Annotated in this window: 32 protein-coding genes (1 of these 32 running past the window's edge); 20 read left to right on the top strand and 12 right to left on the bottom strand. The window is 36.8% G+C overall.

Annotated elements, in window-relative coordinates:
* Positions 1-1,506 carry the 5' portion of a transglycosylase domain-containing protein gene (locus OZP12_RS01075; protein WP_281227205.1) on the bottom strand. The gene continues 456 nt to the left of window position 1, outside the view, so only the first 1,506 of its 1,962 coding nucleotides appear in the window; its start codon is at positions 1,504-1,506; its stop codon lies beyond the left edge, outside the window.
* A 432-nt stretch (positions 1,507-1,938) separates the two neighbouring features.
* Here OZP12_RS01075 and OZP12_RS01070 point away from each other — a divergent pair, with 432 nt between their 5' ends.
* On the top strand, positions 1,939-3,081 hold the full coding sequence (locus OZP12_RS01070; RefSeq protein WP_281227204.1) for a geranylgeranyl reductase family protein: 1,143 nt from the start codon (positions 1,939-1,941) through the stop codon (positions 3,079-3,081).
* A gap of 137 nt (positions 3,082-3,218) precedes the next feature.
* On the opposite strand, the gene radA is transcribed toward OZP12_RS01070, so the two are convergent.
* From radA to panC, 4 genes are all read right to left on the bottom strand, one after another.
* Positions 3,219-4,580, bottom strand: a complete 1,362-nt coding sequence (gene radA / locus OZP12_RS01065; RefSeq protein WP_281227203.1) for a DNA repair protein RadA — start codon at positions 4,578-4,580, stop codon at positions 3,219-3,221.
* Between the two features lie 2 nt (positions 4,581-4,582).
* On the bottom strand, positions 4,583-5,851 hold the full coding sequence (locus tag OZP12_RS01060) for an alpha/beta hydrolase (RefSeq protein ID WP_281227202.1): 1,269 nt from the start codon (positions 5,849-5,851) through the stop codon (positions 4,583-4,585).
* 87 nt (positions 5,852-5,938) lie between these two features.
* A complete protein-coding gene (panD, locus tag OZP12_RS01055; protein ID WP_281227201.1) occupies positions 5,939-6,289 on the bottom strand; it encodes an aspartate 1-decarboxylase in 351 nt (116 codons plus the stop codon).
* Between the two features lie 8 nt (positions 6,290-6,297).
* Complete coding sequence (gene panC / locus OZP12_RS01050) at positions 6,298-7,146, bottom strand: pantoate--beta-alanine ligase (RefSeq protein ID WP_281227200.1); 849 nt, start codon at positions 7,144-7,146, stop codon at positions 6,298-6,300.
* A 107-nt stretch (positions 7,147-7,253) separates the two neighbouring features.
* On the opposite strand from panC, the gene OZP12_RS01045 reads away from it, so the two are divergent.
* From OZP12_RS01045 to OZP12_RS00980, 14 genes are all read left to right on the top strand, one after another.
* Complete coding sequence (locus OZP12_RS01045; RefSeq protein WP_281227199.1) at positions 7,254-8,060, top strand: glycogen/starch synthase; 807 nt, start codon at positions 7,254-7,256, stop codon at positions 8,058-8,060.
* 21 nt (positions 8,061-8,081) lie between these two features.
* On the top strand, positions 8,082-9,698 hold the full coding sequence (gene bamH, locus OZP12_RS01040; RefSeq protein ID WP_281227198.1) for a BamH family beta-barrel-assembly machinery protein: 1,617 nt from the start codon (positions 8,082-8,084) through the stop codon (positions 9,696-9,698).
* 34 nt (positions 9,699-9,732) lie between these two features.
* Complete coding sequence (gene glmS / locus OZP12_RS01035; RefSeq protein ID WP_281227197.1) at positions 9,733-11,580, top strand: glutamine--fructose-6-phosphate transaminase (isomerizing); 1,848 nt, start codon at positions 9,733-9,735, stop codon at positions 11,578-11,580.
* Positions 11,581-11,885: 305 nt separating this feature from the next.
* Positions 11,886-14,723: a TonB-dependent receptor gene (locus tag OZP12_RS01030; RefSeq protein ID WP_281227196.1), complete on the top strand. Its 2,838-nt coding sequence runs from the start codon at positions 11,886-11,888 to the stop codon at positions 14,721-14,723.
* Positions 14,724-14,760: 37 nt separating this feature from the next.
* Positions 14,761-16,230 carry an SGNH/GDSL hydrolase family protein gene (locus tag OZP12_RS01025; RefSeq protein WP_281227195.1) on the top strand — a complete coding sequence of 490 codons (1,470 nt, stop codon included), beginning with the start codon at positions 14,761-14,763 and terminating at the stop codon, positions 16,228-16,230.
* Positions 16,231-16,488: 258 nt separating this feature from the next.
* Positions 16,489-17,997 (top strand): F0F1 ATP synthase subunit beta, encoded by a 1,509-nt coding sequence (gene atpD, locus OZP12_RS01020; protein ID WP_281227192.1) that lies wholly within the window; start codon positions 16,489-16,491, stop codon positions 17,995-17,997.
* 86 nt (positions 17,998-18,083) lie between these two features.
* Positions 18,084-18,365 carry a F0F1 ATP synthase subunit delta/epsilon gene (locus OZP12_RS01015; RefSeq protein WP_281227190.1) on the top strand — a complete coding sequence of 94 codons (282 nt, stop codon included), beginning with the start codon at positions 18,084-18,086 and terminating at the stop codon, positions 18,363-18,365.
* 323 nt (positions 18,366-18,688) lie between these two features.
* Positions 18,689-19,810 (top strand): hypothetical protein, encoded by a 1,122-nt coding sequence (locus tag OZP12_RS01010; RefSeq protein WP_281227189.1) that lies wholly within the window; start codon positions 18,689-18,691, stop codon positions 19,808-19,810.
* 50 nt (positions 19,811-19,860) lie between these two features.
* Positions 19,861-20,607: a porin family protein gene (locus tag OZP12_RS01005; RefSeq protein ID WP_281227187.1), complete on the top strand. Its 747-nt coding sequence runs from the start codon at positions 19,861-19,863 to the stop codon at positions 20,605-20,607.
* Between the two features lie 78 nt (positions 20,608-20,685).
* Positions 20,686-21,822 carry an aminotransferase class I/II-fold pyridoxal phosphate-dependent enzyme gene (locus OZP12_RS01000; protein WP_281227186.1) on the top strand — a complete coding sequence of 379 codons (1,137 nt, stop codon included), beginning with the start codon at positions 20,686-20,688 and terminating at the stop codon, positions 21,820-21,822.
* Between the two features lie 107 nt (positions 21,823-21,929).
* Entirely contained in the window at positions 21,930-22,313 is a 384-nt protein-coding gene (locus OZP12_RS00995; RefSeq protein ID WP_281227185.1) for a GxxExxY protein, read from the top strand.
* 53 nt (positions 22,314-22,366) lie between these two features.
* Complete coding sequence (gene bioD / locus OZP12_RS00990; protein ID WP_281227183.1) at positions 22,367-22,984, top strand: dethiobiotin synthase; 618 nt, start codon at positions 22,367-22,369, stop codon at positions 22,982-22,984.
* 122 nt (positions 22,985-23,106) lie between these two features.
* On the top strand, positions 23,107-24,378 hold the full coding sequence (gene bioA, locus OZP12_RS00985) for an adenosylmethionine--8-amino-7-oxononanoate transaminase (RefSeq protein WP_281227182.1): 1,272 nt from the start codon (positions 23,107-23,109) through the stop codon (positions 24,376-24,378).
* Positions 24,379-24,507: 129 nt separating this feature from the next.
* The gene (locus OZP12_RS00980; RefSeq protein WP_281227181.1) at positions 24,508-25,662 is read left to right on the top strand and encodes a beta-ketoacyl synthase N-terminal-like domain-containing protein; all 1,155 of its coding nucleotides are present in this window, start codon (positions 24,508-24,510) and stop codon (positions 25,660-25,662) included.
* Between the two features lie 39 nt (positions 25,663-25,701).
* Here the strand turns inward: OZP12_RS00980 and OZP12_RS00975 are convergent, their stop codons facing one another.
* Positions 25,702-26,178: a regulatory protein RecX gene (locus OZP12_RS00975; protein WP_281229109.1), complete on the bottom strand. Its 477-nt coding sequence runs from the start codon at positions 26,176-26,178 to the stop codon at positions 25,702-25,704.
* Between the two features lie 332 nt (positions 26,179-26,510).
* Here OZP12_RS00975 and OZP12_RS00970 point away from each other — a divergent pair, with 332 nt between their 5' ends.
* From OZP12_RS00970 to OZP12_RS00955, 4 genes are all read left to right on the top strand, one after another.
* Positions 26,511-29,717, top strand: a complete 3,207-nt coding sequence (locus OZP12_RS00970) for a DUF8693 domain-containing protein (RefSeq protein WP_281227179.1) — start codon at positions 26,511-26,513, stop codon at positions 29,715-29,717.
* Between the two features lie 258 nt (positions 29,718-29,975).
* On the top strand, positions 29,976-35,063 hold the full coding sequence (locus OZP12_RS00965) for a DUF8693 domain-containing protein (RefSeq protein WP_281227178.1): 5,088 nt from the start codon (positions 29,976-29,978) through the stop codon (positions 35,061-35,063).
* A 669-nt stretch (positions 35,064-35,732) separates the two neighbouring features.
* Positions 35,733-40,757, top strand: coding sequence for a DUF8693 domain-containing protein (locus OZP12_RS00960; protein ID WP_281227177.1), 5,025 nt, complete (start codon positions 35,733-35,735; stop codon positions 40,755-40,757).
* Positions 40,758-41,686: 929 nt separating this feature from the next.
* On the top strand, positions 41,687-47,779 hold the full coding sequence (locus OZP12_RS00955; RefSeq protein ID WP_281227175.1) for a DUF8693 domain-containing protein: 6,093 nt from the start codon (positions 41,687-41,689) through the stop codon (positions 47,777-47,779).
* Positions 47,780-48,091: 312 nt separating this feature from the next.
* Here the strand turns inward: OZP12_RS00955 and bioB are convergent, their stop codons facing one another.
* From bioB to OZP12_RS00940, 3 genes are all read right to left on the bottom strand, one after another.
* Entirely contained in the window at positions 48,092-49,177 is a 1,086-nt protein-coding gene (gene bioB / locus OZP12_RS00950) for a biotin synthase BioB (protein ID WP_281227174.1), read from the bottom strand.
* A gap of 100 nt (positions 49,178-49,277) precedes the next feature.
* Entirely contained in the window at positions 49,278-49,715 is a 438-nt protein-coding gene (locus tag OZP12_RS00945) for a hypothetical protein (protein WP_281227173.1), read from the bottom strand.
* A 461-nt stretch (positions 49,716-50,176) separates the two neighbouring features.
* Positions 50,177-51,121, bottom strand: coding sequence for a bifunctional riboflavin kinase/FAD synthetase (locus OZP12_RS00940; RefSeq protein WP_281227172.1), 945 nt, complete (start codon positions 51,119-51,121; stop codon positions 50,177-50,179).
* A gap of 302 nt (positions 51,122-51,423) precedes the next feature.
* Here OZP12_RS00940 and OZP12_RS00935 point away from each other — a divergent pair, with 302 nt between their 5' ends.
* On the top strand, positions 51,424-54,111 hold the full coding sequence (locus OZP12_RS00935) for a zinc-dependent metalloprotease (RefSeq protein WP_281227170.1): 2,688 nt from the start codon (positions 51,424-51,426) through the stop codon (positions 54,109-54,111).
* A 463-nt stretch (positions 54,112-54,574) separates the two neighbouring features.
* Here OZP12_RS00935 and pth read toward each other — a convergent pair whose 3' ends face one another.
* From pth to OZP12_RS00920, 3 genes are all read right to left on the bottom strand, one after another.
* Positions 54,575-55,246 (bottom strand): aminoacyl-tRNA hydrolase, encoded by a 672-nt coding sequence (gene pth / locus OZP12_RS00930; protein ID WP_281227169.1) that lies wholly within the window; start codon positions 55,244-55,246, stop codon positions 54,575-54,577.
* A gap of 487 nt (positions 55,247-55,733) precedes the next feature.
* A complete protein-coding gene (locus OZP12_RS00925; RefSeq protein WP_281227168.1) occupies positions 55,734-56,342 on the bottom strand; it encodes a 50S ribosomal protein L25/general stress protein Ctc in 609 nt (202 codons plus the stop codon).
* Between the two features lie 184 nt (positions 56,343-56,526).
* A complete protein-coding gene (locus OZP12_RS00920) occupies positions 56,527-57,468 on the bottom strand; it encodes a ribose-phosphate pyrophosphokinase (protein WP_281227167.1) in 942 nt (313 codons plus the stop codon).
* Between the last annotated feature and the right edge of the window lie 203 nt (positions 57,469-57,671).

Below are 57,671 nucleotides of genomic sequence, written 5' to 3'. Positions count from 1 at the left end.
TTCTCTGGTAAGGAAAACGTTTTTAACCAATTGCATGCTTATGGTGCTTGCTCCTCGGGAGAATTTTTTGGTACGGATGTTTTTAAGAATCGATTGTTTGAAGGCTTCGTTTATAAAACCGTGATGCGACATGAACGAAGGATCTTCGGAAGTCAAAACACATTTCTGTAGGTAAGGAGAAATTTGATCCAAAGGAGTGTAATATGGATTGCTTGCGCCCACAAAAACCGGACGCTGCAGTACTCCTTTATCGATCGCCCGATAAGTGAATTCCCCGTTTAATTTGTTAAGGTCAATATTTCCGTATTTGGTTATTTTTACATCCCGTTTGTTGACATTGCTTTTGAAAACAATGGTGTTCGGTTTGTTTTTGTTGAACATGAAATCCAAATTATAATCGAAATCACCCGTTGCTTCCATTCCTTGAAAGTGGGTAAACAATCCATCAGGTAAGGAAGTGATGAAATCCTGAGTTTTGATTTTTGGAGTTTTAAGCCTTAGTCTGTAAACGGTGTCTTCTTCGGTGTTGTATGAAAGATACGGATGTATTTTTATTTTGTTGAATTGGACGGTCGAACTGCTGTCGATAGAAATAAAATCGCTGCCTAGCAAGAAACGGAAATCAAATCGGGCATTTTTGATATTAACGTCTTTGTTGGCAATTCTTTTATGGTTTAATTTCAAATTGGTAATCGAACTAAATCCGTCAAAATGCAGTTCACCGTGACTCATATCAATGTTTTGAATATTGAAACGGATCGAGTCAAAACTGGCTTTCAGGTTGTAGCGTTCGTCAAAGTAAGGCACTTTGATTGCGCCGGTGTCTATGTTGAAAAAATGAAGATCTCCTTTTTTATTTCTTGGGTCAGCCATTCCGTTGATTCTCCATCGCTGTGCAAAAGTGTTGGTTTTGACTTCGATTGAGGATTCCAATTTGGTTTGGTGTAACGTCAGGTTTTTAAAATTTACGGTCGCTTTCTTGCCATTGTCATCGAGTTTGAAGACAAGATTTTGCATTGTCATATCGGTTGGGACCAAATTGAGGACTTTGGAGATAATACGATAGGCAAATTCGGCGTAATCTCTTTTTTTAGTGCTAACGGGTTCGCTTTTGTCTTTTTTGAGGAAAGCGGCGAAGTTTTTGATATTTCCTTTTTTGGTCAATTGTACATAACCATTTTTTATTTCAAGGGTTCCGAGTTGCACATCGCCAAGCAATAAACGCCAAAGATTGACACTGGTTTTCATTTTTTGGATTTTGAAAAGCGTGTCTGCATTTTTTGGAACTAAAGTAATGTCTGTAAGATCAACACCCGCAAGACCATCGAAAGAGGCTTTTTTTACCGAAAATTTACTGTTGTAGTCAGATTCCATCGTAATGGAAGTTTTTGCAATAATTTGGTGCAAAAGATTTTCTCTGAAGCTAAAAAGGCCTATGATTGTAAGGAGTAAAAGGACAACAATTATTTTTGTAGCTAAGAATATTTTTTGTTTTCGGGTTCTCATGAATTGTGGGGTTTGACAACGGGCTAAAGTAGTAACTTTTTTTGTTCGATGGATATTTTTTATCTAAAGTTTAGTAAACTCTTATAATAAATGAGTTCGAAAAAATATCTGAGAATCTATCTTTATTAAAAAAACGTAATTTGATTTGGTTAATAGCTGAAAAACAAAATGTTGACCCTTAGCCCAGACAGAAACGGCATCCTATTGTGCCGTCTCGTCCCAAAAGACGAGAGGCGCAATAGATATAGTGGATGGCTGGAGTATGCTTTCAAATAATGCCAAATGTTTCTGCTTAAAAAAACAACAATCGAAGCTAGTTCGAAACTTAAATTAATGCTAATATATGATTGGGGGTTGGTAAAGAAAAATCAGGAATTTAAAATCAAAATTTTGCTTTTTAGAACGATTGATTTAGTTTTGAAAAAAAAACGAATGAAATCATTTGATGTAGCTATAATTGGTAGTGGTCCGGCGGGAGCTTCGGCGGCTTTTGAATTGTCTAAAAGCGGAATTTCAGTTGTAATTATCGAAAAAGAGATTTTGCCAAGATATAAAACGTGTGGGGGAGGATTAGTTTACAGAGGGAGAAAAAGTATGCCTTTTGATATTTCATCCGTTGTAGAAAAAGAATTTTTCGAGATAGATACTTATTTTTCTAAGATTAACACCAAAATTACAACAAGTAGGGAGGAACCGATAATCAGTATGGTGATGCGTGATGCTTTTGACAATTTGATTGTAGAAAAAGCAAAAGAAAATGGCGTTGCTCTTTTACAAAATCACAAAGTTTTGGATATTACTTTCGGAGATATTCAAACAATTCATACTTCGGAAGGGGATGTACAAGCCAAATTTATCATTGCAGGGGATGGAGCTTTAAGCCCGGTTGCTAAAATTGCAGGATGGGAAGAATCACGGACTATTATTCCGGCTTTGGAATATGAAGTTGAGGTTCCTCAAACGGACTTTGAACGATTGTCTAAAAACGTTCGTTTCGATATTGATATTGTGCCTAATGGTTATGGCTGGTGTTTCCCAAAGAAAAACCACTTGTCAATAGGCCTTGGTATAATTATCAAAACCAAACAAAAAATCGATTTAAAGAAACATTATAAAGAATATTTAAAAGTCTTAGGAATCTCAGAAGTTCTTAATGAAGAAGCTCACGGATTTGTAATTCCAATTTCTCCTAGAACCGATACTTTTGTTCGAAATAATGTGTTTTTGATTGGAGATTCGGCTGGATTTGCCGATCCTGTTGTTGCTGAAGGGATTTCAAATGCGATAGTGAGCGGTGTCTTGGTTGCAAAATCTATTGTGGAAAGTAAACTGGATTCTATTCGTGCGGCTGAATTATATCATGAAAAACTGGAACAAGGGCTTTTGCCAGAAATTAGGACAGGGGTTGTTTTGTCTAAATATTTCTACCAAAGCAGAAGATTGCGAAATCTGTTTGCTAAAAAATTCGGAAATCATTTATCCAATGCAATGACAGATGTTTTTATGGGAGAAAGGACATATCCAAAAGATTATAAAGCGTCTATTCGAAGAAGAATTAAAGAGGCGATTTTTTAGTTTTTTAATAGTAAACCTTCAAGTCTATATTTTTTTACCATTAAGATATTAAGAAAATTAAGTGTTTGCGGGACTTAATGAAACTTAATATCTTAATGGTTTATAATTTTAAAGACAATAATGTTTTGAAATTAGGTTTATCCTAAAAGCATGCTTGCGACATCTTCGATTTTGGCGACCAATTGAATTTTTATTCCAGTATTTTTTAAAGCAATTTTATTGTATTTGGATACAAAAATGGTCGAAAAACCTAATTTTTCGGCTTCTTGAATGCGTTGATCAACTCGGTTAACGGGACGAATTTCGCCCGAAAGTCCGACTTCACCGGCAAAACAAAAACCTTTGTCTACTGCAATGTCTTCGTTCGAAGATAAAATAGCGGCTACAACTGCTAAATCAATTGCAGGGTCATCGACAGAGATTCCTCCGGTTACGTTTAAGAAGACGTCTTTGGCTCCAAGCCTAAATCCGGCTCTTTTTTCTAAAACAGCCAAAATCATATTTAGTCTTTTTGCGTTATAACCTGTGGTACTGCGTTGTGGAGTTCCATAAACTGCCGTGCTTACCAAGGATTGTATTTCAATCATCAAGGGACGCATTCCTTCAAGCGTGGTGGCAATTGCAGTTCCTGATAATTCTTCGTCTTTGTGTGAAATCAATATCTCTGAAGGATTGGATACTTCTCGCAATCCGCTTCCAAGCATTTCGTAGATGCCGATTTCGGCAGTCGAACCAAAACGGTTTTTCAATGATCGCAAAATGCGGTAAACATGATTACGGTCGCCTTCAAATTGAAGTACGGTATCGACCATGTGTTCCAAAATTTTTGGACCTGCTATGGTTCCGTCTTTTGTGATATGACCAATCAGAATGACAGGTATATTGGTTTCTTTTGCAAATTTAATTAGCTCGGCGGTTGTTTCCCGAATCTGAGAAATACTTCCTGCAGTGGATTCGATATAATCGGTATGTAAAGTCTGAATCGAATCGATTATGACAATTTCGGGTTGAATAGTTTCAATTTGTTTGAAGATATTCTGTGTTTTGGTTTCGGTAAGGATAAAACAGTTGTCTCCATTTGGAGTAATGCGTTCGGCACGCATTTTAATTTGTTTTTGACTTTCTTCTCCCGAAACGTATAATGTTTTGTAGGGTAATTTTAAAGAAATCTGTAATAAAAGTGTACTTTTTCCTATTCCAGGTTCTCCTCCCAAAAGGATTAATGAACCGGGAACGATTCCGCCTCCCAAGACTCTGTTCAATTCATTGTCAGTAGTATCAAGGCGAATTTCTTCGGAACTGTCAATTTCATTGATTCGTAACGGTTTTGGAGCTTTTCCTGTAGCTGAAGATTCGCTTTTCCAAGCAACTTTTTCCTGCTTCTGAATAATCTCCTCGGCAATAGTGTTCCATTGCTTGCAGGAATTGCATTGCCCTTGCCATTTGGCATATTGTACACCACAATTCTGGCAAAAAAAAGTTGTTTTTATTTTGGACATTATTATTGCTTTTTTTCTTCGGTAGGAGGAGTGTCTGCAGCAGGAGTTTCAGTTGCTGGTGCTTCTTCAACGGTTTCTTGTTTGGCAACATCCTGGCCTACTTTTCCTTTTATTTTTGGCTTTTTGGCAAAAGTTTTTTTCAATTCTTCGGCTTTGGCAAACATCATGTCTTTGGTAAGATCGGCAATTTCTTCTTTGTTAAATCCGGACATGTAATAGCGCACAGCTCTGGGATTATCGCCCTTTTTTTCAAACATTATTGCCAATTCATAATCTCCCAGCATACTTTTTGGGTAGCTCTTATCGGCAAGAATCGCTAAGGCATCCAACTCGTTATAGTCTTTGTTTGTGATGATGGCCGCTTCGATAGCTTTAAAATCAGTAATTCGGATTGGATTTTTTATTCCAAAAGAATTTTCAATTATATCATATTTGTTTTTCAAATAATCGACATAGCCTTCTTTGAGGGTCACTATTTTTGTTTCATATTCCAAAACCGATATAGGTAGTGCCACGGAGAAAATTTGGTATAAAGCTGAAGGAATAGAATTCAAAACAAGAGAATAATGTGAGGCATCTTTAAAATTTTCGAACTTATAATTTAAATTCGGATTTGGAGTGGCTTGAATTTTAGAGTCAAGGTCTTTAATTCTTTCCTGCATTTTTTTATCATCGCCATCAGCTGTTGATAGATAATAAAAAAGAGGGCTTTTGGTGGAGGATAGTATCTTTGAAAGATCATCTTCCATATTGACAGGTAATTCAGGACTCATGCCGATGTAAGCATTGAATAATGGATTTTCTTTATATAAGAAAAAATTTGAAAAAGCGGCAGTTAAATCGTGCCCGGCAATAATTTTGAAATTAGTAGTTCGGTAATCGTGTTGAATGGCTGGAATAAGCTCCAAAGATATGAAGTCGAAGAAATTAACACTTTTCCCATCAGGCATCCCGGTTACTTGGTCCAAACCGCAATCTTGTTCCCTTTGGTTGTTTTTGTCTTGGCTAATCCCTACTGTAATTACTTCCGGTAAATTATCCCAATGAGCACCATAGTTTAAGGGAGCTAGAAAAGGATTGAGCAAATAGTCACCGTCTAATAAAACTAATAACGGGTATCTTTTGGTTGGGTTTTTTTCATAAGAAGCAGGCAAAGAAACATAAAGATCTCTTTTCTCCTGAAGTTTTCCTGAGTCGAAATGGATGACTTTTATTTGTGAAAAACAAGAAATCGAAAAAAGGGCCAGTAATACAATTAATAAATGTTTCATATAAATAATTTGGGGTTTAGTTATCTTATGAGAAAATCTTAAGCAAGATAAACAAATATTTGATGTATTGTCAAAGAAGAAAAATTCTTACGTCAAAGAATTGTCTTTTTCGTTAGGGAAAACAATCCAAGGTTTGAATGTTTTGGCCTCTTCAAATTCCATTCCTGCATAGGAGATAATGATGATGATATCGTCTTTTTGAACTTTTCGTGCTGCTGGTCCATTTAAGGTAATTATTCCTGAGTTTTTTTCGCCTACAATAGCATAAGTGTCAAAACGTTCTCCGTTATTGATGTTTACAATGGAAACTTTTTCTCCTTCTATTATGTTCGCAGCTTCTAATAATGCCTCGTCTATGGTGATACTCCCGATGTAATTTAAGTCGGCGCCTGTGACTCTTACTCGGTGAATTTTTGATTTAACAACTTGAATATGCATGATGTTTTTTAATTTAATGAAATGGTGTCGATTAATCGGACATTGTTGATAAATACGGCTATGAATGCTCTGTATTTTTTATTTTTGACTTTTCTAGTGCAGGTGGAAAGTGTTTCTTCATCTGCAATTTCAAAGTATTCTAAAGTAAAGTTTTTGTTTTTCTCAAATTCATTTGTGACCCATTCAGCCGTTTTTTTTGCGCTATTGTTGACAAATTTGGCTTTCGCTCCATTTAGGATTTTGTAAATAACGCCAGCTTCCTCTTTCTGCTGCAAAGTTAAGCGTTCATTTCGAGAACTCATAGCCAAATTGTTGATTTCTCTGTAAATAGGGCAAACTACGATAGTTACAGGGAGATGGTTTTTTTCAACCATTTTCTTTACAATCTGCACCTGCTGGAAGTCTTTTTCGCCAAAATAAGCTTTGGTTGGGTTTACAATTTCAAAAAGACGTTTAACAATGGTTCCAACTCCATCAAAATGACCAGGCCTGAATTTTCCCTCCATTTTGTTTTCCAAACCGTCAAAATCAAAAGATTGAGAAATGATTTTTCCTTCGTATATATCTTCGACAGTAGGTGCGAAAAGGATGATATTGGGACTAATGTCTTGGATTTTTAAAATATCTGCGTCTAAATCTCGCGGATATTTTTCAAGGTCCTCAGGATTGTTAAATTGCGTAGGATTGACAAAAATACTTACAACCGTAATGTCGTTTTCATTTACTGATTGGATCATTAAAGATTGGTGTCCTTTATGCAAAGCTCCCATAGTTGGAACGAAGCCAATAGAAGAATTTGTAGTCTTTTTCGAGGTTAAATAATCCATTAAAGCCGCTTTTCTATTGAAAATTTGCATGGCAGTTTTGTTTAAATTGGCTGCAAAATTAATATTTTACTCTATAACTGCATAAAATTTTGTAATTTTGCATGGTTTTTATTGCCAACAATTAATCAATTTATACTATGAAAGATAAGAGGATATTATACGTATCATCTGAAGTCGTGCCTTATCTAGCTGAAAATGAGGTTTCTTTAATGTCTTATGACGTACCAAAAATGATTAATGATCAAGGAGGGCAAATTAGAATTTTTATGCCAAGGTATGGAAATATTAACGAGAGAAGACATCAATTACATGAAGTGATTCGGTTGTCTGGAATGAATTTGGTGGTGAATGATTTAGATATGCCATTAATTATTAAAGTGGCTTCGATTCCAAAAGAGAGAATTCAGGTTTATTTTATCGATAATGAAGAATATTTTAAAAGAAAAGCAACTTTTGCCGATGAAGAAGGGGTGATGTACCCGGATAATGACGAGCGTGCTATCTTTTTTGCCAAAGGTGTTGTGGAGACCGTGAAAAAACTAAATTGGGTTCCCGATATTATTCACGTTCATGGTTGGATGGCAGCGATGTTGCCTGTTTACATGAAACATTTCTATAAAAACGAAGCATTATTTTCGGATACAAAAATCGTTACTTCTGTCTACAGTCAATCTTTTGATGGGACTTTGGATATTGAAATGATCAATAAAGTACGATTTGACGGTATTCCAGATGAAGCAATTTCTGAATTGGAAGTACCTAATTATGAAAACATTATAAAAACTACTGTTCGTAATTCTGATGCTGTTATTATTGCTTCAGAAGGGGTTTCTCCAAGTTTAACAAAATTTATAGAGTCTTGCAACAAACCTTTTCTACCTTTGAAACATAAAGATGAATTTTCGGTCGCTTATACCGAGTTCTATAAAAATATGTTGTTATAAACCAAACTTTTACGAATAAGTATGCTTAAAAATTCTTTTTTTAAAACAATTCCCTTTCTTTTATTTATTGTTCTCCTTAATTCGTGTGATAAAGAATTAAACGTCGTTGGTGAAGACCTTATAGGTGACAATAATTTTGATATACAAAAAAGTGAATTTGATGTTGTTGCTTATAACCAAAAATTAGGTCCAATACAATCCAATAATTTAGAGACTAATGCTTTAGGAGTTTATAATAATCCTTCTTTTGGTACGACAAATGCTAATTTTGTAACTCAACTTACTTTAGCGAGTGAAGGAATTACTTTTGATGCTAGTGCTACAATAAAAAGTGTTGTTTTATCTGTGCCATATTTTGTTGATAAGACAAAAACGGTTACTGATGCTTCTACCGGTGCTAGTACTTATGTTTTGGATTCTATTTATGGCCCTGATAAGGCTAAAATGAAACTAAGCGTTTATGAATCTGGTTATTATATGAGAGATTTGGATCCTGAAAGTCAGTTTACACAGTCTCAAAAATATTATACGAACCAGCTTTCAGATTTTGATCAGCTTAAAGTAGGTTCGCCTTTAAACGATGCTTCAAACACTGCCGAAAATTCACAGTTCTTTTTTGATCCTGTTGAACATGTTGTAGTTACAACTACTGATGGTAAGGAGACAACAACTAGAAGTGCTCCAGCAATGCAATTGAATTTGAATGCTGCTTTTTTTACGAATAAAATATTAAAAGCTCCAACTACTGCTTTGTCGAAAAATGAATTGTTTAAAGACTATTTTAGGGGATTGTTTTTTAAGATTGAAGAAAATGGGTCTGGACCTGGAAATTTGGCAATGATTAATTTTAGAGCCGGGAAAATAACTATTACTTATACTGAGACGATTAGTGGGGTAGCTACTGAAAAAACATTCGTATTGAATTTGACAGGTAATACCGTTAGCTTGTTAAATCAAAGCAATACAAATCCTAATTATACCAGCGCAACTGATCCTGCTAATATCAATAAAGTTAATGGCGATGCTAATTTGTATCTCAAAGGTGGAGAGGGTTCGATGTCTGTTTTGAAATTATTTAGTAAGACAGATAATCACGGGTTTGAATTGAATGAGGGGCCTAATGGAGTTCCGGATGAATTGGATGACATGAGAAGAAACAAATACCTTGTTAATCAAGCGGATTTGACATTTCATTTGAATTCGAACGCAATGGGAGAAAGTTATGTACCGCAAAGAATTTATTTGTATGATTTTAAAAATAACCAAATTTTGGTTGATTATAGGGAGACTTCAACAGTTTCTTCAAATGCCAAAAACAATAAATATGTTTTTGGCGGGATCCTTTTAAAAAGAACGGATGGTAGTTATGATTATAAATTTAGAATTACAAACCATATCCGAAATCTTGTAAAATACAAAGATTCGACTAACGTGGACTTAGGGTTGGTTGTTACCGAAGATATTAATAAATCAAGTTTTTATACCTTAAGAGATAAAACAGGTTTTCCATTGAAAGCGCCAATGGCTTCTGTAATGAATCCTTTAGGGACAATCATTTTTGGGAATAATATCCCAATAAGTGATCCGAATTATGATAAAAGACTTAAGTTCGAGATTTATTATACCAAACCCAATTAGAAATATATTTTAACCCCTCTTAAAATAAATAACCATGTGCGGAATTGTTGGATATATAGGTCACAGAGAAGCGTACCCTATAGTAATTAAAGGATTAAAAAGGCTTGAGTATCGCGGATATGATAGTGCCGGTGTTATGTTATATGACGGCGAATCATTAAAATTATCCAAGACTAAAGGTAAAGTTTCAGATCTTGAAGCGAGAGTACAAAAAGAAATTACAACAAACGGAACTATTGGAATGGGACATACTCGTTGGGCTACCCACGGTGTTCCAAATGATGTCAATTCGCATCCCCATGTGTCCAACTCGGGTGATCTAGTAATCATTCATAACGGAATCATCGAGAATTATGCTCCTTTGAAGCAAGAGTTGATGAAAAGAGGATATACTTTTACATCAGACACGGATTCTGAGGTTTTGATTAATCTTATTGAGGAAGTTCAAAAAAGCGAGAATTTAAAATTAGGAAAGGCAGTACAGGTAGCTTTAAACCAAGTAGTGGGAGCTTATGCTATTGCGGTTTTTGATAAAAAGACCCCAAATGAAATCGTTGCGGCGAGATTAGGTAGTCCGTTAGCTATTGGAATTGGAGAAGGTGAATATTTCATTGCATCTGATGCATCGCCGTTTATTGAATATACTACCAATGCAGTGTATCTTGAAGATGGTGAAATGGCAAATGTAAGGTTGCACAAACCGATGAAAGTCCGCAAAATTAAAGATGATTCTATTGTTGATCCTTATATTCAACAACTTCAAATGAATTTGGAGCAAATTGAAAAAGGAGGTTATGATCACTTTATGTTGAAAGAAATCTATGAGCAACCAAGTGTTATCAAAGATACTTATAGAGGAAGGTTACATGCCAATGAAGGTATTATCCAAATGGCTGGAATCGAAGATAATCTCGAGAAATTTTTGAATGCAGAGCGCATCATTATTGTGGCTTGCGGTACATCTTGGCACGCTGGTTTGGTAGCTGAATATATCATTGAAGAATTTACCAGAGTACCTGTTGAAGTTGAATATGCATCTGAATTCAGATATAGAAATCCAATCATCAACAGTAAAGATGTTGTGATTGCTATTTCACAATCAGGTGAAACTGCCGATACTATGGCAGCTATAAAATTGGCCAAAGAAAACGGGGCATTTGTCTTTGGTGTATGTAATGTAGTTGGTTCTTCAATTTCAAGAGAATCACACGCTGGTGCTTATACGCATGCTGGTCCGGAAATTGGGGTTGCTTCAACAAAAGCATTTACAACTCAAATTACGGTATTGACTATGTTGGCATTGCGTTTGGCCAAAGCAAAAGGAACAATGAACCAAACAGATTATCATACTTATTTGCAAGAATTAGAAATTATTCCTGATAAAGTAAAAGAAGCTTTGGAAACTAATGCTAAAGCTGAAGAGATAGCGGCTGTTTTTAAAGATTCCCCTAACTGTCTATATTTAGGGCGTGGATACAATTTTCCTGTTGCGCTTGAAGGGGCTTTGAAGCTAAAAGAGATTTCTTATATTCATGCTGAAGGTTATCCTGCTGCAGAAATGAAGCATGGTCCTATTGCGTTGATTGATGAAATGATGCCTGTTATTATTATTGCTCCTAAACAAGGACACTATGATAAAATTGTGAGTAACATTCAGGAAATTAAATCCAGAAGCGGAAAAATTATTGCGGTTGTGACAAAAGGAGATGTGCAGGTTCGTGAATTGGCTGACTATGTTATCGAAATTCCTGAAACATCAGATGCATTGTCGCCGTTGATTACGACCATACCTTTACAACTTTTATCATATCATATTGCTGTGATGAGAGGATGTAATGTTGATCAGCCGAGAAATTTGGCAAAATCTGTTACTGTCGAATAAACAAATTGATATTAAATTTTTTAAAAAGCGAGATTCATTTCTCGCTTTTTTTTTGCTTTTTTTGTTTTACGAAAACGATATAATTCTTTGTGATAAATTTAGCATAATTGCCAAATTGCTATGTATGCATAGTATAATTTGATAATAATTTATGATTTTGTTGTTAATTCTGTAAAATATGAAAATATTAAATTATTATATAATCTATGTTTTTATTGTTAATAATTGTAATTTTTTTAATTTTTGTTGTTGATAATTGGAAAATATGTGTAATTTGGCGTCGCTAACCTACAAAATTTTGCCATATGAGATTATGTTTGTTCTTTTTTACATTGTTTTTTTGCAGCATTTCTTTTGCGCAAAATTCTATCAAAGGCGTTGTTACCGATGAAAATAATCAGCCTATTCCGGGAGTCAATATTACTATTTCGGGGACTAAGGAAGGAACTACAACTGGTTTTGACGGGACATTTACATTGATAAGTTCGAAAACTCCCCCATTTTCGCTAGAAATTTCTGCAATTGGGCATCTTCCGATTAATGTAAACGTTGAATCGGTATCACAAAAAATCCTTGTTAAACTTAAAGCTGAAGAAACTAAACTTAACGAAATTGTGGTTTCTGCTTCAAGAGCACCCGAAAAAGTGCTTCAGTCTCCTGTTACAATTGAGCGAATGGGAATCCAGCAGGTTAAAAGCACTACTGCACCCACTTTTTATGATGGTTTGGAAAATCTAAAAGAAGTTCAGTTTAATACCAGTAGTATTTCATTCAAAACTGTAAATACAAGAGGATTTGCGGCTGTTGGAAATACTCGTTTTATGCAGTTGGTTGATGGTATGGATAATTCTTCCCCGGCATTGAACTTTGTGCTGGGAAATCTAATTGGTCTTTCAGATCTTGATGTGGCCAGTGTTGAGCTTTTGCCAGGAGCTTCTTCAGCTTTGTATGGGGCGAATGCTTTCAATGGTATTTTGTTTATGAACAGTAAAAATCCTTTTACGCATCAGGGAATTAGTTCTTATGTGAAATATGGACAAACCTCTCAAGATGTTGCTGGAACCAACGATTATTTTGATATGGGAATCAGAATGGCTACTGCTTTTGATAAACATTTTGCGGTAAAAGCCAACTTTAATTACATGAAAGCTACCGAATGGATTGCTGATGATAGAAGAAGTATGACCGGAGGTGCTAATAGTCACGATGGAAATCAAAATTATGACGGGTTAAATATTTATGGAGACGAAGTGACTACTTTTATAAATAATGTTGGACAGGTGAGCAGAACGGGTTACCGTGAAAAAGATTTGAATGACAATAAGGTAAATAGTGTCAAAGCTGATTTCTCTTTGCACATTCGACCATGGGCTAATGATACTGAAATTATTCTTCAATACAAATTAGGTTTGGGAAATACTATTTACCAGGGAGCTAATAGATATGCTTTGAATGATTTCTTTATGAGTCAGACTAAAGTTGAAGTTAAAGGGAAGAACTTTTTTGTAAGAGCCTATCGTTCATCAGAAGATGCTGGTAATTCTTATGATATGCGTTTTGCGGGTTGGAATGTGCAAAGAATGGCTAAATCAGATACCAACTGGTTTACGGATTATGCTACTTCGTTTCAATTGTCATCGGCGGTTTTGGGACTCAATGCCAATCAGGCGGCAAATTATGCACGAACTTTTGCTGACACGAATGTTTCTCCCGGTTTAAATTTGGTTCCAAATACTGATCCAAACAATCCTTCGGCTCCAAGAAATCCGAGATTTGAACCGGGTAGTCCGGAGTTTATCAATGCTTTGAATACCGTTAAAAATAATCCTGATTTTACAGAAGGGGCGAAATTTACTGATCAGTCAAAAATATATCATTCAGATGTTAATTATAATTTTAGGGATTTAATCAAATTTGCCGAAATTCAGGTTGGTGGTTCTGCACGTCAATATGAAATGAATTCCAATGGTTCGATCTTTACGGATTATGATGGGCCAATCCGTTACAATGAATATGGAGTTTATGCGCAAGGATCTAAATTGTTTTTGGAAGATCGTTTGAAATTAGTTGCTTCCATTCGCTATGATAAAAGCCAGAATTTTGACGGAAACGTATCTCCAAGAGTTTCTTTTGTTTATTCAGCCGGGGCTCAAAAAAATCATAATTTCAGAGCTTCATATCAAACAGGTTTTAGAAATCCTACCACACAAGATCAGTACATCGGATTGGATTTAGGGCCGTTTGCTTTAATTGGTTCTGCTCCTGAAAATCTAGTTCGTTTTTCCGAAACTTTAAAAGTGAGTTCAGCGGGAGTTGCTGCTGGTTCAAGTGCTACGGTAGCTATGGATGGACGAAATGCTTACAATAATTCTTATACGCTGTCTTCTGTTCAGGCGTTTGCAGCTGCTTTGGCTGCTAATCCTTCTAATGTTGCCGGTGCGGCTGCCTTGTTGCAATCTGCAAATGTTCAGTTAGTTCGTCCAGAAGAAGTGAAAGCATATGAGTTAGGATATCGTACTGTTATTAATAATGATTTATCGATTGATTTGAATGGTTATTTTAATCAATACAATCATTTCTTGAATACTTCCAGAGTTGCCGGTGTTTATTATGGAGATGTAAATGCATCTCTTAATTTGTCGGATCCTTTAAGTCCGGTTTATGCTTTGACCAGAAGTGATAGAAGAGTTTATCAGGTGTACTCGAATACTAATGCTGATGTTTCGTCTTTAGGATTTGGTGCCGGCTTATCTAAAAAAGTGTATAAAGATTTTGAATTGGGTGTAAACTATAATTATTCCCAATTAAACTTTAATCAATCTGATGATCCGGGATTTGTGACAGGATTCAATACTCCAAAACATAGGGTGAAAGCTTCTTTGGGTAATGCAAAATTGTTTAAAAATTTTGGTTTTAGTACAAATGTAAGATGGAACTCAGAGTATTTGTGGCAATCTTCTTTTGCAGACGGAATGGTTCCTTCGACAACCGTGTTTGATGCGCAAATTAATTATGCTGTTCCGGCTTATAAAATGTTGTTCAAATTAGGGGGAACCAATATTGGAGGTAAAGATTATATCCAGGTAATTGGAGCGGGTTATATCGGGCAACAATGGTTTGCTTCAGTGACAATTAATCCATAATTAAAAAGACAAGACAAAAACTTAAAAATATTAGAGTATGATGAAAAATTTCAAATGGCTGCTGTTGCTTTCGTTAAGTTTTGTAGCGTGTAATAATAATGATGACGATTCGGCTCCGGCAGAAATTCCTATTACTCCGGGTTCGGCATCTTTTACAAAATATGTAGCATTAGGGGATTCCTTTGCGGCAGGATATAGTGATGGAGCTCTTTTTAAAGCGGGGCAACAAAATTCATATGTAAATATATTGGCACAACAATTTATTCCTGCTGGCGGTGCTGCAATTACTCAGCCCTTGATGGCTGATAATATTGGTGGTTTGTTGTTAGGAGGTAATGTGATTGCAGGGGCGCGTTTGTATTTTAACGGAAAAGCTCCTGTAACGGTTCCGGGAACACCAACTACTGAAGTGACTAATCATTTAACGGGGACTTTTAATAATTTAGGAATTCCTGGAGCAAAGAGTTTTCATTTGGTTGCATCCGGTTACGGAAATGTAGCTGGTGTAGCTTCTGGCAAAGCGAATCCGTATTATGCGCGTTTTTCCAGTTCGGCAACTGCTACGGTATTGGGAGATGCGCTGGCTCAGGCTCCAAGTTTCTTTTCTTTGTTTATTGGAGGGAACGATGTTTTGAGTTATGCTACTTCAGGTGGAATTGGTGTAAATCAAACAGGAAACATGGATCCTTCGACTTATGGTTCAAACGATATCACCGATCCTACTGTTTTTGCAAATGTGTTTACATCTTTGGTGACCAGTTTAACTGCGAATGGAGCTAAAGGAGTGGTTGCCAATTTGCCTTATATAACCGCGTTGCCATATTTTACGACTGTGCCTTATAATCCTGTAGCTTTGACAGATGCTCTGGCTGCTCAATTGAATGCGGGCTATGCGCAATATAACGGTGGATTGCAACTTATGGTTACCAATAAGTTGTTAACGGCTGAAGAAGCGGCACGAAGAACGATTAAATTTGTTGCCGGAAATAATGCGGTAGTTATTGTTGATAGTTATTTGACTAATTTGACCGCTTACGGTGTTCCGTCTTATAGACAAGTTACCAAAGATGATTTAGTTGTGTTAACTGCAAGAACTTTTATTGGGACGACTGTTGGTGGAGATCCTTTAAAAATAAATGGGGTTTCGGTGCCTTTGGCGGATCAGTGGGTGCTTTCGAAAGATGAAGTTAAAGAAGTTCAGGTTGCGACTGATGCTTATAATAAAACGATAGAGTCAGTTGCGGCGTCTAAAGGATTGGCTTTGGCTGATACCAAAACAGCGCTGACTCAATTATCGACTGCGGGTGTTCGTTTTGGAAATTTTCATATGACATCTGCGTATGTAACTGGAGGGGCATTCTCATTAGATGGTGTTCATCCGAGTCCTAGAGGCTATGCTTATATTGCGAATCTTTTTGTAAATGCGATAAATGCTAAATATGGCGCGACTTTGAGAACAGTTGATTTGTCGCAATATCAAATTCAGTATCCTGCCGTCATACAATAATTTTGCTTTTTAATATTTATTGAAACCACCCGTTTGTAACGCGGTGGTTTTTGTTTTTTTGGAGAAAAAAAGTAATGTTTTTGTGCTTTGAAATTATCTGATATTCAACATTGTAAAAATTTAAGTTTTTTTATAAAAAAAACATTGATTTTATATTTTAAAAAATTATCTTTGCGCTCTGAAAAAAGTGTCCATTTGAGGAGTTTCGATGGTCGCTATTTCATAAACCTAAATAGCTATTTAATAAATACATAAGCAATGTCAAAAGTAATAGGAAAAGTTGCCCAAATCATTGGACCAGTAGTTGACGTAGTTTTCAACGGAGAAGTTGAACTTCCAAAAATTTATGATTCGTTAGAAATCACAAAAAAAGACGGAACTATATTGGTTCTTGAAGTACAATCTCACATTGGTGAAAATACAGTTCGTACCATTTCGATGGACTCAACAGATGGTTTGAGTAGAGGTTATGAAGTAGTTGGAACAGGAAACCCTATCCAAATGCCAATCGGAGCGGACGTTTTCGGTCGTTTGTTTAACGTAATCGGTGATGCGATTGATGGTTTGCCAGAATTGCCTAAAACAGGTGAAAACGGAACTCCAATCCACAAACAAGCACCAAGATTTGAAGATTTATCTACATCTTCTGAAGTTTTATTTACTGGTATTAAAGTAATCGATTTGATTGAGCCTTATGCAAAAGGAGGTAAAATTGGATTGTTTGGTGGTGCTGGAGTTGGTAAAACAGTATTGATTCAGGAGTTGATTAACAATATTGCAAAAGGTCACGGTGGACTTTCTGTATTCGCTGGAGTAGGAGAAAGAACTCGTGAAGGGAATGACTTACTTCGTGAGATGTTGGAGTCAGGAATTATTAAATATGGTGACGATTTCATGCACTCTATGGAAAATGGAGGATGGGATTTGTCTAAAGTAGATTTGAAAGGAATCAGAGAGTCTAAAGCTACTTTCGTTTTCGGACAAATGAATGAGCCACCAGGAGCTCGTGCACGTGTGGCACTTTCTGGATTATCTATCGCTGAGTACTTCCGTGATGGAGCTGGTTCTGACCAAGGAAAAGACGTATTGTTCTTCGTTGATAATATCTTCCGTTTTACACAAGCAGGTTCTGAGGTATCGGCTCTTTTAGGTCGTATGCCATCTGCAGTAGGTTACCAGCCAACTCTTGCTACAGAGATGGGGGCAATGCAAGAGCGTATTACATCTACAAACAAAGGATCTATTACATCTGTACAAGCGGTTTACGTACCTGCGGATGACTTAACTGACCCTGCGCCAGCAACAACGTTTGCTCACCTTGATGCTACTACAGTATTGTCTCGTAAAATTGCTGAGTTAGGTATCTATCCTGCGGTGGATCCATTGGATTCTACTTCAAGAATCTTAGCTCCTCACATTATCGGAAACGAGCACTATGACTGTGCACAAAGAGTTAAAGAGATTCTTCAAAAATACAAACAATTGCAAGATATCATCGCAATCCTTGGTATGGAGGAGTTATCAGAAGATGATAAATTAGCAGTTGCCAGAGCTAGACGTGTTCAACGTTTCTTGTCTCAACCTTTCCACGTTGCTGAGCAATTTACAGGATTAAAAGGTGTATTGGTTGATATCAAAGATACTATCAAAGGATTTAACATGATCATTGATGGTGAATTGGATCACTTGCCAGAATCAGCTTTCAACCTTAAAGGTACTATCGAAGAAGCTATCGAAGCTGGAGAGAAAATGTTGGCAGAAGCTTAAAATCAGTTGGCAGTTATCAGTTATCAGTTATCAGTTCTAAACTTTAACTTCTAACTTTTAACCTCTAACTTCTAACTTTAAAAATTATGATTTTAGAAATTGTATCACCAGAAGCGAAATTATTTTCAGGAGAAATCACTTCTATTTCTGTTCCGGGAGTAGATGGTCGTTTTCAAATGTTGAATAACCACGCGCCAATAGTTTCATTGTTGCAAAAAGGAACAGTTGACATTACTGCTCCAAAATTTGATTTGAACGAAGAAACTTCAAGTTTGTTTACCAAAATAAACGATCAAAATTATACTTTAGAGATTAACTCCGGTACGCTTGAGTTAAAAGATAATAAAGTGATTGTTTTAGCTGACTAAGACAATTGAATTTTAAAAATTAAATGCCTGACATATGTCGGGCATTTTTTTTGCGCTTAAACGAAATAGAATTGTTTTCAAAAATGAACTTTGCCTCCTCTTTAGCCCTGATTAAGCCGATATCCTCGTAGCGAAGCGTAGAGATAAAGGCGAAAGCAGGAACTAAGTTTGCTGAAAAGGCCAATTGTTTCGCTCCTAAAATATTCTTTCTTTTTTGTTGCCGATTTTCTTTAAAATAAATGGTGTTGTAAAGAAATTACCTTATTAATTTTTTTAACTTTACTCTGTAATTACATGTAAACCAAACTATAAAGTAGATTGTTATGAAAAATAGTAAAATTTTAATAGCTCTTTTTTTGTTAGTTAATGGAGTGTGTTTTTCCCAGGTTTATACCAATAAAGTGGTTGGGAAAAAGAATTCAGCATTGTTGGATAGCCTTAAGGTGGTGGAATATCCTTATGTGCTGCCGATATGGGGAGAAAAAGCAACACAAAAGGGGTTTCAATTGCCTTATTCGGCGGGACTTTCGTTGAATTACTTTTGGCAAAAATCGGATATTGTAATTCAGAATCTTGAAGTTGGATTTAATAATGGGCCAAAATACAATTTGGATCAAATAGTACGTTTTACAGATTCTTATGTAACTGCTGAGTCAGTGAATGTTCGACCTGATATTTGGTTGTTTCCATTTTTAAATGTATACGGTATTTTAGGAAAAGCTAAAACTGCTACTAATATCAATGCCGGAGTATGGGTTCCTGATGCCAATAATAATTGGTCGCAGGTATATAGTTTTGGCACTAAAGCTAATTTTGACGCAACCACTTTTGGACTTGGCCTTACACCTACCATTGGTGTTGGAGGTGGATGGCTTGCACTTGATATGAACGTTTCCTGGACTGATATCAGTGCGCTTGAAAAACCAGCAATGGCTTTTATCTTTGGGCCAAGATTAGGAAAAACATTTAAATTCAATAGACCCGAGAGTAATATTGCCTTTTGGACTGGTGCTTTTAGGGTGCATTTAAAAAGTGGTACGGCTGGTTCATTAGCTTTAAATGATGTTTTAAATTTAGATGATGCTCAGGCGAAAGTGGATAATGCAATCACTAATGTTAATGGAAAACAAACCCAGGTAGATGCCTGGTGGAATGGATTATCTAATGCCGAACAAGCAAAACCTTCCAACAAAGCTAAATATGAAACAGCTAATAAAGCACTTGATACAGCTGGAAATCTTTTGAATGGCATTGATGGTGCATTGAGTACAGCTGAATCATCTACGGTGCAATACTCATTAGAAAAAGCGCCTAAAGATGCTTGGAATTTTATAATAGGGACACAGTATCAATATAATCGTCATATAATGTTACGTGGTGAAGTTGGTTTTCTTGGAAGTCGTACCCAGTTTTTGACGAGTCTTCAGTACCGTTTTGGATTGTAATTGAACTATAATACAAATTTAAGATTTGCCAAAACTCATAATTATATCCGATGAAAAAGATTCTATTCTTACTTGTATTATGTTTTGGTTTTCAAAAATCTCATTCTCAGGTTTTAATGTCCCTGATTTTTGGCGACAAATTAAATTCCCCGAATATTGAATTTGGTTTAGAAGGCGGAGCCAATTTTTCGACTATATCGAATCTCGATTCGGATCATAGAACCGATTTTAATTTGGGTTTTTATTTCGATTTTAATTTAAAGAACCCTTCCTGGATGTTCAACACGGGAGTAATCGTAAAATCGACAATGGGAGCTGATAACGTAGCTATTTATTCGTTGAATGATGAAAAATTGGATGCCGTATTTGCCGAAGGATCTGTTAAAAGAACTATCAACTATTTTAATGTCCCTTTGATGATCAAATACAAATTTGATAACAACATTTATATCAAAGTTGGTACTCAATTGGGATTGTTGTCCACTGCGAATGATATGTTCCATCAGAATTATTATGGCGATGATCTAGAGTATAAAAACAACATACGGGACAAAATTCATGTTGTCGATGCCGGTTTGGCCCTTGGTCTTGGTTATCGTTTAAAAACCGGTAAATACGGTATGAATCTAGGCCTGCAATACTATTACGGATTGGTACCACTTTTAAAAGGGGATAATAGCCCTACTCAATACAACCGCTCTCTTTATGTAACGGCGGGCTTGCCAATAGGTAAAGGAAAAGCGGCTAAAAAGGCAGCGGAGAAAAAGAAAAAAGCAGAGGAAGGGCTTGGTCAATAAATTAAACGGACCTAACGGGTTTTCAAAACCTGTTAGGTCTTCTAATAAAATTACGATTGGTTTTCATAACTTTGTTTTATGAATTTTCCCAAAAAACTTGCCGATAAACTCGAAACCCGAAAGCAAAACAAGTCGCTAAGGTCACTTCCAAAACCTAATGATTTAATTGATTTTGCTTCGAATGATTATATTGGTTTTTCCAAATCAGAAGTGATTTTCGATGCAACTCATCAGTTTTTATTGGATAATAATATAAAAAACAATGGTGCGACTGGTTCTCGATTGATTTCCGGTAATCATGCCTTATATTCACAAACGGAAGATTACATTGCAGAATTTCATCAATCAGAGTCGGCTTTGCTGTTTAATTCGGGTTACGATGCCAATGTCGGTTTTTTTAGTGCAGTACCTCAAAAAGGAGATTTGATTCTGTATGACGAATTGTGCCATGCCTCTATTCGCGACGGAATCCAATTATCGAATGCCAAGTCCTATAAATTCAAGCACAATGATTTTGAGGATTTGGAATTGTTGATTCAGCGTAATCCTGATGTTTTAATATACATTGCGACCGAATCGGTTTTTTCAATGGATGGTGATTGTCCGAACATGGAGGAATTGGTTACCGTATCGGAGAAATACAACTGTTATTTGGTCGTTGACGAAGCCCATGCTCTAGGCGTTTTTGGCGACAAAGGAGAAGGATTGATTCAATATCTACATTTGCAGGACAAAATATTTGCCCGGGTAGTGACTTTTGGCAAAGGTTTGGGTTGTCATGGAGCAGTGGTTTTGGGTTCAGAAGAATTGAAATCGTACCTCGTTAATTTTGCCCGAAGTTTTATTTACACTACGGGACTTTCTCCTCATTCGGTAGCCACTATTTTAATGGGTTACCATCATTTGGAAAAAGATAAAAATGCAGTTGAGTCACTTCGGAACAATATTGTCTTTTTTAATCAAGTGAAAAAAATGCTGTATTTGAGTCCGATTTTTATCCGAAGCAAATCGGCTATCCAAAGTGTTATTATTCCCGGAAATGAGAAAGTGAAAGCTATTGCCAATTCTCTTCAGGAAAATGGCTTTGATGTCAAAGCGATACTTTCGCCTACAGTTCCTTCCGGACAGGAACGTTTGCGTTTTTGCCTGCATAATTACAATAGCAAAGAAGAAATAACGCAAATATTGACGCTGTTAAGTAACTTTGTGAAATAGCCCGCGGATGACACGGATTAAACGGATTAACGCCGATTGTTTTTAAATTTACTTAGTAAAAGTCAGGGTGCAAATGACTTAATTTTAAATGATAAAGCAAATTTTTTATGAAAGATATACTTTATAAAGAAATTTCCGATTCAATATTAAAAGCATATTATGCTGTTTACAATCAATTGGGATATGGATTTCTTGAAAAAGTGTATCAAAATGCGATGTATTTTGAGTTGAAATCAAAGGGACTTAAAGTTGAAGCGCAAAAACAAATCAAAGTTTATTTTAAGAACCAATTAGTTGGCGAATATTTTGCAGATTTATTGATTGAAGATAAAGTAATAGTTGAGTTGAAAGCTTGTGAATTACTAATGAATGCTCATGTGGCTCAAACAATGAATTATCTGAAAGCTACTAAAATAGAAATAGGTTTAGTATTGAATTTTGGAGAAGAACCCGAATTCAAACGTATAGTATATACAAACGATAAAAAGTAAAATTAAAATCAGTGATAATCCGCTCAATCCGTATTATCCGTGGCTAAAAAAACATGAAACTATTCATCACAGGAATATCTACAGATGTAGGCAAGACTGTTGCCTCAGCTATTATTGTCGAAGCTCTCGAAGCTGATTATTGGAAACCAATTCAAGCAGGCGATTTGGACAATTCTGATAGTCATAAGGTCAAAGCTTATGTTTCTAATATCAAATCAAAATTCCATGCAAATGCGTATGCATTAAACACACCTGCAAGCCCTCATCTTGCCGCTGAATTGGACGGTATTATAATCGATTTGGATCAGATAAAAGAACCAAAAACTGATAACCATTTGGTTATAGAAGGTGCTGGAGGTGTTTTTGTTCCGTTGAACGATGCTGAATGTGTTATTGATTTGATTCAGTCTGATTATAAAGTGATAGTGGTTTCAAGACATTATCTGGGAAGCATCAATCATACTCTGCTAACAGTGGAATCATTGCTTAATCGTAAAATAGCGATTGGAGGAATTATTTTTTCGGGTGATGAAAATCAATCTACGGAATCTATTATTTTGAGTAAAACGGGTCTTAAATGTATCGGTCGAATCGAGCAGGAGCCTTATTTTGATCAAAATGTAATTAAGGAGTATGCTGATAGGTTTCGGGAGGAACTTTTGAAATTATAAGAAAATAGAGCCAAGAATAAAGAGTATAGAAAATAGAATATAGAGAATAGACTTTTTATCTTTGCAGAAAACTGTAGGGTTTAGTGTTTTTTCTATTCTCTATATTCAATTTTCTAAATCTAATGAGTTTAATAGAAAGAGACAGCCAACATCTTTGGCATCCTTATACCCAGCACAAGACAGCGGCACTTCCTATCGCAATTACTAAAGGTGAAGGTGCTTTGTTATGGGACGAAAACAGCAAAGTATATGTTGACGCAATTGCTTCTTGGTGGGTCAACCCGTTCGGACATTCCAACAGGTTTATTGCCGATGCGATTTACAGGCAGTTGACCACTTTGGAACACGTTTTGTTTGGAGGATTTACCCATGAACCCGCCGTTATTTTGGCAGAAAGGCTTTTGGCTATTTTGCCAAACAATCAAAAGAAAATTTTCTTTTCGGATAACGGTTCGACCTCGGTTGAAGTGGCAATTAAAGTGGCTTTGCAGTATTTTTACAATAAAGGCGAAAAGAGAACAACAATTATAGCTTTTGAAAATGCCTTTCATGGCGATACTTTTGCCGCAATGGCCGCAAGTGGAATTTCGTTTTACACACAGGCTTTTCAAGGAATGTTTATTGATGTGGTTCGGATTCCGGTTCCGGTGAAAGGTCAGGAACAGGAAAGTTTTGATGCTTTGCGAAATGTTATCCAAAACCATAATTGCGCTGGATTTATCTTTGAGCCATTGGTTCAGGGTGCTGCAGGAATGGTGATGTATGAGTCTGAAGCATTGGACGAGTTGATTCAAATTTGTCGGGAGAATAATGTGCTTACCATTGCCGACGAGGTGATGACAGGTTTCGGTAAAACCGGAAAAACGTTTGCTTGTGATTATTTGACACAACAACCGGACATGATGTGTTTGTCCAAAGCTTTGACGGGCGGAACCATTCCGATGGCGATTACGACTTTCACTCAAGATCTTTTTGACGCTTTTTATGACGAGGATATCAATAAAGCGTTATTCCATGGTCATACATTTACGGCAAATCCTACGGGTTGTGCTGCTGCATTGGCTAGTTTGGATTTGTTGGAAACAAAGGAAATGCAGCAAAATTTAGTCCTAATCAATAAAAGTCATCTGGAATTCAAAAGAAAGCTAGAAAACCATCCAATGGTTACAACGACAAGAGTGCTGGGCGTTATTTTTGCATTGGAAATAAAAACAGAAAGTTCGGCGAGTTATTACGGAACATTACGTAATAGACTTTATGATTTTTTTATTGAAAACGGCATAATTCTCAGACCTGTGGGGAATATTGTGTATATTTTGCCACCTTATGTCATTAGCGATGCACAATTGCAAAAAGTGTATGAAGTGGTGGAAAAGGCATTGGAAATAGTTTAAATTTGCATCGAAATAATTATGCAAAGATTCAAAAAGTAAACACAAAGAAACGCTAAGATATTTTTTCAAAATCTTTGCGAATCTCTGTGAAATTACTTTATGAATTTTCGTGAAATAAAATAAAAAGGTTTGTCACAAACTATCTCCATAACAGCCATAGCATCTATTTCGTCTTTAGGAAATTCATCCGAAACGATTTGGCAAAATTATCTTTCGGAAAATCCTTGTTTTTCAACACAATTTTTGGATCATCAAAACACGGCTGTAGCTGCCCTTGATGATGATTCTTTGGCTGAAGTTCAAACACTGAAAGAATCGGATATAAAATACAAATCTTTGGATCAGTCTGTATTGTTTGCGATGGTGGCTTCCCGCAAAGCAATTGAAAAAGCAGGTTGGAAAGAAGAAACAGAATTTGGTATCAATATTGGTTCTTCCCGAGGGGCAACTGATTTGTTTGAGAAACATTTTCAGGAGTATTTGGAAACCGGAAAAGCACAGACTTTGGCTTCGCCAACAACAACTTTGGGAAATATTTCCTCTTGGGTGGCTCATGATTTACAAAGTACAGGCCCCGAGATTTCGCATTCCATCACCTGTTCTACGGCTTTGCATGCGGTATTAAATGGTGTGGCTTGGTTAAAAGCCGGAATGGCCGATAAATTTTTGGTCGGAGGGAGTGAAGCTCCCTTGACTGATTTTACCATTGGTCAGATGCGATCCTTGAAAATTTATTCCAAAAGCGAGGAAAAATATTCAAATAGAGCTTTTGATTTGGACAAAAAACAAAATACCATGATTTTGGGAGAAGGTGCAGGAGCGTGCTGTCTCGAAATCGGTAAAAAAGAAAATGCCATTGCTTTTATTGAAGGCATTGGTTATGCGACTGAAATTTTGGAACACAACATTTCGATATCGGCCGAAGCAGTTTGTTTTCAGAAATCGATGAAAATGGCTTTGAAAAACATCGATATTTCTGAAGTGAATGCCATTGTAATGCATGCTCCCGGAACCATAAAAGGAGATTTGACAGAGTATAAAGCAATCGAAAAAATCTTCGGAAAAAATCTTCCCCTTTTGACAACCAATAAATGGAAAATCGGACACACTTTTGGTGCTTCGGGGATTTTGAGTATGGAAATGGCTATTTTGATGATGCAACACAATCAGTTCATCGGAGTCCCTTTTGCGGAAGCGCAAAAACAGACGAAGCCTATAAAAAAAGTTTTGGTGAATGCTGTAGGTTTTGGGGGCAATGCGGTGAGTGTGCTTTTGAGTTTATGATCTTCCACGTATTACCTAAAAACTGAACACTTAAACGGCTTACTGATCGTTGCCTTCTAGCTCCTTTACTTTATCGTAAATCAAGTTACTTTCAAACCCGCGACGTAACATATAGTCGCAGAATTTCTTCCTTTTTTTGAGCGTATTATTTTCAATGATGGAATTCCAATTTTTTTCGGCCAATTCCTCAAATGTGATGATATATTCCTCCGGATCAATTTCTTTTAGGGCGAGGTTAATCAGGGTTTGATTTATTTTTCGCATTTTCAATTCGTTGGTGATTCTGATTTTACCCCAATGTTTGATGCGATGTTTTCCACGGGCAAAGCTACAGGCGAATCGTGCTTCGTTGAGAAAATTATGCTCGATAAGATGCACGATCACTTCATCTATTTCATTTTGATTCAACTTCATATCCCATAGTTTGGATACCACTTCCTCATGACAACGTTCCTGATAGGCACAATAATGCTCAATTTTTTGGATGGCTTCTTTGAGGGAATAGATTTCTTTCATGTGTTTATAGTGTTGCTTCTTTGATTCAAAAATAACTTTTTTTGCTTGCATCAGGGGTATTATTTTTAAAAGATGTTGCACAATTAATAAATAGATATTTTATTACAAATTTGATACGGCTGTTTATTCAAAAAGCAATAAACTCTTGTTCGATTTTTTTCATTTAGTGTTATTAGGCGAGTAAAATAGTGTTTGATCGAAAAGAAAGGTATTTGCAAATCAAAGTAATTTATGTTTCTTAAATTTATAAGTATAACTAACTGTACTTCAGGTTTTTTATTTGGTTTAAAATGTGATTTAAGATGATTTGTTGAATATAAAAACGATTAGTCATGAAAAGAAAATTACCCCAAAATTTTGTTTCGCAAAAATTTTATTCAATTATCCTTTTAATTGGATTGTTTATTGTTGGGTTTAATCAAAGTATAATTGCCCAATGTTCTATTGTTGCTAGTCCAGCAGGAAATATAAATGCTAGTACATTAACCTGTGGGACTTCACCACTTAGTTCATGCAATGGGACTTTAACGGTTGGAAACGGATCTTCAATTACCAATATTTATATGGATGCAGCATTGGATCTTACCTGTTTGGGAGCGATTCAGGTTACAGTAAAAAATAAAGGTTCTTTTGATTTTTCGCCTGGGAATAACCGTTTGTATTTAGCCGAAGGCTCATCAATAACTTTTGAATCAGGTTCTAGCTTGATAGGAGGATCATGTAACGCATCTGAACGGATTTATATAGGAACAAATTTACTAGCAAGTTGTAATGGGGGTTCAGGTGCTGATACAAGTTTTAGTGATTTGTTGAATTATGGCGGAACTGGTAGTTTGGCTTCGAATAGTCCTGTTTGTGTTGGAAGTCAAATTATTCTTACTGCAACTCCGCCTCCAACATCTTCAGGAACTTTCACTTATTCTTTTTCAGGACCTGGTCTAACAGCGACTCCTTTCTCTCCCAGTCCAACGTATAGTTTTACTGCAACTGCAACAACAACTGGTACATATCAGGTTAAAATTAAAAATTCGGGTATAACAAATCCAATGATTGCTGAAATTTCCGTCGTTGTTAATTCGTTGCCTGCTACTCCAACAATCTCAATAGGTGGTCCTACTACTTTCTGCGCAGGAGGAAGTGTTGTTTTATCATCGAGTACAGGAACTGGCTATTTTTGGTCTCCGAGTAATGAGACTACGCAAAGTATAAGTGCAACAACATCGGGTAGTTACACGGTAAAACAGGTAGATTCCAACGGGTGTCAGAGTGCATCATCGTCAGCTGTTGTAGTGACAGTCAATCCAAATTTGCCTGCTAGTGTAAGTATCGGGGCATCACCTGCTGGAGCAATTTGTTCTGGAACTTCGGTGACTTTTACGGCTACGTCAACCAATGGCGGTACAAATCCGTCGTATCAATGGAAATTGAATGGGTCAAATGTAGGAACTAATTCAACGACCTATACCAATGCTGGTTTAGCCAATGGTGATGTGGTATCTTGTATGTTGACATCTAATGCAAGTCCTTGTTTAACAGGTAGTCCTGCTACTTCAAATTTTGTTACAATGACTGTAAATCCCCAACCTGTGGCCCCTACGTTGAATAATATTACTTTACTATGCAATCAAACTACGGCTACGCAAATTTGGACAGCAATTTCAAACATATCCAGTTATCGATTTGATGTATCTACGGATTCTTCATTTGGCTCTTATTTGAGTGGTTATCAAAACTTGTTAGTTGATGGGGCTGCTACTTCTTTAGATGTAAGCGGATTGGATTCCGCTATAACATATTATGTTAGGGCAAGATCTGTAAGCAGTACTTGTGGAATTAGTCCCAACTCTCCTGTTATAACTATTTCGTTACCTATTACCAAAACAACTGATGGCGTGACTTGGGATAATGGTGCGCCTGACAATAAAAGGGCGGTCTTTGCCGGAAATGCAACAATAACAAGTCAAGTAAATGCCTGTTCCTGTCAAATTAATTCCGGCGTTAATGTAGTTTTTGGAGTTCCTGGGGGAACAAATGCAAATGCAGTTCTAAAACTTGAAAATGGATTGAATGTGCTAGGTACAGGGACTTTAACTTTCGAGAATAATGCAAGTCTTATTCAGGTAAATGACGCGGCAGTGAATACGGGTAAAATCATTTATAAACGTATTTCGGCTCCAATGAAGAATTTCGATTATACTTATTGGTCTTCTCCGGTGGTAGGGCAAAAATTATATGATTTGTCACCCAATACGTTATGGGATAAATATTTTAGTTACGAAAATGGTAGTTGGCAAGTTTATCCATACGGTGTTGGAACTATGGATCCTGGAAAAGGGTATATTATCAGGGTACCAAAACCTAATTCAATTTATCCAAATGGAAATGACAATTGGACGGGGGCCACATATGCCCAGCCTGTTCAGTTTATTGGTGTTCCAAATAATGGTTCCATCACAATTGCCACGCAGGGAGTTGGAAAAAACAATCTGATAGGGAATCCTTACCCATCTGGGATGGATGCAGATTTGTTTATTACTGAAAATGCAAGTCTTATTGGTGGTGCATTATATTTTTGGACACATAATACAGCAATTACGCAAAGCGGTTCTTTTTATGTTTATGATTCAAATGATTATGCATCTTACAATTTAACCGGAGGGGTGGCGGCAACAACGGGAGGGGCAATTCCTAATGGTAAAATCGCCGCTGGACAATCCTTTTTTGTAGTTAGTAATAGTGCCAGTAACTTTGTGTTTAATAATAGTATGCGTAATACGGCTGATGTTTTGACTTCTGGATCAAACAGTCAGTTTTTTAGGATGTCCCAAACCAAGAAAATGGCAGCAATTGAGGAAAATAGGATTTGGCTAAACTTAGCCAATTCAGGTGGAGTCTTCAAACAATTGTTGGTAGGATATATTACAGGAGCTACTAATGAAATAGATAAATTATATGATGCTATTAGTTTGGATGGCAATTCATATATTGATTTCTATAGTATAAACAGTGGTAGTAATCTTGCTATTCAAGGCCGTACTTTACCTTTTTCAGAAGCTGATCAAGTTCCATTAGGTTATAGAACAACAATTCAAGGTTCTCTCACCATCAGTATTGGAAAAACTGATGGTATTTTGGCTGATCAAAATGTATTTATTGAGGACAAAGTTACTGGTGCTATTGCCAATCTTAAAAATGGACCTTATACTTTCTCTACGGCCACTGGAGTTTTTAATAATCGTTTTATATTACGTTTTATTGCTAATAATACATCAAAAATCGCCAGTAAAATTGTTTCTGATAGTGTAGATAATTCGGTGCTTGTTTTTGTAAAAGATAAACAGATAAAAGTCAATTCATTTGATCAAATAATTGATAAAGTGTTGGTTTATGATTTAAAAGCCAGCCTTCTTTATCAAAAAGAGGATATTAACAGTAGTGAGTTTGTTATTTCTAATTTTGCTTCGATTGAGCAATTTTTAATTGTACAAGTTTTACTTAAAAATGGTAAATGGATTACTAAAGAAATAGTTTTTAGATAGTTTGATATTTTTTTTAATTCTCATAAATCTCTTTCGCTAAGCTGGAAGAGATTTTTTTTGTGGCTTAACGCTTATTAAAAATATTACGTTTAATTGTTTTATCGATAATTTAGATTGATAGTAGGACTTATCAGGTATATAAATGTTTAATTTCTATTTTTGACACGTATAAATACGTGTTTTGCAGATTGTTATGTGATTATTTTTTTAGCAGTAACAATTAAGTATTTTTATTAACAGTCCCAAATCGATAATATTATGAATAGAGCTTTACTATCAATTTTTTTGTGCTTATTTTTTGTTAATGTTGGATTTAGTTCAACTATTACATTTATAGGAGCTTCTACCAATGCTACTACTAAGGATTGGAATACAGCAGCCAATTGGTCTTCGAATACAGTTCCCACATCAGATGATGATGTGTTAATCCCATCTGGAAAAACGGTTATAATTACAGCCGATTCATTTGCTAAAACAGTAAGTGTTACTGGGGCTTTATATCAAAACGATGGTGTTAGCTTAACGGTTTCTGGCAATTTTATAGTTAATTCGGGCGGGATTTTTGACATGTCAAATGAAAATGGATCCGGATCAATTGCTGCTTTATTAGTTTATGGAAACTATTCTAATAATGGAACTACTCAATTTTGGAAAGGAATTGTAATAATTGCAGGTAATTTATCAAGCAATACAACATCTACAATACAAAATAATGGTAATGTTGTAGTTGGAGGGGATATTATTGGAGTATTTGATACAACAGGTGGTACTGGATCGGGTCAAATTTATGCTGTTGATCCTAATGCAACGGTCACAATAACTCCAACTTCAATTGATAACAATGTTAATCCAGGAGTTGCTCCACAAACCCCAACAGAGAGCCAAGCTTTAATTGATCTTGTTAATACTGTAATATATGGGGGTGCTTGTTCTTTTACAGTAAATGATGTAGTAAGTCAGTCTGTTTGTTCGGGAAATAGTGCTGTATTTGCAGTGACAACGGGAGCTAGTTCACCTACTTATCAATGGCAGGTTAATAGTGGCTCTGGATGGATTGATTTGACAGGACAAACAACAGCTAGTTTGATTCTTACAAGTGTTACCGTAGGTATGAGTGGTAATAAATATAGAGCTAAGATTACTTCATCTTCTTGTACAAAAAGCGGCAATTATGGGGTTTTAACTGTAAATCCGGCTTCGGTGGGAGGAATTGTTGCAGGTAGTGTAGCGATTTGTTCAGGTACAAACAGTACGACATTGACATTGAGTGGACATGCAGGAACAATCACACGTTGGGAGTCTTCATTGGATAATTTTGCGACAGCTGGGACTTCTATCGCTAATACAACAACGACACTAACTGTTACAAATTTAATCGCTACAACATATTATAGAGCCGTGGTAGCCAACGGTTCGTGTGCATCGGCCAATAGTAGTACAGCAACTATAACTGTGTCAGATTTGCCTAATAATATAAGTAATGGTTTTAGCGCAACTACAATTTGTAGTGGAGGTAGCCCACAATTGACTTTTGATGCCGATGATACCACATTTTCGACTCCTTATAGTATTACTTATAAAAATAATGCTACTTCAACTCAATACACTGTCTCAATTCCATCAGCATCGCCTTATAGTTTTACGCCTGGTGACAACCCTACATCAAATGCTGGCTATACGTTAATATCTATTACTAATGGAAACAGTTGTACAAGAACTTCTTCTTTTGGCAATGCCGGAGCAAATTTGATTGTTCGCCCTATCCCAACAGCCTCTATTGGTGGAACAGCAACTGTGTGTGTTGGTTCATCATCTCCAAACATAACATTTACAAATCCTCAAACTGTGGCTGTGACAGTTACTTACACTATTAATGGAGGCTCGAATCAAACGATAAATATTGCCGCGGGTTCTTCAGCAAATGTACCGGTATCCACCGTTGCTTCAGGGAGTTTTGTATATAGTTTGGTTAGTGTGGTTTACCAATCTACTCCAGCATGTTCAAATACACTTTCAGGAAGTGCAACAGTTACTGTAATCGCTCCTTTGTCTGGGGTTTCAATCACTTCAACTGCTTCACAAACAATATGTTCAACAGGTTCTGGTTCTCTTTTAACGGTTGCAGAAACTGGAGGAGGAACGATAACTCATCAATGGGGTAAACGTTCAGTTTCAGGTGGAGCAATTACACCTATAAGTTCTGCGACAGGTTCAACATATACCCCGACAGGATCAGACTTAGATGTTGGTACATGGTATTTAATATGTACTTCAACACCTATTTGTGGAAGCGCAGTCACATCAAATGAAGTTATAGTAACTGTAAATCCAATTACACTAGCAGCCCCTATTTTGAGTGATGTCACATTGTCGTGTAATCAAACTACGGCTACACAAATGTGGACTGCAATTTCGGGAATTTCCAACTACCGCTTTGATGTGTCGACAGACTCTTCCTTTGGGACTTATCTCACGGGTTATCAAAATTTGTCAGTTTCATCTGCTGTTACATCTTTGGTAATTAATGGATTGAGTTCAGGGGTAACATATCATGTTAGGGCTAGAACAGAAAATGCTTGTGTAACTAGTCCTAATTCTACTACGGTTACTATTACTGTTAATTCTTCGCCAGTGAAACCAGTAGCTATATCTACCCAGCCTACCTGCGCTGTTTCAACAGGGACTATTACGGTGACTTCACCAACGGGAGCGGGACTTAGTTATAGTATTGATGGTTCTGATTATAGTAATACTTCTGGAACGTTCAATAATGTACCTGCTGGTGATTATTATGTGACGGTGAAAAATGCTTCTGGATGTATTTCAGTAGCTTCAGATAAAGTTTCATTAATTGTTGTTGGTACAACAACTTGGAATGGTTCCAGTTGGGATAATGGTTTTCCTGATAGTTCCAAAAGAGCTGTTTTTGCTGGAGATATAACAATAACAAGCCAATTAGAAGCTTGCTCTTGCCAAATTAACTCAGGGGTAAAAGTTGGGATAGGAGTTTCTGGAGGGTCAAATGCAAATGCTATATTAAAACTTGAAAACGGTCTGGATGTTCTAGGTACAGGAACGTTAACTTTCGAGAATAATGCGAGTTTGATTCAGGTGAATGATGCTGCAATGAATACCGGTAAAATTATTTATAAGCGTGTTACTGCCCCAATGAAGAATTTTGATTATACCTATTGGTCTTCTCCGGTAGTGGGGCAAAAATTATATGATTTGTCACCCAATACATTATGGGACAAATATTTTAGTTACGAAAATAGCAATTGGAAGGTTTATCCTTACGGGGTTGGAACTATGGATCCTGGAAAAGGATATATTATCCGGGTACCAAAACCCAATTCCATCTATCCTAATGGAAACGACAATTGGACGGGGTCTACATATGCCCAGCCTGTTCAGTTTATTGGTGTTCCAAATAATGGTTCCATCACAATTGCCACGCAGGGAGTTGGAAAAAACAATCTGATAGGGAATCCTTACCCATCAGCAATGGATGCAGATTCGTTTATCTATGATAACGCATCTGTTATAGATGGTGCATTATATTTTTGGACACATAATACAGCTATTACTCAAAGCGGATCATTTTATGTTTATAGTTCGAATGATTATGCTACTTATACTCTAACTGGGGGAACAGGTGCATCTATTGCAGTAGGAGCTCCAACCGGAAAAATTGCTGCAGGTCAGTCTTTTTTTGTTAGAAGTAAAGCTTCTGGGGATTTCGTGTTTAATAATTCAATGCGTAATCTAGCGGGGGGCTCCAATAGTCAGTTTTTTAGAATCTCAGAAACCAAAAAAGTGACAGGGAAGATAGAGAAGAACAGAGTTTGGTTGAATTTGAGCAATTCAGATGGAGCTTTTAAGCAAATGTTGGTTGGCTATATTACTGGTGCTACCAATGAGATGGATAATTTGTATGATGGTATCAGCTATGACGGAAACACCTACGTCGATTTTTATAGTGTTAACAAAGAAAAGAAACTTACCATACAGGGTCGTGCTTTGCCTTTTGATAAAACAGACAAAGTGCCTTTGGGGTACAGAAGTACAATAGATGGAACTTTTAAGATAAGTATTGATAAAGTTGATGGGGTATTAGCCAATCAAAGTGTTTTCATTGAGGATAATGTGACTAAGACACTTCATAATTTAAAGAATGGTCCCTATTCTTTCACTACAGCTAAAGGGACTTTTAATGATCGTTTTGTGTTGGTTTATGTAGATAAAAATGCAGTAGTAGCTTCTCCTGTGGTGGATAATCCACCTTTGATCGTAGAACAACCAGTGACAGTTGAATCTGCGGTAGTTGTCGACTCTAAAGTAGCAGTTGATTCTTCGATAGTGGTTAAATTGCCAGAAGTTGAAGCATCTGTTGTAGAGCAACCAGTGGTAGTTGAGCCAATAGTAGTTGTAGATTCTACAGAGACAGTTGATCCTTCGATAGCGGTTAAATTACCAGAAGTTGAAGCATCTGTTGTAGAACAACCAGTGGTAGTTGAACCAAAAGTAGTTGTAGATTTTACAGAGGCAGTTGATCCTTCGGTAGTGGTTAACTCTCCAGAAGTTGAAGCATCTGTTGTAGAACAACCAGTGGTAGTTGAACCAACTGTAGTTGTAGATTTTACAGAGGCAGTTGATCCTTCGGTAGTGGTTAACTCTCCAGAAGTTGAGGCATCTGTTGTAGAACAACCAGTGGTAGTTGAACCAAAAGTAGTTGTAGATTTTACAGAGGCAGTTGATCCTTCGGTAGTGGTGAACTCTCCAGTAGTTGACGTATCTGTTGTAGAACAACCAGTGGTAGTTGAACCAACAGTAGTTGTAGATTCTAAAGTGGCGGTTGATCTTTCGGAAGTGGTGGACACTTCAGTAGTTGTTGATGAACCTGTTGTTGTACATTCACCGATAACAGTTGATCCACCAGTTGATATTGATACATTAATAACCGTTGATTCTCCTGTTGTGGTGAACCCTTCAGTGGTTGTAGAACCATCGGTAACAGCCGACCTTCCTGTAGTGGTGAATTCGCCAGCGGCGGTGGACGCACAAGTAGCAGTTGACCCAACTATTGATAAACCAATTGATGACAGTAAAAATAAAGGGCTTGTTGTTTTTGTTAAAAACCGTCAAGTAAAAATAAGTTCTTTTGACCAGATAATGCAATCAGTTATGGTTTACGATTTGAGAGGAAGACAGCTTTTTGAGAGCAATAGTGTGAGAAGTAATGAATTTGAGATTAACAGTTTGAATTCGAGTAACCAGTTTTTGATTGTTATGGTTCAGTTAGCAAACGGAAAATGGGTTACTAAAGAAGTTATTTTTAAGAATTAGTTTTTATAACAATATTTTTACAATTAGGCTGTCTTAATTTTGGATAGCCTTTTTTATTTTAAGAAGTTTTTAGAATCTATAATTATTTGATAAAAGGTGACATGATATTAATATCCTTAAAATGATAATTGAACAAATTGTCAATGGTTGTGAGTTGATTGATTTTTTTAATGATTAAAAAAAATGAACAGGAAAATTTGTAAATAAACATCTATAGATTGATTTAATAATTGTAGATCAGTTGATTAATAATTGACAAATTCCTGATAAATCATTTCTATTTTTGAAATTTAAATAAATAAAATTCTTATAAAAAGAAAATTATTTTAAACTATTTTGAAGCTATAAACTTATTAAATTATAAAAAAACTGTATTTCAACTGATTTTTATGTATGATTAAAGATGCCGAGGTATAATTTAATCATTAAAGTTTTAATTTTAGCACGTAGAAATACGTGTTTTTTTTGTTTTTACAAATAAAACAATAACAGAAGTTTTAGCCCTAAATAGCCCCAAGTAATTATGAATAAACTTTTCTTTTTTTAATTCCGCAAATAGATGCTTAACAATGTATTGCAGTCTTTTTTGAAGAAGACTGTCAGGATACTATATTGTCTAAAACAAGCTTTTGAAAATAATTAAATTCTAAATACCACTCCCCCCCAAATATGAATAGAATTTTACTTAGGAATACTTTTTTTATATTTATTTTTTTGTTTTTCGCTTTTAATGGAAATGCAGATGCACAATGCTCAATAACTGCTACAACGAATGCAAGTACTTTGACTTGTGGGACTTCACCGGTTAGTAGTTGTAGCGGAATTTTATATATAGGAAATGGTTCGACTGCAATGTCTTTGCATATGAATGCTAATCTAGATCTAACTTGTTTAGGGGCAATCCAATTCATAGTTAAGAATAATGCAACTCTTGATTTTTCAGGAGGTAATTATGATTTAAAATTAGCTGCGGGTTCTTCTATTGTAATTGAGTCAGGTGCCTCTATATATAGTGGTAGTGGCTGTAGTGCATCTGATAGGATTTATATAAATGGCTCGGTTGTTGGAAATTGTAACGGGAGTGGTAGTGCTCCTTCTTTTGTTGATATAGTCTCTAATGGAGGTATTAATGAAGGAGGCATTTTATCTGGTAATCAATATATTTGTACTTATGGTACTACGACTACAACTTTTACTTCGACAGTATCTGGAGGAAGTTGGTCTAGTAGTGATACTTCAATAGCTACGGTAAATTCTTCGGGTGTCGTAACGGCAATGGCGGCTGGAACTGCAACAATCATTTATACTCGCTCAGGCGTAACTGCTACTCGTGCAGTTTATGTTGCTAGTGGGCCTGGAGGAGGTGTGAGTGCTATTAATGGTTCTAATTCACAGTGTCAAGGAACTACAACTAATTACACAATAACATCTAATAGTGCTAATTATAATCATACATGGAGTTATAGTGGTACTGGAGTTACTTTTGTAGCAAGTGCAGATGGCCGTTCAGCTACTGCTACTTTTGCTTCAAATGCTACTTCGGGACAGATAATTGTGAATTCAACTAATGCTTGTGGGAGTGGTTATGGAGCAGGTTATAATGTAACGATTGTCCCTGTGCCTTCAGCACCTGGTACAGCTGCACCGTATTCATCTACGTGTACTGGATTTACTGCGCAATGGGCTTATACTAGTTATGCAACAAAATATTATTTGGATGTGTCCACAAATAGTAGTTTTACTGCTTTAGTAAGCGGATATTCGAACTTGGACGTAGGAAACGTACTTTCATACGCATTAACAGGCTTAAATCCGGGCACAACCTATTATTACAGGGTTCGTGCTTATGGTAATTGTGGTACGGGTGCTAATTCTTCAACTATGAATTATGCTACAACAGCCAGTCCTACTACAGCACCAACTGTTTTAGCACCAACCAGTTCAGATTGTACTAGTGCTACATTAAGTTGGAATTCAATAACTAATGCAACGGCCTATTATTTGGATATAGCAACAGATAATGGTTTTTCAACATTTGTTTCGGGGTATAATAATTTGTACATAGGATATTACCCATCTTCAGGTTATTATGCGGGAAGTTTACCTGCGGGTACATTATACTATAGAGTAAGAGCTACAAATGGGTGCAATGTAACTACGATAAATTCCAATACGGTATCTTTTCAAACTACTGCTCCATTGGGAGGTACGGTGTCACCGGCTCAGACTATTTGTTCGGGAACACAGCCTGCTAATTTAATATTAAGCGGATACACAAGTACTGGTACAACAATAGCTAAATGGCAAAAATCAACTGATGCTGCATTTACAAGCCCAATTGATATAAATGTAACTGCAGCTACCTTGACAGGGGCTGCAATTGGAAATTTAACTGCAAATACTTATTTTAGAGCAGTTGTTCAGCAATCTAGTCCTTGGTGTTTATCAAATTCGACGTCAGTCTTGATAACAGTTAATAATTCAGTTTCGGCAGCCTCATCAAGTCCAACGCTCTGTATTAATACAGCAATGACTAATATTACTCATACAACAAGTGGTTTTACAGGAATATCCAATAGTGGTGTTTCGGGAGCAAATGGTTTGCCTGCAGGGGTAAGTGCATCTTTTGCATCAAATGTCATAACTATTAGTGGTACACCAACGGCATCTGGAACATTTAATTATAGTATCCCCTTAACAGGAGGAAGCTGTGGTGCGGCTAATGCTATGGGAACTATCACGGTGAATCCTGTTCTTGTTCCTTCTGTTGCTGCTTCGATAACAACTGGAACTAATTCAACATGTAGCGGAACATCTATTACTTTTACGGCAAGTCCAACCAACGGAGGTACACCAACTTACCAATGGACTAAAAATGGAACAAATATCGGGGGTGCTACCTCGGCAACTTATACAGGAGTTGCCGGAACAGATTTTGTAAATGGAAATTTAATAAGAGTTGTGATGACATCAACAGCTACATGTGCAAGTCCAAATACAGCGACAAGTGCCCCTATTACAATGACGGTGAATCCTGTTCTTGTTCCTTCTGTTGCTGCTTCAATAACAACTGGAACTAATCCAACATGTAGCGGAACATCTATTACTTTTACGGCAAGTCCAACCAACGGAGGTACACCAACTTACCAATGGACTAAAAATGGAATAAATATCGTGGGTGCTACCTCGGCAACTTATACAGGAGTTGCTGGAACAGATTTTGCAAATGGAGATTTAATAAGAGTTGTGATGACATCAACGGCTACATGTGTAAGTCCAAATACTGCTACAAGTGCCCCTATTACAATGACAGTATCTTCTCCATTAGGGACACCAGGTGGGATTTCTGTAAATGGTGCAGCGGCTGGAACGGTAACAACATATTGCGCTTCAACTTCAGCAGTATTTAGTGTTGCAGCTATGGCAAACGCTAGTAGTTATACCTGGAACGTTCCTACTGGATGGACAATAGTAAGCGGACAAGGAACTACTGCAGTAACCGTTACTACCGGTAGTAGCACTCAAAGTGGTAATGTTTCAGTTTTTGCCGGTAATTCATGTGGAGATACTTTACCAAGTTCTCAATGGATTGGTTTGAGTGCGATTCCTCCAGTTGCTCCAACAATTGCATTAGTACGACCAGATTGTACCAATCCAACCGGTGCTATCACAGTTACCAAACCAGTGCCTGCTACCGGAATTGTGTATACCGTTACCGGTACTAATCCGGTTGTTGCCGCAGTAAGCAATTCAACGGGAGTATTTACAGGATTATCAACAGGAGATTATACGGTGACTTATCAAAATGGATCAGCTTGTGTTTCAACAGCACAAACTGTTTCTATCCAAGCGGCAAACGCCAATATTTGGGATGGGACAAAATGGTCTAAGACCAACGACACAACACCTCCTACTTCGGGCGATGCTATTGTTTTTAATGGGAATTATGACCCAAACGCTAACCCAAGTTTAGACGTTGACATAGAAGGTTGTTCCTGTCAGGTGAATGCTGGTTATACAATTACGATTCCTGGCGGAAAAACGATGATCATAACTAATGGAATCAGTAACGGTGGAACTTTAATCTTTGAAGATGACGCCAGTTTAGTTCAATATAACGATGCTGCGGTGAATACCGGTAAAATTATTTATAAGCGTGTTACTGCCCCAATGAGGAATTTTGATTATTCTTACTGGTCTTCTCCGGTGGTAGGGCAGAAATTATATGATTTGTCACCCAATACGTTGTGGGATAAATATTTTAGTTACGAAAATGGTAGTTGGCAAGTTTATCCATACGGTGTCGGCACCATGGATGCTGGAAAAGGATACATTATCCGTGTTCCAAAACCAAATTCAACCTATTTAAATGGAAATGATAATTGGACTGGATCAACATATGCCCAGCCAGTTGAGTTTATTGGGGTTCCAAATAACGGTTCTATTACAATTGCCGCACAAGGAGTTGATAAAAATAATTTGGTAGGGAATCCTTACCCATCTGCGATGGATGCAGATTTGTTTATTACTGAAAATGCAAGTCTTATTGGTGGGGCATTGTATTTTTGGACACATAATACTGCTATTACACAAAGCGGGTCATTCTATGTTTATAGTTCGAATGATTATGCTACTTATACTCTAACTGGGGGAACAGGTGCATCTAGTGCAGTAGGAGTTCCAAGTGGACAAATTGCTGCAGGTCAGTCCTTTTTTGTGAAAAGTACAGGTTCCGGAGATTTTAAGTTTAATAATTCGATGCGTATTTCGGCATCGGGATCAAACAGCCAGTTTTTCAAGTTGTCTGAAACTAAGAAAATGACAGGGAAGATTGAGAAGAATAGGGTTTGGCTGAATTTAAGCAATTCTGATGGTGTTTTTAAACAAATGTTGGTTGGCTATATTACTGGTGCTACCAATGATGTAGATAATTTGTATGATGGTGTCAGCTATGACGGAAACACTTATGTCGATTTTTATAGCGTTAACAAAGAAAAGAAACTTACTATACAAGGACGTGCTTTGCCTTTTGATAAAACAGACAAAGTGCCTTTGGGGTACAGAAGTACAATAGAAGGAACTTTTACGATAAGTATTGATAAAGTAGATGGGGCATTGGCTAATCAAAGCGTTTTCATTGAAGATAATGTGACCAAGACACTTCATAATCTAAAGGACGGAGCATATTCATTTACTACGGCTAAAGGAACTTTTGACGATCGTTTTGTGTTGCTTTATGTAGATAAAAATGCAGTAGTTGTTGACCCTCCGGTGGCTGTAGATCCACCTGTTGTTGACTCTCCAGTGGTTGTAGATTCACCGGTAACAGTTGATCCGCCTGTAGTTGTCAATCCACCAGTGGTTGTAGACTCTCCGGTAGTGGTGAATCCACCAGTGGTTGTCGACCAACCAGTAGCAGTTGATCCAACTATTAATAAACCAGTTGATGACACTAAAAATAAAGCTCTTGTAGTTTTTGTTAAAAACCGTCAAATAGAAATCAGTTCTTTTGACCAAATTATGGAATCGATTATGGTTTACGATTTGAGAGGAAGACAGCTCTATGAAAAGAATAATGTAAAGAATAATGAATTTGTGATAAGTAGTTTAAGTTCAACCGACCAGTTTTTAATTGTTATGGTTCAACTGACAAATGGCAAATGGATTACTAAAGAAATAATTTTTAAGAAATAATTTTTATAACAATACTTTCGAAATCCCATTTTGATTAATTGGAATGGGATTATTTTATGATTAAAAATGTAAGAATCAAAATTTTAGATAGTTATATCGAATAAATTCGTAATTTTTTATAGTTGTAAGAAAAATATCTTTTTAATTATTATTTTTGATACGTAAAAATACGTGTTTTTGCTTTGGGAAGATAAAAAAAATAACTTAAGGCAAAAATGTTAGATAATAAAATTGTATGTGTTTTGCGTTTTTTTTTATTATGTTTTTACCCTTGAATTACAACTAAATACCCCCTAAAATGAATAAAACTTTACCTACTGTAGTTGCTTTTTTATCTCACCGGATAAATAAGCTGAAAATGTATTATTGTATTTTCTCAAAATTTGAATCAATGGCTGTGTTTTGGTCACTTCATCAAACCTAACAGCACGAAAAAAGATTCAGTAAATCTTCGGTGCTTTAGCTAGCCTTGCTATTTCTATTTTTTTCTAAAATTATAGCCAGTATTCTTGCTCGCAGACGCATGACGTGTTCCGAATTATGAATGTTCTAAATTAAAGAATCATTCATTAGTAGGATGAATCTTGGATTTCTTTTGCATTTCCAAATAATTCAAAATGATATGAAATTACTATTCACATTTTTACTGTTTAATTTATTGCAGCCTATCGGGTCTGCATAGCCAGTTGCAATGTTATTTAAGAAGGCAATTCTCTAGAGTAGTTTTAGCTTTTGTCATAGTAAAATTTTCATTGAACGAAAGTAAAAGTGCGTTCGCCGAAACACAGAAACTATTATTTTTTAGAAAACATATTTTTGATACAGCAAATTATAATATCAAGACAATTAGATTTTGAAAAAAGGTTATAAAGTATGTAGATCTTTTAATCTTAAAACACGATTTTAAATAATACCACAAAAACAATGATATGAAAATAAAATTACTTTTTACATTTTTGTTATTAATATTGATGCCGACTATTGGGTTTGGTCAGTGTACTTTGTTTCCATCCGGTGCTTCATCTGTTGGTTCATATTCTTTTTGCATTGATAATTCAAATACAATAACTACTGCAAACGTAAGATCACAGAGATATATAATTCTAGATGTTATAAAAGGATTTAATTATACTTTTTCAGTTGGTAATATATCTGGAGATAATACGAAAGAAAACTTGACAATTTTTAATGCTTCTGATACTTCCGTTTCGTTAGGGAATAGTAGCGCAAATTCAGGAACATCATTGTCTTGGACAGCGACTTTTTCAGGTCAGATATATGTATTGTTTACAAGAGGAAATAGTTGTACTTCTACTAATAGTAATAATGGTGCTATGACCATTACATTAGATTCTTTAGGTAATACGCAAGATGATCAAACAATAGCTGGAAATAATATTTGGAGGGGTCATATCTATAATTGGACGAGTGGAGCTCCTCCCGGTGGAACATCTCCTTCATCCCCCTCAGCGACAGATCCTTTTTCTGCCACACAATATACTGGATATTATGATACTAGTTCCGAAACTATTAATGAAGGTTTTGGAGGGGATACTAATTGCTTTAATGTCTTATCAAATGGGATTCAACGCACGAGTATTTATGCACAGCAATTTGCAGTTCGTTACCGCATGAAATCTACAAGAGCAGCTGGTTGTTATCAAGTTACTATTAGTGGTGATGATGGTGTTAGACTTTATGTAGATGGAGTAAAAGTTTTTGACCAATGGCAAGAACAAAGTATCGCTACTTATAATAATGTATTAGTTTATCTAAACGGAAATAGTGATTTAATTTTGGATTATTATGAAAATGCTGGACAAAATCAAGTTAACTTTAGTATTACCCCATTTGATAACAGTACAAATACTATCACTCCAACTTCAAAAATGTTGTGTAGTGGGCAAACACAATTACTTGATGGCTCAACTTATTCATATAATGGTTCTGTCGTAAATCCAACAATAAGTTATCAATGGCAGACATCTGTAGATAATATAACATTTACAAATATTGCATCCGCAACCTCAGAGGATTATACTCCCCCAGCGGTGTCTTCTCCAGCGTCAAATACAACTTATTATTACAGAAGAGCTCTAGTAGCAACGTCAAATGCCAATGCTTGTGTTTATTATAGTAACACTGCAATTGTCACTACTAGTCCAACGGGTACTCCAGCTACTCCAGCAACTATTACGGGTACTTCGACTCAATGTGCTTCTCTTACCGGTCAAGTTTACACAGCATCAGCTGTTGCAAATGCGGCAATATATAACTGGACGGTTCCCACGGGTTGGACAATAACAGCTGGAACTGGAACTAATAGTATTACTGTAACTACAGGAAATGCAGGTCAAGGTGGTAATATTACTGTAACAGCACAAAATGGTTGTGGTACTAGTGCCGCCAAAACTTTGGCGGTAACGGTAAGTTCATCTAGTGTCGGTGGTTCAATTTCAGGGAGTAGTTCTGTTTGTGCAGGGACTAATAGTACTTCTTTAACATTAAGCGGCCATACTGGTAATATTCTGAGGTGGGAATCCTCTATCGACAATTTTGCTACAGCTGGTATTGCTATTACTAATACATCTACAAATTATGTAGCAACCAATCTAACAGCTACTACCTATTATAGAGCAGTTGTGCAGAATTCAGGTTGTAGTATTGTCAATTCATCAATAGCTGCAATTACTATAAAAAATCCAGTAACAACGGGTGTTACTATTTGTCAAGGCGCAACATCTGTTCCTTTGACAGCTTCTGCTTCTTGTGTTCCGGTTTTACAAACTCCGCAAGTGGCAACGGGTAGTGGCGGGACTTCTGAGAGTACTACTTATGGCGGAACGGGTAATACCAATATTAAAATTAATTTCCCAGCTTTACCGGCAGATGCCGTTGTAATCAATACCACTACAACCATTACTTATACCGCAAATGGTGCTTCATGGTTAAGTGAGTTAAGAATAGAGGCGACTCCTCCAGCTTCTGTTGGAGGTTTAGTTTCTGATTTACAGCCGTCTTCTAATAATTCAGCAGGATCTCTTTCTAATGCGTTATTTGGCTCATGGGGTACAGGTAGTCCCGTTGGGAATTGGTTGTTTAGATTTAGAGAAACTGTAAACGATTCTAGTCCTAATCCTGATGCAAATATTGCTAATGTCACAATTACAGTAACTTATACTTTGCCTGGAACTCTAGATTGGTTTACGATAGCTGCAGGAGGAACTAAAATATTTTCAGGTTCTTCATTCGATCCTGTGGGTGTAGCAGGGTCTGGTTTAACAAATACAAATACTGCTGGTACAACTACTTTTTACGCAGAGTGTTCCAGTAATCCTGGTTGCCGAACGGCTACGGATTTTGTGATTAATGCCTTGCCAACAATAGGAGGTACATTGAGTGTTTGCGTTGGTTCAACGACAACGTTAACAGGTTCTGCTACTGCAGATACTACGACGCCTTGGGTTTCGGGTACGCCAGCTGTTGCCACTATCACCAATGCTGGGGTAGTAACAGGAGTTTCGGCAGGAACAAGCGTAATTACATATAAAAATAGTAATGGTTGTACACAAACAGCAACGGTAACGGTTGTCGCAGCTGCAAGTGCAGGGACAGTGACAGCAGGAACGAGCCCTCAGTGTATTGGCGGGACAACGACATATACTGTGTCTGGACAAATTTTAGGAGGTGGAACAGGTGGATGGACAAGCAGTAATACGGCCGTTGCCACCGTCGTGGCGGGGACAGGAGTGGTTACTGCAGTTGGAGCAGGAACTTGTAATATTGTTTATAGTATTACTGGAGGTTGTGGAGGCACTGTGACAGCATCAAAACCCTACACAGTCACAGCTACAGCAAGTGCAGGAACAGTGACAGCAGGAACGAGTCCGCAGTGTATTGGCGGGACAACGACATATACTGTGTCTGGACAAATTTTGGGAGGCGGAACAGGTGGATGGACAAGCAGTAATACGGCCGTTGCCACCGTCGTGGCGGGAACAGGAGTGGTTACGGCAGTCGGAGCTGGAACTTGTAATATTGTTTATAGCATTACTGGAGGTTGTGGAGGCACTGTGACAGCATCAAAACCCTACACAGTCACAGCTACAGCAAGTGCAGGAACAGTGACAGCAGGAACGAGTCCGCAGTGTATTGGCGGGACAACAATATATACCGTGTCTGGACAAGTTTTGGGAAGCGGAACAGGGGGATGGACAAGCAGTAACACAGCCATTGCTACGGTTGTGGCGGGAACTGGAGTGGTTACGGCAGTCGGAGCTGGAACTTGTAATATTATTTATAGCATTACTGGAGGTTGTGGAGGCACTGTGACAGCATCAAAACCATACACAGTTAGCCCAAGTTTACCTGCAAGCGTAAGTATTGCTGCTTCGACATCAATAACAATTTGTTCCGGGACTTCAGTAAAATTTACAGCCACTCCTACCAATGGAGGAACAACTCCATCTTATCAATGGAAATTGAACGGATCTAACGTTGGGACAAATTCGGTTACATATACCAATGCTACTCTTGTAAATGGAGATATTGTAACTTGCGAGATGACTTCGAATGCAACTCCTTGCTTAACAGGAAGCCCCGCAACCTCGAATGCGATTACAATGACAGTATCTTCTCCATTAGGGACATTGGGGGGAGTTTCAGTAAATGGTGCAGCAGCTGGGACAGTAACGACATATTGCGCTTCAACTTCAGCAGTATTTAGTGTTGCAGCTCTGGCAAACGCTAGTAGTTATACCTGGAACGTTCCTACTGGATGGACAATAGTAAGCGGGCAAGGAACTTCGGCAGTAACCGTTACTACCGGTAGTAGTACTCAAAGTGGTAATGTTTCTGTTATTGCCAGTAATTTATGTGGAAATACCTTACCAAGTTATCAACCGATTGCTTTGAGCACGATTCCTCCTGTCGCACCAACGGTTACTTTAGTACGCCCAAATTGTTCAAATCCGACAGGAGAAATAACAATTGTTAAGCCTGTTCCTATGAGCGGAATTTTGTATACCGTTACCGGTACTAATCCGGTTGTTGCTGCGATAAGCAATACAACGGGAGTATTTACAGGAATTTCCATAGGAGATTATACGGTAACGTATCAAAATGGATCAGGTTGTGTTTCTTCACAGAAATCAGTTTCGATAAATGCAGCAAACTCCAATACTTGGGATGGGACAAAATGGTCTAAGACTAACGATACAACGCCTCCTACTTCTGGAGATGTTATTGTTTTTAATGGTAATTATAACTTAAACGCAGACATAGCAGGTTGTTCCTGTCAGGTGATTGCTGGTTACAAAGTGACGATTCCTAGCGGAAAAACGATGACTATAACTAATGGAATAAGTAACGGAGGAACTTTAATTTTTGAAGATGGTGCCAGTTTGATTCAATATAACGATGCTGCGGTGAATACCGGTAATATTATTTATAAGCGTGTTACTGCGCCAATGAGAAATTTTGATTTTACCTATTGGTCTTCTCCGGTAGTAGGGCAAAAATTAGTTGATTTGTCACCCAATACGTTGTGGGATAAATATTTTAGTTACGAAAATGGTAGTTGGCAAGTTTATCAATACGGTGTCGGTACCATGGATGCTGGGAAAGGATACATTATCCGAGTTCCAAAACCAAATTCAAGCTATTTAAATGGAAATGATAATTGGACTGGATCAACATATGCTCAACCTGTTGAGTTTGTCGGGGTTCCAAATAATGGCTCCATCACAATTGCCGCACAAGGAGTTGGGAAAAATAATTTGGTAGGGAATCCTTACCCATCAGCGCTGGATGCGGATTTGTTTATTACTGAAAATGCAAGTCTTATTGGCGGTGCACTGTATTTTTGGACACACAATACTGCTATTACACAAAGCGGATCATTCTATGTATATAGTTCGAATGATTATGCTACTTATACTCTAACTGGGGGAACAGGAACAGGTGGTGCGTCGAGTGGAGGAGGAGTACCAAGTGGAAATATTGCTGCTGGGCAGTCCTTTTTTGTGAAAAGTACAGGTTCTGCTAATTTTAAGTTTAATAATTCGATGCGTATTTCGGCATCGGGATCAAACAGCCAGTTTTTCAAGTTGTCAGAAACCAAGAAAATGACAGGGAAGATTGAGAAGAACAGGGTTTGGCTGAATTTAAGCAATTCTGATGGTGCTTTTAAACAAATGTTGGTTGGTTATATCACAGGTGCTACCAATGATGTAGATAATTTGTATGATGGTGTCAGCTATGACGGAAACACTTATGTCGATTTTTATAGCGTTAACAAAGAAAAGAAACTTACCATACAGGGTCGTGCTTTGCCTTTTGATAAAACAGACAAAGTGCCTTTGGGGTACAGAAGTACAATAGAAGGAACTTTTACGATAAGTATTGATAAAGTAGATGGGGCATTGGCCAATCAAAGCGTTTTCATTGAAGATAATGTGACCAAGACACTTCATAATCTAAAGGACGGAGCATATTCATTTACTACGGCTAAAGGAACTTTTGACGATCGTTTTGTGTTGCTTTATGTAGATAAAAATGCGGTAGTTGTTGACCCACCAGTGGTTGTAGATCCACCTGTAGTGGTAAATCCACCAGTGGTTGTAGATCCACCAGTGGTTGTAGATCCACCTGTAGTGGTGAACCCTCCGGTAGTTGTCAATCCACCGGTAGTTGTAGATCCACCGGTAGTGGTGAACCCACCAGTGGTCGTAACCCCGCCGGTAGCAGTTGATCCAACTATTAATAAACCGGTTGATGACACTAAAAATAAAGCTCTTGTAGTTTTTGTTAAAGACCGTCAAATAGAAATGAATTCTTATGACCAAATTATGGAATTGATTATGGTTTACGATTTGAGAGGAAGACAGCTCTATGAAAAGAATAATGTAAAGAGTAATGAATTTGTGATAAGCAGTTTAAATTCAACCGACCAATTTTTAATTGTTATGGTTCAACTGAAAACTGGCAAATGGGTTACTAAAGAAATAATTTTTAAGAATTAATGTATTGAAATATTTTTCACCATTAAGATATTAGGAAAATTAAGTTTTTAGGCTTAATGAATCTTAATATCTTAATGGTTTTAAGAGAAAAACAACTTTTGTTTTTTAATAAACCAACAAAATTTTGGGTTAGTATTATTAAAGGATAGTCATAATATTTTTTACAATCCCATTCTGATTAATCGGAATGGGATTTTCATTTAATAATCGTTTCGTATTGCGATATTAGTCAAACAGATAAATAATAAGCTTATAAAAAGAAAACCCCCATTTTCGTTACAAAAATGGGGGTTTGTTATTTTTTAGAAATATTTATTTTCCTTTTATTGAGGCTTCCAGATTTCTTTCGATAGTATGATCTGGACGAGACCATTTTGGTTTTTCACCAAGGGATTCATATTGGGAATCTACAGCTTCAACTGTTGGTCTTTGTGATTTTTTTGTAAATGGTTTTTGTGGTTTTAAACCCAACATATCAAACATTTTCATGTCCTCATTTACATCCGGGTTTGGTGTAGTAAGTAATTTATCACCAGCAAAAATAGAGTTAGCTCCTGCAAAGAAACACATGGCTTGTCCTTCGCGACTCATGTTTGTTCTTCCTGCCGATAAACGAACTTGCGTTTCAGGCATAACAATTCTTGTAGTAGCAACCATACGAATCATTTCCCAGATTTCAACCGGTTTTTCGTTTTCCATCGGAGTTCCTTCTACAGCCACCAAAGCATTGATTGGCACCGATTCAGGTTGTGGATTTAAGGTAGAAAGTGCTACAAGCATTCCTGCCCTGTCTTCGATACTTTCTCCCATTCCGATAATTCCACCACTACAAACTGTAACGCTGGTTTTACGAACGTTTTCTATAGTTTGTAAACGATCTTCAAATCCACGGGTTGAGATAACCTCTTTATAATAATCTTCCGAAGTGTCTAAGTTGTGATTGTATGCATAAAGACCTGCTTCTGCCAAACGTTGCGCTTGGTTTTCGGTAATCATACCTAGAGTACAGCATACTTCCATGTCCATTTTGTTAATGGTACGTACCATTTCCAAAACTTGGTCAAACTCAGGACCGTCTTTTACGTTTCTCCAGGCCGCTCCCATACATACGCGGGAAGAACCTCCTGATTTGGCTTGAACAGCCTGTTCTTTTACTTGGTTTACCGACATTAGGTTGTTTCCTTCAACACCGGTATTGTATCTTGCGGCTTGTGGGCAATAACCACAATCTTCAGAACATCCACCTGTTTTGATAGAAACCAAAGTAGAAACCTGAACCACGTTTGGGTCGTGATGCTCACGATGGATTGTTGATGCTTCATAAAGCAAATCCATCAAAGGTTTATTATAAATTGCAATAATTTCTTCTTTAGTCCAGTTGTGTTTAGTGATACTCATTGATCCTTTATTTTGATGCCCCAAAAGTAATCAAATTGTTCTAAAGTAACACAACCCTCAGACTTTAAAATAACATGTCCTGTATAGTCAAAAAACAGGGCTAATCGGCAGCAAATTTGTCGTTATAGTATAGAACCAATAATAAAGTAACGATTACCGAAGATGCAATTCCTTCAAAGAACAAAGAGAAGCAATACATATTGATAGACGGATGGCCACCGAATAAAAAACTTTCGGATAAAGTGTGGATATAAACGTCACCACCTCTTATATAACTATAAATCAATAATCCGATGACAGATAATCCAACCCCGACTATTGAAGTTGTTAAGGCTGCTCTGACATTGGGCAAAAATTTGGTACTGCCGTGTGCAACCCTTGATTTTAATGTGTCATTTACGGCATAAAGCACAAAGAACACATTTATCAATCTTAAATAGAAAATATTGGATAAACCCAAAAAATCCATCAAAAGGAAGTAGGTTCCTATTGATATAAAAATGAAGAGCCCGTTTTTAATTTCTTTTTTTACTTTCATGACGTAGTTTTTTAAAAGTTAGAAATACTATAGGTCTTTGGTATTCAGTAGGTTGATGTAAATTTACAAAAATATTTAACACAATCAGAATAATAGAGGCAAGACTTTTCTTTTGTTATTTGGGATCTTTAAAAAGTAAAAGATCCGACAGATTTTAAAAACACAAGTGTTCGGAAGACATGAATTGGTTGAATTCGCTAGATTTTACACACAGTTTGTCATTCCGAGGAGGACACGAGCGAAAGCGAATTGGCGAAGCAATCACACTAGTTGGTTACGTTATGTGATTTCTCTCGATGGTCGAAATGACAAATCTTTGCGAATAATCCGTCACGAAATATCAATTTTAAAAAGAACAACATATTCTAAGATAATACAGTATTAAAAATAAGTGTTTTACGGTCTTCCGAACACTTGTGTTTTTAAAACCTGTCGGATCTAATTTGTATCGAGTAAAAAAACTACAATTTGCTGAAATAAGCCAAAGCTGTGTTTTTGTCTTTGTTTAATTGCTCTTTTAAAAGTTCAACCGATTCAAATTTCTGTTCAGAGCGAATTCGTTCCAAGATTGAAACAGTGATTTTTTGGTCGTATAAATCTTCGTCAAAATCAAAATAATTGATTTCGATGGTTTGATGTTTTCCTTCAACAGTAGGATTGAAGCCGATGTTCATCATTCCTTGAACCGTTTTGGAATTAATCACGCTTTTAACAATGTAAACGCCGTTTTTGGGAATCAGTTTGAAGCTTTCTGCAATTTTTAAATTGGCGGTAGGAAATCCAATAGTCCTACCCAGTTGTTTTCCTTTGGTAATTGTCCCGGTCAAAGAATAATTGTAACCAAGATATTCATTGGCCAAAGCCACTTTGCCATCGTTTAAAGCATTTCTGATTTTGGTGGAGCTTACAGATACTTCTTTAATCTCTTGGGCCGAAATTTCTTCCACTTCAAAATCATATTGTTCCCCAAAAGCTTTCAAATCATCAATATTGGCAGTTCTGTTACGTCCAAATCTATGATCGTGGCCAATTATTATTTTATGGATATGAAACTGATCCACAAGGATGTTTTTTACGAATTCCTCGGCTGTTAACCTGGAGAAACTTTCATCAAAGGGATGAATAACTAAATTTTGAATCCCGATTTTATCCAGCAGTTCAATTTTTTCATCGATCGTATTGAGAAGTTTGATGTCTGAATCAGCCTGAAGGACCATTCGCGGATGCGGAAAAAAAGTAAGTACTAAACTTTCGTATTTACCGTTTTCAGTATTTTGAGTGATTTTTTCCAGTATTTTTTTATGTCCAAAATGAACACCGTCAAAGGTTCCTAACGTAAGAATTGTCTTTTTTGCATTTTCGCCGGATGCAATTTGGAAATCGTTTATCGAATGAAAAATTTTCAAAATACCTATTTTAAAATATTTTGCAAATTTATATTATCTATTTTAAAAAAGAAGAATAAGAAGTTTCTATTTTTATTGGTTAAAATGCCCTTTATGTTAAAAATCATTTGAATTGACCGTTAAATTCTTTATTTAATTGTTGTTTTTTTAAATAGTTTTTAAAAGGTTGGTGATTCCATTATAAAATCAATTAATTTTGTGTATGACACGCCGGGGGGTAAAACCCGTTAAGTTTGTTATATATAAAAAACAGCAGATTGTTTTAGTGTTAGTTTACATTTATTTTAAAAAATTGTCGGCTTATGAGGAGATCATTATTTTGTCTCGTGTTATTTTCAATAAGTTTCTTAGGGTTTTCTCAAGTCAAATCGTCTTGGAGAGTTGTCGGCGTTTCTCAAAAGATTCTTTCTCAAAAAGCAGACAATGATTTAGGATCGGAAGGACAACTTTTGTTCACATTAAACGAAGCTGAATTTAAGCAATCGCTGGCAGTACTTCATTCTAATGTTTCAGCGGGTACTAGTATAACTGTTGCTGTTCCAAATAGTGAAGGTAAAATAGAGCAGTTCAATGTTGCAGAGTCGTCTAATTTTGCACCCGAATTACAAGCAAAATATCCTGAAATTCGAGCTTATTCCGGAACAGGAATTACTGATCCCAAAGCATCAATTAGTTTTAGTGTTTCTCCAGATGGTGTTTCAACAATGGTTTTGAGAGGGGATAGTGGATCGGAATTTATCGAACAGTCGGATAGTGATAAATCAATATATGTCGTTTCCAGTTCTAAGAGAAGAGATAAGGGAACTCTGCCTTTAACCTGTAAAACAACAGATGTTGTTTTGAATAAAGATTTGGTAAAGAAAACAGCCGAAGTCAAGGCTAGTAATAGTGTTTTTATGACTTTCAGGCTGGCTTTGTCTTGTACAGGTGAATATGCCCAATTTTTTGGTGGGACTAAAAATGCTGCTTTGGCAGCGATGAATACTACAATGACACGTGTAAATGGCGTTTTTAACAAAGACTTGGCTGTGAAATTAATAATAATAGCCAATGATACCGATGTGATTTACACTGATGGAGCGACCGACCCATATTCTGATGCAAAAGCGGGAGTTGATGGGGCTTGGAACACAGAATTGCAGAATACTTTGACTACGGTAATAGGTAATGCGAATTATGATATTGGTCATTTGTTTGGTGCTAGTGGCGGTGGCGGCGATGCAGGTTGTATAGGATGTGTTTGTGTCGATCCGACTACAGCAGTGCCAAAAGGTAAAGGAAGTGCTTTTACTTCGCCTTCCAATAGTGTGCCGCGGGGGGATGCTTTTGACATTGATTTTGTAACCCACGAAATGGGGCATCAATTGGGTGCTGTCCATACGTTTTCTTATGATATTGAAGGAACTGGATTTAGTGTAGAACCCGGAAGCGGTTCAACGATTATGGGGTATGCTGGAATTACAAGTTATGATGTTCAAAATCAGTCAGACGATTATTTTGCTTATGCGAGCATTTCTCAAATTCAGAGTAATTTGAGAAATAAATGTGGTGTTCAAACAACACTGACTAATCAGACACCTACTGCAAATGCCGGAGCAGATTATACTATTCCAATAAGTACTGCTTTTGTGTTGAATGGAACGGTCTCAGATCCAAACGGGGATACTATGACCTATTGCTGGGAACAAAATGATTCGGCTTCCGGAACCCAAGCGAGTGGTGCTAACAGTATTGCTTATGCGACAAAACCCAATGGCCCGAATTTTCGTTCATTTTTACCTGTTAGTGTTACTAGTCGCTATTTTCCGGCTAGAACTAAAGTATTGGCTGGTCAATTGGTTTCTACCTGGGAGGCAGTTCCGTCTATTGCGAGAAATTTGAGTTTTGTGTTTACCGTAAGGGATAATGCTGCATCGGGATTGGCGCAAACTAATTCGGATGCTATGGTGCTTACCGTTGATGCTACCAAAGGTCCATTTGCAGTAACATCACAAAATGTTGCTGATTCCAGTTGGTTTTTAGGTTATCCACAAACTATTACATGGGATGTGAACGGCGCTAATTCATTAGTTGGTGCAACCAATGTAAATATAAAGCTGTCCACAGATGGTGGTTTGACTTTTCCGACGGTTTTGGCGAGTAATACACCAAACGATGGTTCTGAAGTAATTACGGCACCAACAACCCCTGCTAAAAATTGCAGAATTTTGATTGAGCCTACCGGCAATGTTTTTTATGCTGTAAATGCCAAACCTTTTGCAATTGGCTATAGTGTTTCAACTTCTTGCAATACTTATACTTATACGACAGGGATACCGACCGCAATACCGGAATCGGTAACTTATGCACAGAGGACTATAGATGTACCCGTAACTACTGCTGAGATTGCCGATGTTAATTTTAATGTCAAATTTACCCATACTTATATTTCGGATGTTCAAATCGATGTGATCAGTCCGAAAGGAACTATTGTAAAATTGTTTGATAAGTCTTGTGGTTCGGGAAGCGGTAGCATGGATTTAACTTATGATGATGCCGGTGTGGCATTAACTTGTGGTATGACAGCAAATCAAAGAATCGCTCCTGCAGGAGTTTTGTCAACTTTTAATGGCGAAAATCCTAGTGGAACCTGGATATTGAGATTTAGAGATACCGGAGTGGGAGATACCGGAACAATTACCGCTGCATCAATTGAGATATGTTCGAGTTCTTACGGTACTTTGGCAACGAAAAGTTTTGAAATCGATGATTTTGTATTGTATCCGAATCCGAATAAAGGAAATTTCAATATTCATTTTTCAAGTTCGAATACAACCGATATTCAGGTTTTAGTGACCGATATGACAGGGCGAAAGATATACGATAAAAAGTTTGCAAACGGTGGTGATTTCAATCAGAATATCCAGTTAAAGAATGCAGCTGCGGGAGCTTATATTGTTTCAGTTATAGATGGCGACCGAAAAGGAGTTTCTAAAATTGTGGTGAAGTAAAGCCAGTTCGAGGCATCTTTTTATACTAAAAAAAGTAATATAAATGAGGTTTGTTTTGTCAGGCTGAGCGCAGTCGAAGCCCTACTCAAACAAAAACGTCATTGTTAGAAATCATCTTTATTCTAAAAAAAGACCATATAAAATTACTTTGTTTTTAACTGAAAATAATTGCTGTTATGTCCAGCTTTCAATTGTCCTTAGCTTTCGCAGTCGAGAGTCAAATGTTTGAAGAATACGTAAAAAGAAAAGCTGTTTGAGCGTAGCGAAATCGAAGATTCGTGAATGCCAAAAAGAAAATATTTAGACATGAACAGTTCTTTTCTTTTAGTATTCGAAAACTAATTTGACCGACGAGGAAGCGTAAGACTTGAAATCGAAGATTCATGAATACCAAAAACAATAAGAATGCATGAATATTTTTTTGTTTCTTTTTTGATCAAGCAAAAAAGAAAATTAGTAATTTTTATTTTCCATTATAAGCAGACATGGTATTTTCTATTCCTGCTGTTCCGAATGATTTTATGATTTCGGATGCGAGTTCTAATCTTTCCGGAAGTTTGGCTGTTTCAGCATCGTCCCAATCTCCCAGTACGTAATCTACTTGTTGTCCTTTTTTGAATTCATCGCTGATTCCGAAGCGAAAACGGGTGTATTCCTGTGTGTTTAGGATTTGGTTGATGTTTTTGAGTCCGTTGTGGCCGCCGTCGCTTCCTTTTTTGCGGATGCGGATAGTTCCGAAAGGAAGATTCAAATCGTCGGTGATTACAAATAGGTTTTCCAGCGGAATATTCTCTTTCTCCATCCAGAATTTTACGGCTTTACCGCTTAAATTCATATAGGTATTGGGTTTTAAAAGAAAGAAGGTTCTTCCTTTGAATTTGTATTCGGCGAGTGCGCCCAGTTTCACGGTTTCGAATGGGATTCCTTCTTTTTTGGCTAGGAAATCCAATACTTTAAAACCAATATTGTGTCTGGTATTTACATATTCGGAGCCAATGTTTCCGAGGCCTACGATTAAAAATTTCTTACTCACTTTTGTATTGTTTTTTTGGGTTTCGTGAACCTCCGGTTTCATCTTATCTATGTTCTCTTCTTTTTTTGGTGATGAAAACAGTTTTTGTATCCACTTTATCATGCTGCAAAAGTAACTTTAATCTGTTAATTGAGGAAACTTGTATGTTGGAAAATATTTTGTGAGTAAAATGAGACCACCCCGCCCGTTGGGCACCCCTCCAGAGGAGGGGAATACGAACGACTTCCCCTCCTCTGGAGGGGTGCCTGAAAGGCGGGGTGGATTTTCTCAATATTGTAAATCATCACAAAAACAAAACCATAAAACCTAACTAGCCCCGATAGCAGTGAAAATCTTCCGATTTAGAAAAACAAGGCTTTTTTTGCCGTAGTTTTTTCTTTATCGGGAATTGTAACGGATAGCGGGAATCCATGTTTCCCGGAAAGCCCAATCTTTCGCTTCTAAAAACATTAGCCACAAATTACACTGATTAACACAAATTATTTTGATGAAATTTGTGAAAATTTGTGTAATTCGTGGTATAAAAGATTGAAGCAAAAAAAAGCACCAGTCGTGAAACTGATGCTTTTTGGTATAGATTGAAAAAAGATTATTTTTTCTTTTTTGCAGGAGCTTTTGCTGCTTTTGCTGCTTCTTGAGCTGCTTTCATCGCCGCACGAGAAATCTTCACTTGACAAATCACAGTGTTGTCTGGGTGCATGATTTTGAAGTTTGGAGTTGGCACTTTAGTAACATATAATTTGTTACCCATGTCAAGAGGAGTGATGTCAGCCTCAACGTAATCCGGAAGATTTGCTGGTAAAGCTTTAACTTTCAATTTACGGTTGTTCATACGTAAATCCCCTCCAGCCATAACTCCTTTTGAGTTACCAATGATTTTCACAGGAACTTCAATAGTGATTTCTTTGTCATCATGGATTTGGAAGAAGTCAATGTGTAAAATTTTGTCAGATACCGGGTGAACTTGGATATCTTGTAAAACGGCATTGAATGATTTACCGTTTCCAAGCTCAATCACAACTGTGTGTGCGTTTGGAGTGTAAACCAAGTTTTTGAACGCTGCAGCGTCTGCTGAGAAGTGTACTGCTTGATTTCCTCCGTATAACACGCAAGGAACCGCTCCAGCATTACGTAAGGCTTTAGTAGCTACTTTGCCCACGCTTTCTCTTTCTGATCCTTTAATTGTAATCGATTTCATTTTGAATATTTATATAGTTATTAATTAAACTCTTTTTTTAGTGATTAGTGATGAGTAATTAGTTTTTGGCTATTTATTTACTTGGGGCTAATCCTGTTTTTTGTCTTTAATCATTGGTTTTTAGCGATTAGTAAGTGTCTGCTTTTGGCTATTCACTAATTACTAAGAGCTAATCACCTGCTTTTTACATTAAAAACTTTCCGCTAATGGAATTGTTGTGGTGTACCATGTACATTACTTCTGCAAAAAGTGGTGCACAACTCACTACTTTTATTTTGTTTGATTGTTTCTTTAACGGAATAGAATCGGTTACGATTAATTCTGATAATTTTGAATCTTCTATTTTCTCGTAAGCTGAGCCTGATAAAATAGCGTGAGTACAAATAGCTCTTACACTCAAAGCTCCTTTTTCGATCATTAAATCGGCGGCTTTCGCCAAGGTTCCTCCTGTATCGATCATATCGTCCACAAGGATTACGTTTCTTCCTTTTACTTCTCCGATAAGCTCCATAGTTTCGATAATGTTGGCCGCTTTTCTTTGTTTGTAGCAGATAACCACTTCCGAATCCAAGAATTTAGAATAGGCGTAAGCTCTTTTTGAACCTCCCATGTCTGGCGAAGCAATTGTTAAATCGCTAAGGCCTAAACTTTCCACGTACGGTAAAAAGATAGTGGAAGCAAAAAGGTGATCTACCGGTTTTTCAAAGAACCCTTGTATTTGATCGGCATGCAAATCCATAGTCATGATTCGGGTTGCCCCGGCTGCGTCAAGTAAATTGGCTACCAATTTGGCTCCAATCGGTACTCTTGGTTTGTCTTTTCTGTCTTGTCTTGCCCAACCGAAGTATGGGATAACAGCTGTAATATGTCTTGCTGATGCGCGTTTTGCAGCGTCAATCATCAATAATAATTCCATTAAATTGTCGGCAGATGGAAAAGTGGAGCAAACTATAAATACACGCAATCCTCTGATGGATTCTTCAAATGATGGTTGGAATTCTCCATCACTATAAGTTGACATTGTCATTTTTCCCAAAGGGATTCCGTACTCTTTTGCAATTTTCTCTGCAAGATATTCACTTTTTGAACAAGCAAAAATTTTAGCTTCCGGTTCTAGGTGTGACATTTAATTTGTTCTTTTGTAGTTAGTTGTGATTTCCTTTTGTTTTGGAGGTGCAAATTTAGAAAATAAAATTAACTCTGAAAGGAAAAAATTAAGTAAATTTATTAGAATGTTTAAATATTTTTTCTACATTTGCACCGTGTTAAAGGAAAAGATAATTGTTCAACACTTTGTCTCTTTATTGCGTGAAATAACTGTTGTTATTT

The organism is Flavobacterium aquiphilum (assembly GCF_027111335.1).
Taxonomy (GTDB): domain Bacteria; phylum Bacteroidota; class Bacteroidia; order Flavobacteriales; family Flavobacteriaceae; genus Flavobacterium; species Flavobacterium aquiphilum.
Note: the sequence above shows the minus strand (reverse complement) of the source record. Positions and strands in the feature narration are given on the sequence as shown.

Bases quoted from the DNA above. Each gene is read 5' to 3' on its own strand.
- OZP12_RS01070 (WP_281227204.1), top strand. From the start codon at position 1,939: ATGAAATCATTTGATGTAGCTATAATTGGTAGTGGTCCGGCGGGAGCT.
- radA (WP_281227203.1), bottom strand. From the start codon at position 4,580: ATGTCCAAAATAAAAACAACTTTTTTTTGCCAGAATTGTGGTGTACAA.
- OZP12_RS01060 (WP_281227202.1), bottom strand. From the start codon at position 5,851: ATGAAACATTTATTAATTGTATTACTGGCCCTTTTTTCGATTTCTTGT.
- panD (WP_281227201.1), bottom strand. From the start codon at position 6,289: ATGCATATTCAAGTTGTTAAATCAAAAATTCACCGAGTAAGAGTCACA.
- panC (WP_281227200.1), bottom strand. From the start codon at position 7,146: ATGCAAATTTTCAATAGAAAAGCGGCTTTAATGGATTATTTAACCTCG.
- OZP12_RS01045 (WP_281227199.1), top strand. From the start codon at position 7,254: ATGAAAGATAAGAGGATATTATACGTATCATCTGAAGTCGTGCCTTAT.
- bamH (WP_281227198.1), top strand. From the start codon at position 8,082: ATGCTTAAAAATTCTTTTTTTAAAACAATTCCCTTTCTTTTATTTATT.
- glmS (WP_281227197.1), top strand. From the start codon at position 9,733: ATGTGCGGAATTGTTGGATATATAGGTCACAGAGAAGCGTACCCTATA.
- OZP12_RS01030 (WP_281227196.1), top strand. From the start codon at position 11,886: ATGAGATTATGTTTGTTCTTTTTTACATTGTTTTTTTGCAGCATTTCT.
- OZP12_RS01025 (WP_281227195.1), top strand. From the start codon at position 14,761: ATGATGAAAAATTTCAAATGGCTGCTGTTGCTTTCGTTAAGTTTTGTA.
- atpD (WP_281227192.1), top strand. From the start codon at position 16,489: ATGTCAAAAGTAATAGGAAAAGTTGCCCAAATCATTGGACCAGTAGTT.
- OZP12_RS01015 (WP_281227190.1), top strand. From the start codon at position 18,084: ATGATTTTAGAAATTGTATCACCAGAAGCGAAATTATTTTCAGGAGAA.
- OZP12_RS01010 (WP_281227189.1), top strand. From the start codon at position 18,689: ATGAAAAATAGTAAAATTTTAATAGCTCTTTTTTTGTTAGTTAATGGA.
- OZP12_RS01005 (WP_281227187.1), top strand. From the start codon at position 19,861: ATGAAAAAGATTCTATTCTTACTTGTATTATGTTTTGGTTTTCAAAAA.
- OZP12_RS01000 (WP_281227186.1), top strand. From the start codon at position 20,686: ATGAATTTTCCCAAAAAACTTGCCGATAAACTCGAAACCCGAAAGCAA.
- OZP12_RS00995 (WP_281227185.1), top strand. From the start codon at position 21,930: ATGAAAGATATACTTTATAAAGAAATTTCCGATTCAATATTAAAAGCA.
- bioD (WP_281227183.1), top strand. From the start codon at position 22,367: ATGAAACTATTCATCACAGGAATATCTACAGATGTAGGCAAGACTGTT.
- bioA (WP_281227182.1), top strand. From the start codon at position 23,107: ATGAGTTTAATAGAAAGAGACAGCCAACATCTTTGGCATCCTTATACC.
- OZP12_RS00975 (WP_281229109.1), bottom strand. From the start codon at position 26,178: ATGAAAGAAATCTATTCCCTCAAAGAAGCCATCCAAAAAATTGAGCAT.
- OZP12_RS00970 (WP_281227179.1), top strand. From the start codon at position 26,511: ATGAAAAGAAAATTACCCCAAAATTTTGTTTCGCAAAAATTTTATTCA.
- OZP12_RS00965 (WP_281227178.1), top strand. From the start codon at position 29,976: ATGAATAGAGCTTTACTATCAATTTTTTTGTGCTTATTTTTTGTTAAT.
- OZP12_RS00960 (WP_281227177.1), top strand. From the start codon at position 35,733: ATGAATAGAATTTTACTTAGGAATACTTTTTTTATATTTATTTTTTTG.
- OZP12_RS00955 (WP_281227175.1), top strand. From the start codon at position 41,687: ATGAAAATAAAATTACTTTTTACATTTTTGTTATTAATATTGATGCCG.
- bioB (WP_281227174.1), bottom strand. From the start codon at position 49,177: ATGAGTATCACTAAACACAACTGGACTAAAGAAGAAATTATTGCAATT.
- OZP12_RS00945 (WP_281227173.1), bottom strand. From the start codon at position 49,715: ATGAAAGTAAAAAAAGAAATTAAAAACGGGCTCTTCATTTTTATATCA.
- OZP12_RS00935 (WP_281227170.1), top strand. From the start codon at position 51,424: ATGAGGAGATCATTATTTTGTCTCGTGTTATTTTCAATAAGTTTCTTA.
- pth (WP_281227169.1), bottom strand. From the start codon at position 55,246: ATGATAAAGTGGATACAAAAACTGTTTTCATCACCAAAAAAAGAAGAG.
- OZP12_RS00925 (WP_281227168.1), bottom strand. From the start codon at position 56,342: ATGAAATCGATTACAATTAAAGGATCAGAAAGAGAAAGCGTGGGCAAA.
- OZP12_RS00920 (WP_281227167.1), bottom strand. From the start codon at position 57,468: ATGTCACACCTAGAACCGGAAGCTAAAATTTTTGCTTGTTCAAAAAGT.